Origin of the sequence: Glycomyces paridis (genome assembly GCF_004912155.1) — a bacterium.
Classification (GTDB): Bacteria; Actinomycetota; Actinomycetes; order Mycobacteriales; family Micromonosporaceae; genus Glycomyces; species Glycomyces paridis.
This window is the reverse complement of the sequence record NZ_STGX01000016.1, coordinates 1-56,383: the sequence shown is the minus strand read 5'-3', so window position 1 is coordinate 56,383 and position 56,383 is coordinate 1. Positions and strand designations below refer to the sequence as shown.

The 56,383-nt window shown below is 72.3% G+C and carries 55 protein-coding genes and 1 pseudogene (1 of these 56 cut by a window edge); 29 read left to right on the top strand and 27 right to left on the bottom strand.

The window, feature by feature from the left end; genetic code table 11:
* From E9998_RS19650 to E9998_RS19625, 6 genes are all read left to right on the top strand, one after another.
* Positions 1-475, top strand: partial view of a sulfite exporter TauE/SafE family protein gene (locus E9998_RS19650; RefSeq protein ID WP_136531399.1) — the final stretch only. 488 nt of this gene lie to the left of the window's left edge; only the last 475 of its 963 coding nucleotides appear in the window; the start codon falls outside the window, past its left edge; it ends in the stop codon at positions 473-475.
* Between the two features lie 165 nt (positions 476-640).
* Positions 641-2,551 carry a hypothetical protein gene (locus tag E9998_RS19645; protein ID WP_136531398.1) on the top strand — a complete coding sequence of 637 codons (1,911 nt, stop codon included), beginning with the start codon at positions 641-643 and terminating at the stop codon, positions 2,549-2,551.
* A 74-nt stretch (positions 2,552-2,625) separates the two neighbouring features.
* Positions 2,626-2,814, top strand: coding sequence for a hypothetical protein (locus E9998_RS19640; RefSeq protein ID WP_136531397.1), 189 nt, complete (start codon positions 2,626-2,628; stop codon positions 2,812-2,814).
* Between the two features lie 2 nt (positions 2,815-2,816).
* Positions 2,817-3,455, top strand: a complete 639-nt coding sequence (locus E9998_RS26495) for a class I SAM-dependent methyltransferase (RefSeq protein ID WP_136531396.1) — start codon at positions 2,817-2,819, stop codon at positions 3,453-3,455.
* 113 nt (positions 3,456-3,568) lie between these two features.
* Complete coding sequence (locus E9998_RS19630; RefSeq protein ID WP_136531395.1) at positions 3,569-4,195, top strand: GyrI-like domain-containing protein; 627 nt, start codon at positions 3,569-3,571, stop codon at positions 4,193-4,195.
* A gap of 32 nt (positions 4,196-4,227) precedes the next feature.
* Entirely contained in the window at positions 4,228-4,782 is a 555-nt protein-coding gene (locus tag E9998_RS19625) for a 3'-5' exonuclease (protein ID WP_136531394.1), read from the top strand.
* Positions 4,783-4,787: 5 nt separating this feature from the next.
* Here E9998_RS19625 and E9998_RS19620 read toward each other — a convergent pair whose 3' ends face one another.
* Together E9998_RS19620 and E9998_RS19615 are read right to left on the bottom strand one after the other, a co-directional pair.
* Positions 4,788-5,120, bottom strand: coding sequence for a YnfA family protein (locus E9998_RS19620; RefSeq protein WP_136531393.1), 333 nt, complete (start codon positions 5,118-5,120; stop codon positions 4,788-4,790).
* Between the two features lie 131 nt (positions 5,121-5,251).
* Positions 5,252-5,896, bottom strand: coding sequence for a dihydrofolate reductase family protein (locus E9998_RS19615; protein WP_136531392.1), 645 nt, complete (start codon positions 5,894-5,896; stop codon positions 5,252-5,254).
* A 145-nt stretch (positions 5,897-6,041) separates the two neighbouring features.
* Here E9998_RS19615 and E9998_RS19610 point away from each other — a divergent pair, with 145 nt between their 5' ends.
* The 3 genes from E9998_RS19610 (at position 6,042) to E9998_RS19600 (ending at position 8,036) form a co-directional block, all read left to right on the top strand.
* A complete protein-coding gene (locus tag E9998_RS19610) occupies positions 6,042-6,668 on the top strand; it encodes a histidine phosphatase family protein (protein ID WP_136531391.1) in 627 nt (208 codons plus the stop codon).
* A 62-nt stretch (positions 6,669-6,730) separates the two neighbouring features.
* Complete coding sequence (locus tag E9998_RS19605; RefSeq protein WP_136531390.1) at positions 6,731-7,354, top strand: dihydrofolate reductase family protein; 624 nt, start codon at positions 6,731-6,733, stop codon at positions 7,352-7,354.
* A gap of 16 nt (positions 7,355-7,370) precedes the next feature.
* Positions 7,371-8,036 carry an SUKH-4 family immunity protein gene (locus E9998_RS19600; protein WP_136531389.1) on the top strand — a complete coding sequence of 222 codons (666 nt, stop codon included), beginning with the start codon at positions 7,371-7,373 and terminating at the stop codon, positions 8,034-8,036.
* A 6-nt stretch (positions 8,037-8,042) separates the two neighbouring features.
* Here E9998_RS19600 and E9998_RS19595 read toward each other — a convergent pair whose 3' ends face one another.
* Positions 8,043-8,522 carry a type II toxin-antitoxin system PemK/MazF family toxin gene (locus tag E9998_RS19595; protein ID WP_136531388.1) on the bottom strand — a complete coding sequence of 160 codons (480 nt, stop codon included), beginning with the start codon at positions 8,520-8,522 and terminating at the stop codon, positions 8,043-8,045.
* Between the two features lie 99 nt (positions 8,523-8,621).
* Between E9998_RS19595 and E9998_RS19590 the strand changes: the two genes are divergently transcribed.
* A complete protein-coding gene (locus E9998_RS19590) occupies positions 8,622-9,011 on the top strand; it encodes a VOC family protein (protein ID WP_136531387.1) in 390 nt (129 codons plus the stop codon).
* Between the two features lie 46 nt (positions 9,012-9,057).
* Here E9998_RS19590 and E9998_RS19585 read toward each other — a convergent pair whose 3' ends face one another.
* The 5 genes from E9998_RS19585 to E9998_RS19565 form a co-directional block, all read right to left on the bottom strand.
* Positions 9,058-9,933: a hypothetical protein gene (locus E9998_RS19585; RefSeq protein ID WP_136531386.1), complete on the bottom strand. Its 876-nt coding sequence runs from the start codon at positions 9,931-9,933 to the stop codon at positions 9,058-9,060.
* Positions 9,934-10,028: 95 nt separating this feature from the next.
* Positions 10,029-10,535 (bottom strand): O-acetyl-ADP-ribose deacetylase, encoded by a 507-nt coding sequence (locus E9998_RS19580; RefSeq protein ID WP_136531385.1) that lies wholly within the window; start codon positions 10,533-10,535, stop codon positions 10,029-10,031.
* Between the two features lie 38 nt (positions 10,536-10,573).
* Positions 10,574-11,785 (bottom strand): sulfotransferase family protein, encoded by a 1,212-nt coding sequence (locus tag E9998_RS19575; protein ID WP_136531384.1) that lies wholly within the window; start codon positions 11,783-11,785, stop codon positions 10,574-10,576.
* A gap of 3 nt (positions 11,786-11,788) precedes the next feature.
* Positions 11,789-12,052 carry a hypothetical protein gene (locus E9998_RS19570; RefSeq protein WP_136531383.1) on the bottom strand — a complete coding sequence of 88 codons (264 nt, stop codon included), beginning with the start codon at positions 12,050-12,052 and terminating at the stop codon, positions 11,789-11,791.
* 366 nt (positions 12,053-12,418) lie between these two features.
* Complete coding sequence (locus tag E9998_RS19565; protein ID WP_136531382.1) at positions 12,419-13,396, bottom strand: aldo/keto reductase; 978 nt, start codon at positions 13,394-13,396, stop codon at positions 12,419-12,421.
* 168 nt (positions 13,397-13,564) lie between these two features.
* On the opposite strand from E9998_RS19565, the gene E9998_RS19560 reads away from it, so the two are divergent.
* The 6 genes from E9998_RS19560 to E9998_RS19535 all read left to right on the top strand — a co-directional run bounded on the left by E9998_RS19560 (position 13,565) and on the right by E9998_RS19535 (position 19,257).
* Complete coding sequence (locus tag E9998_RS19560; RefSeq protein ID WP_136531381.1) at positions 13,565-14,770, top strand: ROK family transcriptional regulator; 1,206 nt, start codon at positions 13,565-13,567, stop codon at positions 14,768-14,770.
* A 271-nt stretch (positions 14,771-15,041) separates the two neighbouring features.
* Complete coding sequence (locus E9998_RS19555; RefSeq protein ID WP_136531380.1) at positions 15,042-16,340, top strand: ABC transporter substrate-binding protein; 1,299 nt, start codon at positions 15,042-15,044, stop codon at positions 16,338-16,340.
* Positions 16,341-16,350: 10 nt separating this feature from the next.
* Complete coding sequence (locus tag E9998_RS19550) at positions 16,351-17,322, top strand: carbohydrate ABC transporter permease (RefSeq protein ID WP_136531379.1); 972 nt, start codon at positions 16,351-16,353, stop codon at positions 17,320-17,322.
* Between the two features lie 5 nt (positions 17,323-17,327).
* Complete coding sequence (locus tag E9998_RS19545) at positions 17,328-18,194, top strand: carbohydrate ABC transporter permease (RefSeq protein WP_136531506.1); 867 nt, start codon at positions 17,328-17,330, stop codon at positions 18,192-18,194.
* A 217-nt stretch (positions 18,195-18,411) separates the two neighbouring features.
* Positions 18,412-18,642 (top strand): hypothetical protein, encoded by a 231-nt coding sequence (locus tag E9998_RS19540; protein ID WP_136531378.1) that lies wholly within the window; start codon positions 18,412-18,414, stop codon positions 18,640-18,642.
* 99 nt (positions 18,643-18,741) lie between these two features.
* Complete coding sequence (locus tag E9998_RS19535) at positions 18,742-19,257, top strand: adenine phosphoribosyltransferase (RefSeq protein WP_136531377.1); 516 nt, start codon at positions 18,742-18,744, stop codon at positions 19,255-19,257.
* Positions 19,258-19,307: 50 nt separating this feature from the next.
* On the opposite strand, the gene E9998_RS19530 is transcribed toward E9998_RS19535, so the two are convergent.
* Together E9998_RS19530 and E9998_RS19525 are read right to left on the bottom strand one after the other, a co-directional pair.
* Entirely contained in the window at positions 19,308-19,907 is a 600-nt protein-coding gene (locus E9998_RS19530; RefSeq protein WP_240037689.1) for a bifunctional 4-hydroxy-2-oxoglutarate aldolase/2-dehydro-3-deoxy-phosphogluconate aldolase, read from the bottom strand.
* Positions 19,904-20,818 carry a sugar kinase gene (locus tag E9998_RS19525; RefSeq protein WP_136531376.1) on the bottom strand — a complete coding sequence of 305 codons (915 nt, stop codon included), beginning with the start codon at positions 20,816-20,818 and terminating at the stop codon, positions 19,904-19,906. Before E9998_RS19525 ends, E9998_RS19530 begins: the two co-directional genes overlap by 4 nt.
* 156 nt (positions 20,819-20,974) lie before the next feature.
* Between E9998_RS19525 and E9998_RS19520 the strand changes: the two genes are divergently transcribed.
* The 3 genes from E9998_RS19520 to E9998_RS19510 all read left to right on the top strand — a co-directional run bounded on the left by E9998_RS19520 (position 20,975) and on the right by E9998_RS19510 (position 24,277).
* Positions 20,975-21,373: a hypothetical protein gene (locus E9998_RS19520; protein WP_136531375.1), complete on the top strand. Its 399-nt coding sequence runs from the start codon at positions 20,975-20,977 to the stop codon at positions 21,371-21,373.
* Between the two features lie 430 nt (positions 21,374-21,803).
* Complete coding sequence (locus tag E9998_RS19515; RefSeq protein ID WP_204745552.1) at positions 21,804-23,708, top strand: DEAD/DEAH box helicase; 1,905 nt, start codon at positions 21,804-21,806, stop codon at positions 23,706-23,708.
* A complete protein-coding gene (locus tag E9998_RS19510) occupies positions 23,705-24,277 on the top strand; it encodes an SWIM zinc finger family protein (RefSeq protein ID WP_136531374.1) in 573 nt (190 codons plus the stop codon). Before E9998_RS19515 ends, E9998_RS19510 begins: the two co-directional genes overlap by 4 nt.
* A 4-nt stretch (positions 24,278-24,281) precedes the next feature.
* Here the strand turns inward: E9998_RS19510 and E9998_RS19505 are convergent, their stop codons facing one another.
* Both E9998_RS19505 and E9998_RS19500 read right to left on the bottom strand, forming a co-directional pair.
* On the bottom strand, positions 24,282-25,001 hold the full coding sequence (locus E9998_RS19505; protein ID WP_136531373.1) for a hypothetical protein: 720 nt from the start codon (positions 24,999-25,001) through the stop codon (positions 24,282-24,284).
* An 88-nt stretch (positions 25,002-25,089) separates the two neighbouring features.
* Entirely contained in the window at positions 25,090-25,737 is a 648-nt protein-coding gene (locus E9998_RS19500) for an HAD-IA family hydrolase (protein WP_136531372.1), read from the bottom strand.
* A 132-nt stretch (positions 25,738-25,869) separates the two neighbouring features.
* Here E9998_RS19500 and E9998_RS19495 point away from each other — a divergent pair, with 132 nt between their 5' ends.
* Positions 25,870-26,397: a GNAT family N-acetyltransferase gene (locus E9998_RS19495; RefSeq protein WP_136531371.1), complete on the top strand. Its 528-nt coding sequence runs from the start codon at positions 25,870-25,872 to the stop codon at positions 26,395-26,397.
* 83 nt (positions 26,398-26,480) lie between these two features.
* On the opposite strand, the gene E9998_RS19490 is transcribed toward E9998_RS19495, so the two are convergent.
* From E9998_RS19490 to E9998_RS19470, 5 genes are all read right to left on the bottom strand, one after another.
* Positions 26,481-27,155: a response regulator gene (locus E9998_RS19490; protein WP_136531370.1), complete on the bottom strand. Its 675-nt coding sequence runs from the start codon at positions 27,153-27,155 to the stop codon at positions 26,481-26,483.
* A complete protein-coding gene (locus E9998_RS26850; RefSeq protein WP_136531369.1) occupies positions 27,152-28,360 on the bottom strand; it encodes a sensor histidine kinase in 1,209 nt (402 codons plus the stop codon). Before E9998_RS26850 ends, E9998_RS19490 begins: the two co-directional genes overlap by 4 nt.
* A 10-nt stretch (positions 28,361-28,370) precedes the next feature.
* Positions 28,371-29,192, bottom strand: coding sequence for an ABC transporter permease (locus tag E9998_RS19480; protein WP_136531368.1), 822 nt, complete (start codon positions 29,190-29,192; stop codon positions 28,371-28,373).
* On the bottom strand, positions 29,189-30,109 hold the full coding sequence (locus E9998_RS19475; protein ID WP_136531367.1) for an ABC transporter ATP-binding protein: 921 nt from the start codon (positions 30,107-30,109) through the stop codon (positions 29,189-29,191). Before E9998_RS19475 ends, E9998_RS19480 begins: the two co-directional genes overlap by 4 nt.
* Positions 30,110-30,226: 117 nt before the next feature.
* On the bottom strand, positions 30,227-31,768 hold the full coding sequence (locus E9998_RS19470) for a bifunctional 3'-5' exonuclease/DNA polymerase (protein WP_204745551.1): 1,542 nt from the start codon (positions 31,766-31,768) through the stop codon (positions 30,227-30,229).
* 150 nt (positions 31,769-31,918) lie between these two features.
* On the opposite strand from E9998_RS19470, the gene E9998_RS25740 reads away from it, so the two are divergent.
* Positions 31,919-32,062, top strand: coding sequence for a GPGG-motif small membrane protein (locus E9998_RS25740; RefSeq protein ID WP_192907125.1), 144 nt, complete (start codon positions 31,919-31,921; stop codon positions 32,060-32,062).
* A 51-nt stretch (positions 32,063-32,113) separates the two neighbouring features.
* On the opposite strand, the gene E9998_RS19465 is transcribed toward E9998_RS25740, so the two are convergent.
* The 6 genes from E9998_RS19465 to E9998_RS19440 all read right to left on the bottom strand — a co-directional run bounded on the left by E9998_RS19465 (position 32,114) and on the right by E9998_RS19440 (position 38,831).
* Positions 32,114-33,154: a LacI family DNA-binding transcriptional regulator gene (locus E9998_RS19465; RefSeq protein ID WP_136531366.1), complete on the bottom strand. Its 1,041-nt coding sequence runs from the start codon at positions 33,152-33,154 to the stop codon at positions 32,114-32,116.
* Between the two features lie 16 nt (positions 33,155-33,170).
* Positions 33,171-34,097: a carbohydrate ABC transporter permease gene (locus E9998_RS19460; protein ID WP_136531365.1), complete on the bottom strand. Its 927-nt coding sequence runs from the start codon at positions 34,095-34,097 to the stop codon at positions 33,171-33,173.
* Positions 34,094-35,002: a carbohydrate ABC transporter permease gene (locus E9998_RS19455; protein WP_204745550.1), complete on the bottom strand. Its 909-nt coding sequence runs from the start codon at positions 35,000-35,002 to the stop codon at positions 34,094-34,096. Before E9998_RS19455 ends, E9998_RS19460 begins: the two co-directional genes overlap by 4 nt.
* 226 nt (positions 35,003-35,228) lie before the next feature.
* Complete coding sequence (locus tag E9998_RS19450) at positions 35,229-36,500, bottom strand: ABC transporter substrate-binding protein (protein ID WP_204745549.1); 1,272 nt, start codon at positions 36,498-36,500, stop codon at positions 35,229-35,231.
* 206 nt (positions 36,501-36,706) lie between these two features.
* Positions 36,707-38,146, bottom strand: coding sequence for a glycoside hydrolase family 16 protein (locus E9998_RS19445; RefSeq protein ID WP_136531362.1), 1,440 nt, complete (start codon positions 38,144-38,146; stop codon positions 36,707-36,709).
* A gap of 229 nt (positions 38,147-38,375) precedes the next feature.
* Entirely contained in the window at positions 38,376-38,831 is a 456-nt protein-coding gene (locus E9998_RS19440; protein ID WP_136531361.1) for a hypothetical protein, read from the bottom strand.
* Between the two features lie 171 nt (positions 38,832-39,002).
* On the opposite strand from E9998_RS19440, the pseudogene E9998_RS19435 reads away from it, so the two are divergent.
* Positions 39,003-39,560: pseudogene (locus E9998_RS19435) on the top strand (M50 family metallopeptidase); the annotation flags it as partial.
* Here E9998_RS19435 and hrpB read toward each other — a convergent pair.
* The 3 genes from hrpB to msrB form a co-directional block, all read right to left on the bottom strand.
* The gene (gene hrpB, locus E9998_RS19430; protein WP_240037688.1) at positions 39,456-42,140 is read right to left on the bottom strand and encodes an ATP-dependent helicase HrpB; all 2,685 of its coding nucleotides are present in this window, start codon (positions 42,138-42,140) and stop codon (positions 39,456-39,458) included. The pseudogene E9998_RS19435 and the gene hrpB overlap by 105 nt on opposite strands.
* A 427-nt stretch (positions 42,141-42,567) precedes the next feature.
* Complete coding sequence (locus E9998_RS19425) at positions 42,568-44,133, bottom strand: serine/threonine-protein kinase (protein WP_136531360.1); 1,566 nt, start codon at positions 44,131-44,133, stop codon at positions 42,568-42,570.
* Between the two features lie 117 nt (positions 44,134-44,250).
* The gene (gene msrB / locus E9998_RS19420) at positions 44,251-44,658 is read right to left on the bottom strand and encodes a peptide-methionine (R)-S-oxide reductase MsrB (protein WP_136531359.1); all 408 of its coding nucleotides are present in this window, start codon (positions 44,656-44,658) and stop codon (positions 44,251-44,253) included.
* Between the two features lie 94 nt (positions 44,659-44,752).
* Here msrB and E9998_RS19415 point away from each other — a divergent pair, with 94 nt between their 5' ends.
* From E9998_RS19415 to E9998_RS19395, 5 genes are all read left to right on the top strand, one after another.
* Entirely contained in the window at positions 44,753-45,841 is a 1,089-nt protein-coding gene (locus tag E9998_RS19415; protein WP_158299886.1) for a lactonase family protein, read from the top strand.
* Positions 45,842-45,871: 30 nt separating this feature from the next.
* Positions 45,872-46,486 carry an acyl-CoA-like ligand-binding transcription factor gene (locus E9998_RS19410; RefSeq protein WP_136531357.1) on the top strand — a complete coding sequence of 205 codons (615 nt, stop codon included), beginning with the start codon at positions 45,872-45,874 and terminating at the stop codon, positions 46,484-46,486.
* Between the two features lie 162 nt (positions 46,487-46,648).
* Positions 46,649-48,889 carry an MMPL family transporter gene (locus E9998_RS19405; RefSeq protein ID WP_136531356.1) on the top strand — a complete coding sequence of 747 codons (2,241 nt, stop codon included), beginning with the start codon at positions 46,649-46,651 and terminating at the stop codon, positions 48,887-48,889.
* A gap of 74 nt (positions 48,890-48,963) precedes the next feature.
* Complete coding sequence (locus E9998_RS19400; RefSeq protein ID WP_136531355.1) at positions 48,964-49,602, top strand: DedA family protein; 639 nt, start codon at positions 48,964-48,966, stop codon at positions 49,600-49,602.
* Positions 49,603-49,712: 110 nt separating this feature from the next.
* Positions 49,713-54,260 carry a tetratricopeptide repeat protein gene (locus E9998_RS19395; RefSeq protein ID WP_136531354.1) on the top strand — a complete coding sequence of 1,516 codons (4,548 nt, stop codon included), beginning with the start codon at positions 49,713-49,715 and terminating at the stop codon, positions 54,258-54,260.
* A 45-nt stretch (positions 54,261-54,305) separates the two neighbouring features.
* Here E9998_RS19395 and E9998_RS19390 read toward each other — a convergent pair whose 3' ends face one another.
* A complete protein-coding gene (locus E9998_RS19390; RefSeq protein ID WP_136531353.1) occupies positions 54,306-55,325 on the bottom strand; it encodes a pirin family protein in 1,020 nt (339 codons plus the stop codon).
* An 86-nt stretch (positions 55,326-55,411) separates the two neighbouring features.
* Here E9998_RS19390 and E9998_RS19385 point away from each other — a divergent pair, with 86 nt between their 5' ends.
* The gene (locus E9998_RS19385; protein WP_136531352.1) at positions 55,412-55,894 is read left to right on the top strand and encodes a MarR family winged helix-turn-helix transcriptional regulator; all 483 of its coding nucleotides are present in this window, start codon (positions 55,412-55,414) and stop codon (positions 55,892-55,894) included.
* A 76-nt stretch (positions 55,895-55,970) separates the two neighbouring features.
* On the top strand, positions 55,971-56,383 hold a 413-nt coding region (locus tag E9998_RS19380; RefSeq protein ID WP_158299885.1), incomplete at its 3' end, for a DUF2264 domain-containing protein.

Sequence of the window (56,383 nt, the reverse complement as noted above, 5' to 3'; positions counted from 1 at the left end):
CCTCGCCTCCGGCCGCATCGAACCGCGCAAGGTCATCGGCTCGATCGACACCTCCGAGTTCCTCGTGGCCGTCGCCGCCTCGATCGGCTTCATCATCGGCATCGGCGGCGAAGGCGTCGACTTCGCCTGGGTCGCCGTCCTGTTCGCCGGCGGCCTCATCGCCGCCCCGATCGCCGCCTGGCTCGTGCGCCACATCCCGCCGCGCGTCCTCGGCTCCGCCGTCGGCGGCGTCATCATCCTCACCAACACCCGGACCCTGCTGCGCTCCGAATGGATCGCGGCCCCGACCACCGCGGCCGTGACCGTCTACATCGCCCTCGCCCTCGTCTGGATCGCCGCCGTCGCCTACTCGATCCGCCGCCACCTCGCCGAACGCGACGTGGGCGCCCCCGTCCTCGACAAGGCCAACAACCCGACCGGCGAGGTCGCCGCCGTCGCCGAGGCCGCCGCCGAGCGCCCCGCCGAGACCTCCTGACCGATCGATTCCCGAAGGGCCCGTACCGCTTCCGGTACGGGCCCTTCGCGTCCCGCCGCCGCCGCGCACCCGACCGTCCCTATCGGAATTGGGGGACGCGTTCCGAGGCGACCTCCAGTAGCATGTTGGCTCATCATGGCCTAGGGCCGGACCCAAGGAGGCGCCGTGACGCAGTTCTACCAGGCATTGCTCCGCGACGGAGGGCAGCGGCTCGGACCCCGGCTCCGCAGGGCCTTCGCGGCCTGGGCCGACGTCGAGGACGACGGCGCCGACCGCTTCGAGACCGCCAAGGGCCGCACCCGGACCCGCCTCGCCGACAACGCGACCTGCGGGCGCTACACCCACCTCGACGGGCGCCTTCACACCACCGCCACCTGGGCCCTCGGCCGCACACCCGACCAGAGCTGGGTCCGCGTCACCGTCGAAGGCGACCTCCCCGATGGCGCCGACCCCGTCCGCTCGCCCGGGTTCATGGCCCCCTACCTCGCCACCGGCCGGGCCACCGACGGCGCCGTCCCCCTCGAATCCGGGCCGCACCTCATCGGCCCCGAAGAGGTCCGCGAACTGACCGGCTGGCTCGCCCGCCCCGCCCGCGGCGTCCCCGTCATCGTCCTCTCCGTCGACCGCACCGAACCGGGCCTCGTCACCGCCTGCGCCGACCACCTCGCGACCGCGCTTGCCGGGATCGCCCTCGTCGCCCGCCTCTACGACGCCAGGGCCCAGGACCACCTCAACGGCTGGCTCGGGGAGGACCTCAGCGTCTTCGGCGGCGGCCTGCGCACCTACCTGCCCGGCCTGCGACCCGGCGAGGAGACCTACGCGATGCGCCACCAGCCCAGAGGCGGCAGCGCGATACGCGACCAGGGGCTTCGCGCACTCGACGTGGTCGTGTCGGGGGTGGTGGACGCGGCGCTGCACCGCCCGGTCCCCGCCGACGTGCGACAGGCCGAACTCCGCGTCGGCCGCATCCTCGCCGGGACGCTCGCACCCGAGGCGCTCCACGCGCCGCCGCCGAGCCCGGCCGCGATAGCCGTCCCGCGCCCTCCCAAGGGCCTCAAGCAGACCCTCACCGTGAGCCTCCCGGCCGGGCCGCCCCCACCGGCCGCCGAGACTCCCGAAGTGAAGCCCGAAACGAAGCCCGACGTCGAGACACCCGAGACACCGTCCGCCGACACCCCAGAGCCCCGGCCCCTGCCCGAGGCGCCGCCGGACGCCGACCTCGCCGACGCCATCGCCGGACGCCTCGCCGACCACCTGGAGGACGGCGTCCTCGAAGCCCTCGTGGACATGGCCCGCGGCGGCGACTCCGAGACCACCGCGCTCATCAAGACCATGGCCGCCCACCTCCAGGCCCTCACCCGCGAGATAGAGACCTCCGGACTCCTCGGCCGCGACCGCGGCGAAGAACTCGAACGTCTCCGCGACGACTACGAGCGCCTCGAATCCGACTACGTCGAACTCCAGGAGCAGGAACGCAAGGCCCAGGACCGCATCCGCTGGCTCGAAGGCCGTCTCGCCGAGCACGCCGACCCCGTCTACGGCGTCCAGTCCGCCGACCCCGAAGGGTCATGGGAGGCCGAGTGCCTCATGGACGTCGTCCAGCGCGCCCGCAAGCACCTCGCCCGCCTCGACCTGCCCGACACCCTCGACACCGAGGTCTCCCGGCTCGACGTCATGCACCCGCGCCAGCGCCGCCGCTGGGCCGGGCGCGCCTGGGACGCCCTGCGCGCCCTCGACGCCTACGCCGCCGCCCGCGCCGAAGGCCGCTTCCCCGGCGGCTTCTACGACTGGTGCGCCCGCCCGCTCCCCGGCGCGCCCGTCATCACCCCGACGATGGTGTCCATGAAGGAGTCCGACTCGGTCACCGGCAACCCGAAGTACCACCGCGCCAGGATCTTCCGCGTCCCCGCCGAGATCGACCCCTCCGGGCGCGTCTTCATGGCCTCGCACATCAAACTCCAGCAGATCGGCTCGCCCGCACCGCGGATGCACTTCCTCGACGACGCGGGCGGGCCCACCGGGAAGGTCTGGATCGGCTACCTCGGCGACCACCTGCCCAACACCCGCACGAACTGACCGGGCCGCGGGCCCGCCGACCCCGCCCGGGCCCGCGCTCCCGTAGGCTCGGGGAGAACCCGGGAGGAGCGCCGATGGACTTCATGCGCCGCAACGCGCGCTGGATCGCCCTCGCGGCGGTGCTCGCGATCACGGCCCCCTTCCTCGCGCAGGGCCTCAACGCCCTGTTCGCGGTCGACACCTTCCTCGTGGCCGTGATCCTGTTGCTGGTCATCGTGATCGCCGTCGTCGTCCTGGCCCGGTCGCAGAACGACGAGGAGTGAACATGGGACGAAGGAGCCACCGCCTCTTCGCCCGCTGGTACCCGAAGGCCGCAGCCTCCCTTGAGGACCGCGGTCTGGGCGAGCAGCGGGCGCGGCTCCTGGGCGGCACCTCCGGCCGCGTGCTGGAGATCGGCTGCGGGCACGGGGCGAACTTCGCCCACTACCCCGAGGCCGTGACCGAACTGGTCGCGGTCGAACCCGAGGAGCGCATGAGGGACCTCGCCCGGGAGCGCGCCGACGCGCTCGGCCGCGAGGTCACCGTAGTGGACGGTCAGGCCGAGCACCTGGCGCTGGAGAACGACTCGTTCGACGCCGTCGTGGCGACGCTCGTGCTCTGCTCCGTCGAGGACCAGGACAAGGCGATCGCCGAGATACTCCGCGTCCTCAAACCCGGCGGCGAACTCGTCTGCCTCGAACACGTCGGCTCCGCCAACCGCGCGATCCGCGCCGGCGAGACCGCCTTCGACGCGGTGCTCTGGTCGCACGTGTTCGGCGGCTGCCACACCGCCCGCGAGACCGGCGCCGCGATCGACCGCGCCGGATTCGAGACCGACGGCCTGGAGACGCGCAAGTTCCCGACCCTGCCGTACCCGCTCAAGGTGAGCCCCCACCTGGTCGGCACCGCCCGCAAACCGAAGTAGCGGACCGGCCCCGCCCCCACCGGCGGGGCCGCCCGCACCTCTTGCATGTGCCCAGCTTGCATGTGCCCAGGTTGCATGTGCTCAGCCCGCACGCGCCCAGCGAGGAGACCGCCGTGGACAAGTACGACGTCAAGAAGGACCGCAAGGCGCTCTACGCGCCCTCCGCGAAGGACTTCACCGTCGTCGACGTCCCCGAACTGCGCTACCTCGCCGTCGACGGCGCCGGCGACCCCAACACCGCCGCGGCTTACACCGAGGCCGTCGAGGCGCTTTACGGCACCGCCTACGCGCTCAAGTTCGCGAGCAAGCGCAACCTGGAGCGCGACTTCGTCGTCGGCCCCCTCGAAGGCCTCTGGCGCGCCGAGGACCCGGCCGCGTTCCTCCAGCGGCGCAAGGACGCCTGGGAGTGGACCATGCTGATCGCCCTGCCGGAGTGGATCACCGCCGACACGGTCGCCGACGCCGTCGCCGCGACGGCGAAGAAGCGGGAGAACCCCGCGCTGGCGCTCCTGCGCGTCCACGTCTTCACCGAGGGGCCCTCGGTGCAGATCCTCCACATCGGGTCCTACGACGACGAGACGCCCGTCCTCGAACGCCTCCACCGCGAGTACATGCCGGACAACGGCTTCGCCTTCAACGGCGACCACCACGAGGTCTACCTCAGCGACCCCCGCCGGACCGAGCCGGCGCGCCTCAAGACGATCCTCAGGCAGCCGGTCAGGTCCGCCAAAACCGTTTGAGCGCGCGGGCGGGGCCGTCCTATGCTCCACCCATGCCCCTCCTCAACGTCGTGGACGTCGAAGCGACCTGCTGGACCGGTCAGCCGCCGCCCGGCGCCGTCAGCGAGATCATCGAGATCGGCCTCACCGTGGTCGACCTCGCGACCCGCGAACGCCTCGACAAGCACCGCATCCTGGTGCGCCCGGCCCGCTCCACTGTCAGCGCGTTCTGCACCGAGCTCACCGGTCTCACGCAGGCCGAGGTCGACACGGGCGTGGACTTCGCCGACGCCTGCCGCCTCCTCGCCGCCGAGCACCGCGCCGACTCGCGGCCGTGGGCGAGCTGGGGCGACTACGACCGCAAGCAGTTCGAACGCCAATGCCGCGCCACCGGCACCCGCTATCCGTTCAGCGGGAACCACACCAACGCCAAGCTCGCCTTCACCGACTCGCACGGGCTGCGCCGCAGGCCCGGCATGGCCGGCGCGCTCGCCGTCGCGGGGCTTCCGCGCGAAGGGCGCCACCACAGCGGCGCCGACGACGCCTGGAACATCGCGGCCCTCGTCCTCGGCCTGGCCGCCCGCGGCGACTGGCCCGAACCGGCCTGAGCGTCTCAGCCGCGCGGCGCGTACATGATGAGTGCGACGCCGACGAGGCAGACGGCGGCGCCGATGACGTCCCACCTATCGGGGCGGAAGCCGTCGACCACCATGCCCCACGCGAGCGAGCCCGCGACGAAGACGCCGCCGTACGCCGCCAGGATGCGCCCGAAGTTCGGGTCCGGCTGGAAGGCGGCCACGAAGCCGTAGGCGCCGAGCGCGACGATCCCCGCCGCGATCCACAGCAGGCCCCGGTGCTCGCGCACCCCCTGCCAGATCAGCCAGGCCCCGCCGATCTCGGCGACGGCGGCGAGCAGGAACAGGCTGATCGAGCGGGCGGTGTCCATGCGCGCGAACCTATCAGTACGGCCCTGCCGCGACGCTACGCCGGACCGAGCCTCGAAGCCACTCCGGCCCGGCGGTCACGCCGTAGGCCGAGGTCTGGGCCGCCGGTGGCGCCCCCTCCGATCCGGGACCGCTACCGCCGCCAGAACAGGTGGTGCACCACGCCGCTCGGGCTCGGCACGACGTCGAGGTGGAAGCGGTCGCGCAGCTCGTCGGGCGACTCCCACAGCCGCGAGCCCGAACCGAGCTTCACCGGGGAGACCGCCACGTGGAGCGTGTCGACCAGGTCCGCGTCCAGGAACTCCTTGACGGTGCGCGCGCCGCCGCCCAGGCGCACGTCCTTGCCGTCCGCGGCTTCTCCGGCCCGTTCGAGCACCGTCGCCGGGTCGGCGTCGATGAAGTGGAACGTGGTGTCCGACAAGGTGAACGAGGGCCGCACATGATGGGTCATCACGAACACCGGCGTGTGGAACGGCGGCTCGTCGCCCCACCAGCCGAGCCAGTCGAGGTCCTCCCACGGGCCCCGCTGCGGCCCGAACTTGCCGCGCCCCATGATCTCGGCGCCGATGTTGTGCGCGAAGTCCCGCGTGAAGTAGTCGTCCAGGCCCCGGCTCCCGCCCGGATCGGTGCGGTTCGGCCAGCTCGCCGTCGCCCCCGCCCAACTGAACATCGTCCCCGGATCGGCGTGCCCGAACGGCCGCTCGATACTCTGCCCCTCGCCCGCGCCGTACCCGTCGGCCGAGACGTTGAAATTCTGGACCCTCAGCAGCTGACCCATCCCGTTGACCCTCCATGTGCGCTCGCGGCGGCCCGAAGCGGCCCGCCGCCGCAATGAGACCAGACGGGTACGTCATCTCGCGGCCCGTCGCCCAAGCCCGGCCCGACACGTCTACAGTCGAGGCCCCCACGAAAGGCCAGGACCAGTGCGCACCCTCCACGTCGTCACCCACCCGCAGGCGACCCACCACGTCGACGACGTCGTCGGCGGCTGGTACGACTCCGACCTCACCCCCGACGGCGAACGCGACGCGCGGCGCATCGCCGCGGCCCTGCGCGACCGCATCCCCGACACCGCCGACGTCGAACTCCGCACCTCCGACCTCCGGCGCACCGCCCAGACCGCAGACGCGATCGGCGAGCGGTTCGGCCTCACGCCCGTACCCGACCCCCGGCTCCGCGAACTCTCCTTCGGCGAGGCCGGCGGCCGGCCGAACGCCTGGCTCCGGGAGTGCTTCGTCCCGCCCCCGCCCACCGGCGACCGCATGGGCCACACCGGCGGACTCCCCGGCGCCGAGTCCAAGCGGCACCTCGCGCAGCGCGTCTACGCCGCCGTGGACGACCTCCTCGACCACCACTGCGAACACCAGATCGTCGTCACCCACGGCATCGCGATCACTTTCGTGATCGCCGCCTGGATCGGCATGCCCGCCGACTCCCTCGGCCACGTCGTGTTCAAAGTGACCTCGGGGAGCATCACCACCCTCCACGAGGACGACCTCTACCGGGGCCGCATGGTCACCGCCCTCGGCGACACCCGCCACCTCCACTGACTTCGCCCCGGTTGTCGGACCCCTCCCGTACCGTCGAGCCCACCGACCGAAAGGGACCGCACATGTCGATCACCCGCGTCCACAACTTCTCCGTCTCGCTCGACGGCTTCGGCACCGGCGAAGGACTCACCCGCGAAGCACCCTTCGGCCACGCCGGAGAACGCCTCCACGATTGGATGTTCGCCACCGGATGGGACGGCGCGTTCGACGTCGACCACGCTTTCGCGCGCCTCCATGACCCGGGCATCGGCGCCGAGATCATGGGCTCACGCAAATACGGCCCGCCCGGCTGGGAGGACGACCCCGACTGGCGCGGCTACTGGGGCCCGAACCCGCCGTTCCACACCCCCGTCTACGTCCTCACCCGCCACGCCCGCCCGCCGATCGAGATGGAGGGCGGCACCGTCTTCCACTTCACCGACGCACCGCCCGCCGAAGCGCTCGCCACCGCTCGAGCGGCCGCAGACGGCCGGGACGTGCGCATCGGAGGCGGCCCCACCATGCTCCGCGACTACCTCGCCGCCGGGCTCATCGACCACATGCACCTCGTCGTCGTCCCCATCCTCCTCGGCCGCGGCGTCCGCCTCTGGGACGGCCTCGAAGGCATCGAAGCCGACTACCGCGTCGAAGCCACCGGCTCCCCGAGCGGCGTCACCCACCTCACCTTCACCCGCACCACCGCCTGAACCCGCAACAGCCACCGTGCCCGCCATCGAGGACCGCCTCCACGAGGCGACGACCGCACCGCTGACGACCCTCGTCGACCCCCGGCACCGGGTCCGCCCGCCGCCCGAGCACCTGCACTCCTGGCGCATCCCCGAACCCGACCGCCGCGCGCTCGCCGACTTCGGCCTGCCCGACGACCTCCTCATGACCCCCGCCTTCCAGACCGGCCCCGACCCGACCCTGTCGCCGAACATCGCCGGCCCGCTCGAAGCCGAGCACGCCCGCGCCGACGACCGCCTCTACGACCTCGGGCACTGGGGAGCGCACGACCGCACCCCGAAGATCGGCGCCGTCGCGGGCGACGGACGCGTGCTCGCCGTGCGTCCCGCACCGCTCACCGCCGCCGACCTGCACCCGGGCCTGCGCGACCACTACCGCGACCTCTACCGGCCCGCGGTCATGCCCGTCAACTCCTCGGCGTCCGCACTCGTGGAGACCGCCTGGCGCGTCCGTGCGGCGCTGGCGGCCCTGATTGACCTCGACGCGCCGCCCGAACCGCCGCCGGGCCCGGTCGCCGACGCGCACGACGCGCGCCGGAGCGCGTGCGAGGCGATGGTCTTGGAAGCCTTGGCGCGCATCGACCCGGCCGCCTGCGGGCCCGATTCGCTCTGGGCCGAAGTCGTGACCGACCCCGGGTATTGAGGAGGTTCAGCCGATGAAGTCGAAGGCGCGGTCCCAGCGGACGCGCTGTCGCACCGCGGCGTAGGTCTTCGCTGAGCCGAGGACGCCGAGCCGGCGTTCGAGGCGGGCCCGAGGCAGGTGGTAGGGGATGAGGTCGACATAGCCGTCCTTGTCGGAGGGCGGCGACCAGCGGGCGGCGGTGACGCGGACCCGCCATTCGGGTTGCTTGGGCTGCTGAGTGGTGCACTTGAGGACCCAGTAGCCGCGGCCGGAGTGCCCGAGCACGAGGCAGGGCCGGGTCTTCGAGGAGGAGGGGTCGTCCTGGTGCGGGAAGTCGGCCCACCAGCGTTCGCGCGGTCGCGGCCCGCCTTCCGGTCCGGACCGCAGGCGCGGCGTCGAGTGCGCGGTCCCTTCGCGGCGCGGCGGGGCTCCGATCGTGCGGCGGACGAGGAGTGCGACGACGATGACGGCGACGAGGATCAGGCACGCGAGGATGACCGGGAGCATAGTGAGCGATCGTAGCGGTGCCGGACCGGCCGCGCCGATGCCGTGCCCCGGGCCGAAAACCATGCGATGGGCCGCACCCGCACCCGATACGGTGTGCGGATGACATTGAAATGGCAGTGCATCTGCGTCGACAGCGCCGATCCCCGCGGCCTCGGGGCCTGGTGGGCCGAGCTCATCGGCTGGCGCCTCACCTACGACACCGACGACGAGGTCGTCCTCGAACCGCCCGAAGGGAGCCCGCAGGACGGCGTCTCGCCCGACATCCTGTTCTTGAAGGTGCCCGAGGGCAAGACCGTGAAGAACCGGCTCCACCTCGACCTGCGCCCCGACGACCAGGCCGCGGAGGTCGCCCGCGCCGAGGCGCTCGGTGCCGTCCGCGTGGACGTCGGGCAGTCCGAGACCGCTTCCTGGGTCGTCATGGCCGACCCGGAGGGCAACGAGTTCTGCATCCTCCAGGCCCTGCGCCCGGAGGAGACGCAGGCGGCCTAGCGCTCGTTCGCGGTGCCGGGCCGGAGAGCCCGGCACCGCGCCGGCCTCATGCGATGCGGCCGTAGGACTCCAGGGTGCGCAGGGTCGCGTAGGTCAGGTGGCCGCCCCATTCGTGGGCCACCACCGGCGTCCACATCTCGAAGTTCGGGGCCCAGCCGCCGTGCTCGCCCTGCGCGGCGATCACGTGGTCGAGGTGGCGGTCGATCTCCTCGTCGCTGAACAGGCGCCGCGCCAGCGAGTCCGGGTGCGGGGCGAGGTCGAGCGGGGAGTGAGTGTGGCCCGGCTCGTCCGGGTCCAGCGCGGCCGAGGCCCGCAGCGAGGGCGAGAGCCGCTCGAACTCGGCTTCGGCGCGGTCGCGGTCGGGGACGCGTTCGAGGAACGCGAGTACGCACATGGCGTCGTAGGCCCCGACCTCCTCCAGCGCGGCGATGCCCTTCCAGCAGAACGCGGTCGCCGCCTCCAGCCATGCGTGCTTCACGCCGTGGGCTTGCATGAGGCCGCTGACGGGCGCCGTCGGGTTGAGCGCCGCCGGAGGCCGCTCGCCCTGCGGCTGCCACCAGGGGCCGCGCTCATCATCGAGGACGCTCGGCAGGACCCACGGCACGCCGCCGTCCTCCGTGGAGTGCGCTTCGAGCCACGCGCAGGCGCTCTGCGCCAGGGCCTCGTCGAACACGCCGGCGTCGTCGAGCGCCCAGAGCGCGACCTCGAGGCCCTGCGGCTGGCTGGAGGCGCCGCGCAGGTCCGGTTCGATCGCGTTCCCGAAGCCGCCGTCGGGGTTCTGGTAGGCGGTCACCGCGTGGAGGACCCGGCCGGCCGGCCCCTTGCGGAAGCGCCTGGCGAAGCGCACCCGGTCGATGACGCGGGCGTGCAGGTCGATGTACCGTTCGGCGGCGGCGAAGGACTCTGTGGAGAGCGTCGTCATCGTGGGACCTTTCGTGGTTCGGGTGCACCGGCCACGACCGTAGCGCCGCGGTACGACACTGCTCGGCAGGGCCTGGCGCGCCGACCTCGCGTCGTTCAGCCCATGGCCTGCTCGAAGGCCGCGTAGACCTCGTCGTTGAACAGGACGAACCGCACGTCGGCGATGTCGGTGGCGGTCTCCCGCACGGTGCTCACGGCGATGTCGGCGGCCGATGGCGCGGGCCAGCCGTATACCCCGGCCGAGACGGCGGGAAACGCGATCGAGGCGGCGCCGAGGTCGCCCGCGACCTTGAGGGACTCGCGGTAGCAGGAGGCCAGGAGCGCGCTGCGGTCCTCGGCGGGGGAGTAGACGGGGCCGACGGTGTGGACCACCCACCGGGCGTGAAGGCGCCCGGCGGTGGTCGCGACGGCCTGGCCGGTCGGCAGGCCGCGCCCGTACTTCGCGGCGCGCAGGTCCCGGCAGGCGTCGAGGATCGCCGGGCCGCCGGCGCGGTGGATGGCGCCGTCGACGCCGCCGCCTCCCAGGAGCGAGGAGTTCGCGGCGTTGACGATCGTGTCGACGCGCTGCCGCGTGATGTCCCCGCGGAGGATTGAGATGTCCATGCCCCGCATTCAAACACGTCCGGCGCCCCGGCGCAGGGTCAGTTTCTACGCGGGAGCGTGGCGATCGCGAGCGAGCCGTAGTTGCCGAAGGCCCGGTCGATCTCCATCTCGTCGAGGCCGTAGTGCTGGGCGGCGTAGTCGTGCTTGCGGGCGCGCGAGGGCCGGGCGAGGATCGCGTCGAGCCCGGCGGCGTCGCGGTTCGTCCACTTCGCGCCGATGAGGTCATACAGCTCGGGGACGGCGGTGTGCGGGGAGGCGGTGAGCCAGTCGTAGGGGATGTCGACGAGGTGCTGGGGGGTGATGCCGGGGCGGGCGGCGCGGCCGCGTTCGACCAGGCGCGTGAGCATGTCCAGGCACATTCGGCCGATCTCGTGGCGGTCGACGCGCTTGAGGTGCAGGCGGTGCGAGGTCTCCACGAGCGAGCAGATCGAGCCCATGACGGTGGCGGGCCCGCGGTGCATCCACACGATGGTCGCGTTCGGGAAGGTCTCCAGCAGTTCGGGCAGGCTCGCGAGGTGGATGGGGTTCTTCAGGACCCAGCGGCGCTTCTCGCGGCCGTGCTGGAGCACCTGGAGGACCTGCTTGAGGTAGACGTAGTCGCCGCGGGTGTCGCGGTCGTTCTCCCACTTCTCGTACTCGGGCATGAGGGCGCGGGCCTGGTGCTGGGGGCCGTGGAAGAACAGGAACGCGGTCTCGTCGGCCTTGACGGCCGACTGCGGGTGGATGTCGAGCATCTGCGGCGCGAGGAGGTTGATGACCTTCTGCCCGCTCTCGACGCCCGCGATGATCTTCTTGGTCTCCTTGGCGGGCAGAGGCAGGTCGGGGTGGAGGAGCTCCCAGAAGAGCGTCCCGCGGTGTCCCTCGGCGGCGGCGAGGAGGTTGTGGACGAGCGTGGTCGCGGTGCGCGGCAGGCCGACGACGACGACCGGGTCGGAGACGTCCTCGGCGGCGAGCTCGGGGTGCTCGGCGTGGAGGCGCTGGACGCGCAGCCAGTTCGTGAGGCGGTTCTGGAGGTCGGTGCGGACCGAGGCCCAGCCGATCGCGGAGAGGTTCTCGGCGCCCGCGAACTGCCCGACGAGGTAGGAGAAGTCGCGGACGACCTCGCTGTCGGGGTCGGGGCGCGGGGCGGCGGCGTCGCGGGCGGCGCGGTCGAGCATCTGGGCCACGACGGCCTCGGGGTGGCCGATGCCGCGGCGCCCGTGCATGAAGGGCGCGCCGCAGGCGTTGAGGAACGGCAGGAGCGTGGTCATGTGTCAGTCTCCGTTCGGGGGCGGTGAGGGGGCGAGGGCGGCGCGCAGGGACCGCACGCCGCCGCCCATCAGGAAGGGAGTGGCGATGAGGGCGGCGACCGCGAACACGACGATGACGCCGATGGAGATCGAGTCGACGGCGTCGGCCGTGTGCAGGGTGACGGCCAGCATACCGAGCCCGATCGCGGCGCCCAGGGCCAGCAGGGACGGTCCGATGTGGACGATGAAGGCGAATCCGATCGTGGCGCAGAGGAGTACGCGGTTCACTGGGGTTCCTCGGGGTCGGCGGGGTGGGCGGCGGTGCGGTCCGGGGGTCAGGCGGCCGGGCGCGGCGTGCGCCGCCGTGGGGTCGTTCGGGGGTTTTGCGCGAACATGCGAAGCACCCTAACAATGCGTGGCCCGCACGTGGCCGTTCCCGCGCGGTGAATTCGCTGATCACAGGACTTCTGTCGGATACCCGACAGTCGCTTGACAATCCACAGTGGCGTAATGACTCATGATGGACGGTCCGCGTCTCCAGTGGCCCGTGGTGCGACGCCCTCCGGCCGCCCCCGTCCCGTCATGCGGACCCGCCTTCGCTCGCCCGCAACGAGAAAGGGGCCCGCGAACCGCGGGCCCCTCTCGCTACTCCGTCTACCAGCGCTCGTGCACCTGCGGGCGGATCAACTCGTCGTAGACCCGGGCGACCTCGGCGTGGACGCCGGCGCCGAGCGGCGCCATGCCGGCGGCCGCCGCGTTCGACTCGGCCTGGCCCGCGTTCCGCGCCCCAGGGATCACCACGGACACCGCCGACTGGTCGAGGATCCAGCGGAGCGCGAACTGCGCCATCGTCATGCCCTCGGGCACGAGCGGACGCAGCCGCTCCACCGCCTCCAGACCGGTCGCGTAGTCCACGCCCGCGAACGTCTCGCCGACGTCGAAGGCCTCGCCGCGCCGGTTGAAGTTGCGGTGGTCGTCCTCGCCGAACCGCGTCTCGGCGGTGTACCTGCCCGAGAGCAGGCCCGAGGCGAGCGGCACGCGCGCGATGATGCCGACCCCGGCCTTCTCCGCCGCCGGGAGCACCGCTTCGAGCGGCTTCTGCCGGAACGGGTTGAGGATGATCTGCACCGTCGCCACGTTCGGCCGGGCGATCGCCGCCAGCGCCTCGTCGCAGGTCTCCACGCTCACCCCGTAGTGGCGCAGGCGGCCCTCGGCCACCATCGCGTCGAGCGCGTCGAAGACGGCGTCGTCGGCGTAGACCGCCGGGGGCGGGCAGTGCAGCTGCACCAGGTCGAGCGCGAGCACGCCCAGGTTCGCCCGCGAGTCGTCGTTCCACGCCAGGAAGTTCGCGGCGCTGTAGTTCTCGGGGAGCTGTTCGGCCCTGCGGCCCATCTTGGTCGCCGCGAACACCTCGGGGTGGCGGGCGCGGAAGGCGCCGACGAATCGCTCGGAGCGGCCGTCGCCGTAGACGTCGGCGGTGTCGAAGAACGTCACGCCCGCCGCGCGGGCCGCCTCCAGGGCCGCCTCCGCGTCGGCCTCGCTCACCTCGCCCCAGGCCGCCCCGATCTGCCAGGCGCCGAAGCCGACCACCCCGACCTCGATGCCCGTCCTGCCGAGTACGCGTTGTTCCATGAGGCGCCCTTCCCTGGGTTCCAGTCCTTGCCGGTCGTGATCGCGGCGAGCATATCCGCTCGGGCGACCGGCGGCGCCTCCTCGACCCTGCCGATCGTGCCCGGACCGGCGGGCCACCCCTTAGTCTAACCCATTTACAAAGGCGCGGGCGCGTCGTAGTATGCAGCCATGAAGTCCACCTCGCGCGACATCCGACTCCGCAACTGCTTCGCGGTGCTGCGGCACCTCATCGCGGACGCGCCCACGTCGCGGCAGATCCTCGCACGGGCCACCGACCTCAGCGTCGCCACCGTCTCGAACCTGGTGACCGACCTGATCGAACTCGGCGTCGTCGTCGAAGTGGGCCGCGAGGACTCCGGAGGCGGGCGCCCGCGGGCGCTCCTGGCGCCGAACACCGGCGGCGGGGTCATGATCGGCGTGGACGTCGCCGAGACCTACGTGCACCTCGAAGTCTACGACCTCGCATTGACCGTGGTCGATCGGGCCGAGGAGCGCATGGAGGTCAGCGAGAACAGCCCAGAGCAGGTGATCGGCCACATCGCCGCCGCCCTCGACCGGGTCCGCGAACGCCTGGGGGAGCGGGAGATCCTCGGCCTCGGCGTCAGCCTGCCCGGCCAGGTCGACGTCGCCTGGGGCGTCTCCGGCTTCGCCCCCAACTGGAACTGGCACGACGTGCCCTTCCGGCAGATGCTCGCCGACCGCCTGCGACTGGACGTCCCGATCTACCTCGACAACCCGCTCAAGACCATCACCGTCGGCGAACTGTGGTTCGGCGACGGCCGCGGGGTCGAGCGCTTCGCCGTGCTCATCCTCGGCACCGGCGTCGGCGCCGGCCTCGCCTTCTCCGGGCAGCTCTACCGCGGCGCCACCAACTCGGCGGGGGAGTGGGGCCACACCACCATCAACCCCGCGGGGCCCCAGTGCCGCTGCGGCGCCAAGGGCTGCATCGAGGCCTACGTGGGCGCTCCGGCGATCCTGTGGCAGTGGGCCCAGCTCGACGGCAGGGCCGCCGCCGGGTCGCAGACCGAGGCCATGGCCGCTCTCGCGGCCGCCTGGAAGGCCGGGGAGCCCTCCGCGGTGCGCACCGTCGAGACCGTCGCCGAGTACCTCGCCGCGGGCGTGGCGAACCTCGTCAACCTCGTCAACCCCGACCTCGTGGTCTTCGACGGCTGGGTCACCGGCGCCCTCGGCGACGCGCTCGTCCCCGAGGTCGAGCGCCGCCTGCCCGCCCACGCCATGGAGGCCCCGCTCAAGGCCGTGCGGCTCAAGCGGAACCAGCAGGAGCGGAACATGGTCTCGCTCGGCGCGGCGGCGCTGGCCCTGGAGGGCCACCTCAGCCGGTTGAACACGGTGGGCTCCCGCAGCCGCCGCTGACCTGAGGTTTCGCCGCCGCCGCCAGGTCGTCGCGCCCCGGTCCCCGGGGCGCCTCTCGCCGTGCCCTGCCCGTCGCACGCTGCCCGAACACCGTGAGCGCTCCCAATCGAACTTGTTTCGAGACCACTTACTCCAACCCATTGACAAAGTGCGCGGCGATGACGACACTGGGAGGCGAATCGACATGTGTCGAATCCCCGATGCGGCTCCGCCCTTGACTCGGCGCCACGCGGGAGCACGTCACACCTCTCAATGCAGCGAGGAGCTGAGCATGGTTGCCTTCCGCAACGACCACCCCTTCAAGCAAGCGCTCGCCGGTCCGGCGCTCAACCGCCGCCGGATGCTCGCGCTCGGCGGCCTCGCCGCGGGCGCCGGCGTCCTCGGGGCCTGCGGCTCCAACACCGGCCGCGGCTCCGGCGACGGCGTCCAGCTCTCCCAGTGGTACCACCAGTACGGCGAGCAGGGCACCCAGCAGGCCGCCGAGAAGTACGCCGCGGCCTACGAGGACGCCACCGTCACCATCAACTGGATCCCCGGCGACTACGACACCGCCCTCTCCTCGGGCCTGCTCGCCGAGAAGGAGGGCGACTACCCCGACGTCTTCGAAGGCCACCTCAACCGCGCGATGGTCGAGAGCGGCCAGGTCGTCCCCCTCGACGACATCCTCGCCGACGTCCTCGACGACTACACGCCCGACGACCTGGCGCGCAACACGATCGACGGCAAGGTCTACGGCGTCCGCATGATCGACGACCCGCAGTTCCTCTACTACCGCCCCTCCCTCCTCGACGGCGCGGGCGTCACCCCGCCGACCACCTTCGAGGAGCTCATGGCCGCCGCCGCGGACCTGACCACCGACGACGTCAAGGGCCTGTTCCTCGGCAACGACGACTCGGCCACCAAGCTCTTCCAGCCCATCGTCTTCTCCGCCGGGCAGACCCTCCTCACCGAGGACAATCAGATCGGCTTCGACAAGGACACCGTCATCGCCGGGGCCCTCCAGGTCAAGGCGCTCCACGACTCCTCCTCGCTCCTCATCGGAGCGCCCACCGAGGCCTGGGACCCGTCCTCGATCATCCAGGAGCTGTGCGCGATCCAGTGGTGCGGCCTGTGGGCCCTGCCGCAGATCATCGAGGCCCACGGCGACGACATCGCCGTGATCCCCTTCCCGGCCTTCGGCACCGGGACGCCCACGGTCTTCAACGGCGGCTGGGACACGTTCGTCAACGCCAAGTCCGCCAAGGTGGACGAGGCCAAGGCCTTCGTCAAGTGGCTGTGGGTCGACCACGAGGAGTTCATCCTCGACTGGAACCTCTCCTACGGCTTCCACATCCCCCCGCGCCTGTCCATGCGCGGCGAGGCCGACCAGCTCGCCGAGGGCCCCGCCGCCGAGGCCGTGCGCATCTCCGAGGAGTTCGGCTGGGCCGAGAACCCCAACTGGACGCCCACCATGGAGCTCGCCGTGGACGACATGATGACCAACATCGTCCTGGAGGGCAACGACCCGTCGGCGGAGTTCGACACCGCCGCGGCGACCATCCAGACCGAGCTCGACGCCATCTTCGGCTAGGCGGTCCACCGTGGCAGTCTCACCGGCAGCCGCCGCGGACACCGACAGGGCGGGCACCGGGGACCAGCGTCCCCGGTCCCGCCGCTCGGGCCGCCGGCGCACCGCCCTCGCCTTCTGGGCCTTCACCGGCCCCTTCCTCGCCGGGCTCGCGGTCTTCACCGTCGTCCCGGTGGCCTGGAGCGCCTACCTCTCGTTCTTCGACGCGACCAACACCGTCACGCCGCTGTCGGAGGACTTCGTCGGCTTCGGCAACTACACGCGGATGCTCCAGGACCAGGCCTTCCTCGACAGCCTCGTCACCTTCTCGGTCTTCGCCGCGTTCATCGTCCCCCTCACCTTCGCCTGCTCGCTGGGCCTGGCGCTCCTGCTCGACCGGGTGCGGTTCGCGCGCGCGTTCTTCCGCTCGGTGTTCTTCCTGCCCTTCGCCTGCTCCTACGTGGTCGCCTCGCTGGTGTGGAAAATGTCGATCTTCAACGGCGTGCGCTACGGCCTGGCGAACGCCGTCCTCGACCTGTTCGGCGTCGACGACGTCGCATGGCTGTTCAACCCCGACCCGCCCTGGTACTGGCTGGTCATCGTCAGTCTGCGCCTGTGGATCCAGTGCGGCTTCTACATGATCCTGTTCATCGCCGCGCTCCAGCAGATCCCCGCCCACCTCTACGAGGCCGCCTACGTCGACGGCGCCAAGCCCGGCCGCCAGACCTTCTGGCACATCACGCTGCCGCAGCTGAGGGCCACGTCCGTCGCCGTCGTCATGCTCATCCTCATCGCCGCCTACCAGGCCTTCGACGAGTTCGTGAACCTCATCGGCAACCAGGCCTACGCCCGGCCCCCGCTCGTCTACCTCTACTACACCGCGCTGGGCACCCAGCAGGACCTCGGCCGCGGCTCCGCCGGGGCCCTCATCCTGGCGCTCATCATCGCGATCGTGACCCTCCTGCAGGGCAGGCTCCTCGGGTTCGGCAACAAGGAAGGGCGGTGAGCGCCATGACGACCGCGAAGACCAGACCCGGGTACGAGCCCGGCCTCGGCTCCAAGGGCGCCCGCGCGGCGAACCTCGTCATCCTGTCGGTCCTGGCCGTCCTCTTCCTCGTCCCCTTCTACCTCATCGTCCGCAACGCCTTCGCGACCGACGCCGAGATCACCGCGCCCGGCTGGATGTGGTTCCCCTCCGCGCCGAGCTGGGAGAACCTCCCGAACCTCTTCGCCGACCCCGCGGTCCCCATGGCCCGGAGCCTGGTGAACTCGGCCGTCGTCGCCGTCGCCAGCACCGCGGGCACCCTCCTGCTGTGCACCACCGCCGGATACGGGCTCGCCCGCATCCCCTACCGCCACGCCGACAAGGTGTTCTACGCGGTGCTGGCGACCCTCATGATCCCCAGCGCCGTCACCTTCGTGCCCAGCTTCGTCATGGTCTCCAGCCTCGGATGGATCTCCGACTTCCGCGGCCTGATCATCCCGACGCTCTTCAACGGCTTCGTGGCGTTCCTGTGCCGCCAGTACTTCCTCGGCTTCCCCAGGGAACTGGAGGAGGCCGCCCGCGTCGACGGCCTCGGCTACTGGGGCTCCTTCTGGCGCATCGTGATCCCCAACTCCGGGAACTTCCTCGCCGCGATCGCCGTGATCACCTTCGTGGGCGCCTGGAACTCGTTCCTGTGGCCCCTGGTCATCGGCCGCTCGCCCGACTCCTGGACCGTCCAGGTCGCACTGTCGACGTTCCTCACCGCGCAGACCGTCAGCCTCTCGCAGCTGTTCCTGGCCGCACTCGTGGCGATCTTCCCGCTCGTGTTCGTCTTCCTGTTCCTCCAGCGGTTCCTCGTGCAAGGCGTCGCCCAGACCGGGCTGAAGGGCTGATCAGAAACGCGAGCCGTCCTCCAAACACGACGTTCGAGGATGCTAACGTGAGCGCCACATAGGCCAGCGAGCCCAAGGCGGCCGCGGGACACCTCCCGCGGCCGCCCGCTGCGCCCAGCCCCGTTCCCCTTTCACAAGGAGTCCACCCAAGCTCGCCGCCCAGATCAAGGGCGTCAACCCCAACAACCCGAAGAACGTCAGCGGCGCCAGCCTCGTCGTGTGGATCCTCTTCGGCTTCATCACCCTCTACATCGTGCCCATCATCAACTGGTTCAAGCTCTGCGCCTCGATCCGCGCCGAGCAACAGGCCGCGGGCCTGACCCCGACCTTCAGCACCGGCATCGCCACCCTCCTGTGCTTCGTCGCCGGCACCAACCTGTGCTACCTCCAGGCCCAGCAGAACCTCGTCGTCAACGCCGTCCAGGCCCGCCAGGGCGTCCCCGCGTAGCGACCGGTGGCGCCCCCGGCTGCAACGGCCGGGGGCGCCCGCCGTGTCACCCGCCGCAGTCCCCGGTCCCGGCCCCGCCCACCGGCTAGGGTTGCCGCTGTGGACCTGACCGAATACGTGCCCGTCGTGCCCGACTTCCCCGAACCGGGGGTCGGCTTCCGCGACATCACGCCCCTCCTGGCCGCCCCCGAGGCGTTCCGCGAATCCGTCGACCGCCTCCAGGAGGCCTGCTCGGCGCACCCCTACGACGCCATCGCCGCCTTCGACGCCCGCGGCTTCCTGTGGGCCGCGCCCCTCGCCGACCGCACCGGCACCCCACTCCTGCCGATCCGCAAGGCCGGCAAGCTCCCGCGCCCCGCCGCCGTCGAGACCTACCGCGGCGAGTACGCCGAAGTCCGCGTCGAACTCCACGCCGACGCCGTCCGCCCCGGCGACCGAGTCCTCCTCGTCGACGACGTCATCGCCACCGGCGAGTCCATGGCCGCCGGCGTCCGCCTCGTCGAAGGCCTCGGCGGCACCGTCGCCGCCTGCGCCGCCCTCCTGGAGATCGCCGCCCTCTCCGGCCGCGACCGCCTCGACGGCTACCCCGTCGTCTCCCTCCTCGGCAAGCTCTGAGACACGGCGAAGGCGCGGCGTGCGATCACGCCGCGCCTTCGCCGTGTCGACTACTTGAGCAGCTTCTCCAGGTTCGCCGGGTCGGCCAGCGCCGAACCCATGCCGATCACCGAGGCGCCCGCCGCCAGATAGGCGTCGACCTCGTCGGGACCGACCCCGCCGGTGGCGACGAACCGCACGTCCGGGAACGGCCCGGCCATCGCCTTGAACCAGTCCTTCCCCAGCGACGAGGCCGGGAAGACCTTCACCCACCGGCAGCCCAGGTCGAGCGCGAGCGCGACCTCGCTGGCGGTCGCCACGCCCGGCAGGTGCGGCAGACCGGCCTCGTGCGAGGCCTCCACGACGGCCGGGTTCAGGCCCGGCGCGATGGTGTACGCGGCGCCCGCGGCGGCGGCCCGCTCGACGTGCGCGACCGACACGACCGTGCCCGCGCCGACCTCGTGGCCGCGCTTCGCGGCCGCGGTGACGGCGGCGGCGAGGGACGCCTCCTGGCCCGGCCGCCCGATCGGCACCTCCACGAGGTCGATCGCGGCGTCCCACACCTGCTCGGAGAGCGCCACGGTCTCGTCGGCGGGCAGGCCCCGCCAGATCGCCATGACGCGCTGGCCGGCGAAGAGGCGGTCGAAGTAGGCGCCTTGGTCTAGGGTCACTGGTCCTCCAGGAGGGCTCGGACGGTTTCGGGCGGCGGCGGGGGCGCGAGGTCCCCGACGGTCTGGAGGGCCCCGGCGGCGAGCCGGTGGCCCAGGCGCAGGGCGGCGTGCACGGTGGCGCCCTGCAAGCGGCCGTAGAGGAATCCGGCCGCGAAGGCGTCGCCGGCGCCGACCGGTTCGACCACGTCGACCGGCGGGGCCGGGGCGAAGTTCGCGGTCTCGCCCTCGAAGGCGGTGACGCCGTTGCCGCCGTCCTTGACCAGGAGCATTCCCGTGTTCGGCAGGAGCTTGCGCACGTCCTCGGGGGTCTCGACGCCCCACAGGGTCTGCGCCTCGTCGAGGCCGACGAAGGCGATGTCGGCGGCGTCGGCCAGGCGCGCGAGCACCGGTCCGGCCTCGGCGACCGGCCACAGGGCGGGCCGGTAGTTGACGTCGAAGCTCACCTGCGCGGGCGCCAGGGCGCGGCCGACGACGAGTTCCTCCACGAGCGCCGCGCACGAGGCCGACAGCGCCGGGGTGATGCCCGAGAGGTGGAGGATGCGGGGCGCGGGGGCGTCGGCGAGGTGGCCGGGGCCCATGGTGGAGGCGGCGGAGCCGCGCCGGTAGTAGTGGACGGTGGTGCCCTGGGGGCCGGGGTCCTTGAAGTAGACGCCGGTGGGCGCGCCCGGTGCGATCGCGGCGCCGGAGACGTCCACGCCGGATTCGGCGAGGTGGTCGCGGATGCGGTGGCCGAAGGGGTCGTCGCCGAGTCGGCCGGTCCAGGCGGCGCGGGCGCCGAGGCGGGCCAGGGCGATCGCCACGTTGGACTCGGCTCCGGCGGTGCCGGCGTGGAAGTCCACGGCGGTGCGCAGGGGGCCGGCGGAGGCGGGGGCGAGGACGATCATCGACTCGCCCAGGCACAGCACGTCCATGGGGCTCCTGATCTACGGCTGCCGCGGTTCACCGGGCGCCGCGGGCGGGGGGTGGGACGGGCCCCAGCCTACCGGTTGGCAAGCGTATTCACAAAGCCGGTGCGCCGCTCGTCTCGCGTAGCATTGACCCTCAGGCTCCGACTCCTGGAGGCGTCCGTGACCGACTTCCGTCTCCTCAAGATCTTCGCCTGGACCATCGGCGTCCTCGTGGTGCTGTGGATGCTCACCGAGTGCCTCGGCGGCGTCGACCCGGCCGACCCCGGCGACCTCGGGCCCGAGCGCGACGACGAGCGGTACGCGGCCGACTGCGGGCGCGCCCGCGAGGCCCTGGAGGTCGCAGCGGGCGCCGACGCGGCCACGATCGACGCCGCCCTCGACCGCATCGACGCCCTCGGCGCCGAGATCGCCGACGGCGAGCTCAAGGCCCTGGTCGCCGGCTACGGCGAGCAGGCGCAGGCGATCGTCGCGGCCGAGCCGGAGTCGCTGGACGAGGCCATGTCGGACTTCCGCGACCCCGCCGCCTTCGACCTCGCGCTGCGCTGCCCCGCGACCTGACCCCCGCTGTGCGCCGATGTCGGTTCGGGGATTGACACTGTGCGAAGATTACCGATAAAGTCGACACGTTCGAACATCCTTCCGTGTGGACGGATGTCGAGTCGACCTCGATGCGGAGCCGCGCGGCGCCGCGGCCGCCCCGCGGCCCGGACCGCGCCGCCCTCCGGCGGACGCCGGACGGGACGCCTCCGCCTGGACTTTGCTCTGGGGTTGACGGGGCGGGCCCGCCCGGGGCCGCCCGGCCGCGTGGCGCGGCCGGGGGACGGCACCGGTCGAGCCCGCCCCGTTTCCGTGACGAAGCCCTCGCGCCCCCACCGCCCCCGGTGCCTTTTCAGCCGCTTCGCAACGGTTCGCCGCCGCCCGCGCGTTTGGGTTCGGGCCCGCGCTTGTGGCAAAATGGCACGTCTGCCGTTGACCAGTAGGAGCCTCGTTGCCACCCAGCGAACTGCACGCCACCTTCCTGCCCGACCACGCCTCGCCGGCGGACGGGCGGCTGCTGTTCTACGGCGGCGCGAATCCGCGCGCGGCGGTCGCCGAGCTGGGCCTGCCCCCGGGCGACCCGGTGGAGGCCGAGCTCTACGTCGACCGCGACCTGCGCTACGTCGAGGGCGTCTCGATGCCGGTGCGGCCGGTCCTGCCCGCGCTCACCCGCATCGCCTCGCGGCCGGACGTCACCGAGTCGGTGGTGGTCTGGGCGCGCATCGCGAACGCCGTGGACGACGACAAGTTCGACGACCTCGACCGCATCGCCGCCGAGCTGCCCGCCGAGGGCCACTCGGTGCCGCACTCCGAGGGCCACGTGTGGACCGCGAAGGCGCTCGTCGGCGCCTTCGTGGAGTCCTTCACCGAGCTGCTGCGCTCGGACTCGGGGCTCAACCTGCGGCTCATCACCGCCCAGCACTCCGACCCCGGCGAGGTCCGCGTCAACGCCGACCTGCGCAAGTACCAGGCCCACGGCATCGCCTGGCTCGAAGCGGCCGCCGAGGGCGGCGCGGGCGTCATCCTCGCCGACGACATGGGTCTGGGCAAGACCCTCCAGTCGATCGGCCTGCTGGTGCGCCGCGCGGGCAACGGCCCGCACCTGGTGGTCTGCCCGACCTCGCTGGTCGGCAACTGGCAGCGCGAGATCGCCCGCTTCGCGCCGCAGCTGACGGTGCACCTGCACCACGGGCCCTCCCGGAGCCGGGTCGCGGACCCGCTGACCGAGACGGACGTGGTCGTCACCTCCTACTCGATCGCGCTGCGCGACCTCAAGCTCCTGCGCTCGATCGCCTTCGACACCATCGTCATCGACGAGGCGCAGGCGATCAAGAACCACCGCTCGCGCACCGCCGGGGCCGTCCGCGACCTCACCGGCCGCGTCCGCGTCGCCCTCACCGGCACGCCCGTGGAGAACCACCTCGCCGAGCTGTGGTCGATCTCCGAGTTCGTCAACCCCGGGCTCCTGGGCGGCCAGGCCGACTTCAAGCGCCGCTTCGCCGACCCGATCGAGATCGGGCGCGACCCGGTCTCGGCCGCGGTCCTGCGCGCCCGCATCGACCCGGTCGTGCTGCGCCGCATGAAAGAGGACGTCGCCGCCGACCTGCCCCCGAAGATCGAGGCGGTCGTGGCCTGCACCATGACCGACGAGCAGGCCGGCCTCTACAAGGAGGCGATCCGCGAGGCCTTCGACGAGGGCCTGGGCGACGGCATCACCCGCCGCGGCCGCGTCCTCAAGCTCCTGACGCGCCTCAAGCAGATCTGCAACCACCCCGCCCAGTACGTCGGCGAGGGCGGCGGGGGACTGGCCGAGCGCTCCGGCAAGCTCGACCGCGTCACCGAGATGCTCACCGAGGTCGTCGACGAGGGCGCCAAGGCCCTCATCTTCACCCAGTACCGGCAGATGGGCGAGCTGCTCTCGCGCCACCTCCACGACGAGCTCGGCGTGGCCGCGCCGTTCCTGCACGGCGGCCTCGACCAGCCCGCCCGCGACCGGCTCGTGGACGAGTTCCAGACCGTCGAGGGCCCCGCGATCCTGCTGGTCTCCCTGCGCGCGGGCGGCACCGGCCTCAACCTCACCGGCGCCTCCCACGTCGTCCACTACGACCGCTGGTGGAACCCGGCCGTGGAGGACCAGGCGACCGACCGGGCCCACCGCATCGGCCAGACGCGCACCGTGCACGTCCACAAGCTCGTCACCGCCGGCAGCCTCGAAGAGCGCGTCGACGAACTGCTGGCCCGCAAGCGCGCCATCGCCGACGCCGTCGTGGGCTCGGGCGAGGACTGGCTGGGCGAACTCGACGACTCCCAGCTGCGCAAGCTCATCGAACTCGACGACGACGGAGGCCACCTGTGAGCGACCCCTACGGCCGGACCTGGTGGGGCCGCAAATGGTGGCGGGCCCTGGAGACCATCGGCCTGAACTACCCCGACCAGCGCATCGTCCGGGGCCGCACCCTCGCCGGGCACGGCGCCGTCACCGGCCTCCAGATCGACCCGGGCGCCGTCACCGGCCGCGTCGCCGACAACGGCAAGACCTACGAGGCCGAGATCCACATCCCCGTCTACAACGCCTCGGCGTGGGCCGCGGGCATGACGGCCCTGTCGCTGTCGCCCTCCTGCGTCGCCGGGCTCCTCGCCGGGCGCCTGCCCAAACGCATCGACGACATCCTCGCCGACACCGGGATGCGCCTGCTGCCCAAGAAGTTCGTCACCGAGGACCACAACCGCATCACCACCGCCTGCCCGTGCGCCGACAACCGCGAGGTCTGCGCCCACATCATGGCGCTCGCGCTCGTCAGCGCCGCCAAGATGGACGACGACCCGTGGCTCGTCCTGCTTCTTCGCGGCGGCCCCACCCGCGACCTCGCCGGTCGCCTCAGGGCCGCACGCCTCGCGAGTATGGAAGCGGCCCAACCGGTCTAGGCCTTCACGAACCCTTGACGGCCGGCGCCGCGCCCATCGCCGCATGGTAGGGGCGGGCGCCGGACCCGGCCACCTCCCGCAGCAGCCGCGCCGATCCCGCGTCCAGCAGCCCGAGCAGGCCCTCGGCGTAGGCCGCCGCCCGCTCGGGCTCGAAGGCACCCAGCCACCGGTCGAGCGCGGCCACGAACGGCTCCTCCATCCCCGCGGCCGGACCGCGCCGCACCGCCGCCGCGGCCACCGCCGTCGGCGCGCTCCACGGACCCGCGCACGTCGCCAGGTCGGGGAACCCGGCCGGGCCCACCGCCGTCACCGCCATGAAGCTGTCCGGGCCCACGTCCACGCCCGCCCGGTACCGGTCGGCCAGCGCGTCCGAACCGCACACCAGCAGCGCGCACACCGGCAGCCGGTGCTCCTCGAACGCGAAGCCCATGATCGCCGGCAGGCTGTAGCGGATCTGCTCGTTCCACGCCGACAGCACCTTGCACACCGCGATCCGCGCCGTCCCGTCGGCGAACTCCAACCGCACCTGCGCGTCGGCGTCGTGGGGGTCGGGCCAGCGCGGCCAGCCCGGCCGCAGCAGCGTCACCGCCCCCGCCACCGGCGCGGAGCGCGCCCCGGCGAGGCCCAGCATCCAGCCGGCGGTGTGCGGTTCGTCCGCGATGAGCGGCGCTAGGACGTCATAGAAGGCCGGCGGCATGGGCTCCTCCTCGGGATCGGCGTTCACTCGGTCAACGAGGCGCCGCCCGGTCGGACACGGCCATGTCTGAAAGCCGACACAGCCGAAAGCCGACACAGCCGAAAGCCGACACACCTCAGCACAGCGAGACCGCCAGGCCCCCGTCGGTCGCCCGCACCCGCACCGCCGCCATGTCCGGCACCCGCGGCAGCCCCTCGGCCGCCGGACCCCGGTACCCGCCGACCACGACCGGCGCGGCGCCCGCCGCCCTCGCCGACTCCAGGCCCGCCGGGGCGTCCTCGAACACCACCGCCTCGGACGCCTCGAAGCCCAGCGCCCGCGCCGCCTGGAGGTACGGCTGCGGATCGGGCTTGCCCCGCACCACGTCGTCGGCCGCCACCAGCACCTTCGGCAGCGGAATCCCCACCGCCTCCAGCCGCCGCAGCGTCAGCGCCCGCGTCGCCGAGGTCACCACCGCCCACCGCGCCGGGTCCAGCGAGCCCAGCAGCGCCGCCGAACCGGGGACCTCGCTGATCCCGTCCGTGCGGTCGATCTCCTCGGACTCGATCCGGTCGGTCTCGGCCACCGGGTCCACGCCCGCGGGAGCGAACTGCGTCACCACCTCGATCGTCGGGCGCCCGTGCGCCACCGCCAGGATCGCCGACGCGTCCAGCCCGTGCCGCCCCGCGAACCGCCCCCACGCCCGCTCCACCGACGCGGTCGAATCCACCAGCGTCCCGTCCATGTCGAACAGCAGCACCGAAGCCGCCAACTCACCGTTCATGCGCAACCTCCTCGAACCGACCGGCAACGATACCGGCGCAACATGTCCGACGCGCTACGTTTCCCCCTCGCCTTTGCGAACGCACCCGGATATCGGGTTGCCCCAAGCCGAACCGGCCCCTACGGTCGACGCATGGCCCGACTCAGCGACCCGACCGAGCGACTCACCGACTCCTTCGCCGAAGCCGTGGGCGAGTTCGTCGCCGAAGGCCGCGGCGGACCCGACGACCGGTCCCTGCTCGGCGAGATGATCCGCGACAACCCTGGCGACCCCCGCGACTGGATCGCCTCGTACCTCGCACTCGAACGGCGCTGGCGGACGGTCGCCCCCGAGGACTTCGTCACCATGACCATGCTGTGGTGGACCGAGGGCGACACCTACCTGGGGCGCATCTCGATCCGCCACCACCTCAACGAGCACCTGCGCGAGATCGGCGGCCACATCGGCTACGACATCCGCCCCAGCGCCCGCCGGCAGGGCCACGCGACCGCGATGCTCGCCGCCGCCCTGCCCCGCGCCGCCGAACTCGGCATCGAGAAGGCCCTCATCACCTGCGACGCCGACAACACCGGCTCGCGGAAGGTCATCGAACGCAACGGCGGTGTCTTCGAGGACCGGCGGGGCGCCAAACTGCGCTACTGGGTGCCCACGGCGCCGTAAGGGGGTTCCGTCGGCCCCCGACCGACCGCCGCGGTGACCGCGCATGAGCACCGACCGGGCCATCACAACGGCACCCGACCCGCTCAGCGCGCGTCGGGGGAGACCAGGCCCGTGTTGTACGCGAAGATGACCGCCTGCACGCGGTCGCGGGCGCCGACCTTCGCGAGGATGCGCCCCACGTGCGTCTTCACCGTCGACTCGGCCAGGTGGAACCGCTCGGCGATCTCGGCGTTGTTCCAGCCCCGGCCGATCGCCGTCAGCACCTCCCGCTCGCGCTCGGTGAGCACGCCGAGCTGCTCGGCCGCGGCGGCCCCGTCGGCCTCGCCCTCGACCGGGAACTGGTCGGCGAACCGGTCGAGCAGGCGTCGCGTCAGCTTCGGCGCCACCACCGCGTCCCCCGCGGCCACCACCCGGATGCCCGACAGCAGCTCCTCGGGCCGGGCGTCCTTGACCAGGAACCCGCTCGCGCCCGCGCGCAGCGCCGCGTACGCGTACTCGTCCAGGTCGAACGTCGTCAGCACCAGCACCCGGCTGCGCCCGCCCGCCGCGATGATCCGGCGCGTCGCCTCGATCCCGTCCACGCCCGGCATGCGCACGTCCATGAGCACCACGTCCGGGCCCAGTTCGGTCGCGCGGCGCACCGCGTCCGCCCCGTTGTCGGCCTCCCCGAGCACCACCAGGTCCGGCTGGCTCTCCACGAGCATCCGAAACCCCATGCGCTGCAAGGGGTGATCGTCCACGATGAGCAACGTGGTCACGGGTGTTCCTTTCCGTCGCGGGGCATCCACAGCGCCACACGCCAACCGCCGAACGCCTCGGGCCCGGCCACCATTGTGCCGCCGAACGCCGCGGCCCGCTCGCTCAGCCCCGCCAGACCGCGCGGCGTCCCCGCGTCGTCCACCCGGGCCCCCGTGTTCACCACCGTCACCGCCAGACCCGAGTCCCGGTACTCCAGCGACACCTCCGCGCGCTTGGGGCCCTTCGCGTGCTTGAACACGTTCGTCAGCGACTCCTGCACCGTCCGGTACACCGCCAACTGCTGGTTCTCCGACAGCTCCCAGTGCTCCCCGGAGATCCGCACCGTCACCGGCAGACCCGCCTCACGGACCCGCTCGATGAGCGTCTCCAGATCGGACAGACCCGGCTGCGGCGCCAGCTCGACCTCCTCGCCGTCCTCGGCCTTGAGCACCGACAGCACCCGCCGCAGCTCGCCCAGTGCCTCCCGGCTCGTGCGACCGATCGCCTCCAGGGCCTCCTTCGCCCGCTCCGGCGCCGCGGCCGCCGCATACGCCCCGCCGTCGGCGAGCGCGTTGATCACCGCCAGGTTGTGGCCGATGATGTCGTGCATCTCCCGCGCGATCCGGTTGCGCTCCTCCGCGACCGCCTGCTGCGCCGCCTGGTCGCGCTCGCTCGACTGGAACTCCCGCCGCGTGCGCACCAGCATCGCGATGGCGACGACGAACCCGAAGTAGAACGCCGTCGGCGTGAAGAACCCGAAGAAGCTCCCCACCGTCAGGTCGTAGTTGACCAGCCAGTCCAGCAGCGAGGGCACCACTGATATCAGCGTCGCCCACCACAGCAGCCGCAGCGGGCGCCGCAGCACCAGGTTGTACAGCACCACCGTGAACGCGATCGCGCCCGCGCCGTTCAGCAGGCCCTCGCCGTTCCCCGTCAGGTTCAACGGGATCACCACCGCCAGTGGCACCAACTGGCTCAGCATCACCGCGAACGGGTACCGCCGCCGCCACACCGTCGGCGCCATGTACGCCACGGCCAGGACCACCTGGAGCGCCGGATAGCGCATCGACAGGTCGCCCGCGGCCATCGCCAGCACGCCGCCGCACAGCACGAACACGTACAGGAAGGAGGGGAACAGATCCCAAAGCAGCGGATGCCGGGAGTCGAACTCCGACATCCGCCGCCACAGCCCCCGCTTGCGGGGAGCGGTCACCGCTTCGGTCACCGCGACAGTCTCACACGTCGCGACGCTTGAGCAGCACCGCGGCCAGACCGTACGTCACGACCAGCCAGACGCCCATCCACAGCCACGACTCGCCCAGGCCGACCTCGGCACCCGTCGGGTCCACCAGCATGATCGTGTTCATCACGTTCCCCGGCGCGTAAGGCGTCACATCGGACACCCAGTTCCACGGCAGCAGCGTCGCCAGCTGCGGCAGGATCATGATCACGCCGATGTAGAACCCGATCGACCCCGCCGAGTTGCGCAGGATCGAACCGATCCCCAACGCCAGCAGCGCCAGGTACACGATCATCGCCGCGTAACCGAACAGTGCGCGCAGCACACCGTCGTCCGACAGCGACACCCCGCCCAGGCCGTTGTCCCCGAACAGCGCCTGCGTGATGAAGAACGTCAGGAACACCATCACGGTGAACAGCACCGCCACCACCGCGGCGTACACCGCGGCCTTCGACCACAGCACCGACAGCCGCTTCGGCGCCGCCGTCATCGTCGACCGGATCGAACCCGTCGAATACTCCCCGGTCACCGTGAGGATGGCCAGCACCGCAACGAACACCGAAGCGAGCCCCACCCCCGACATCGACACGCCGAGCGCCGTCTCCGCCCCGCCGGTCGCCTGCTCGGACGGGATGCTCGCCGCGATCAGGGCGCCGAGCCCCGCGCTGAACACCACCGCGCACAGCAGCACGATCCACGTGGACCGCAGCGACCACAGCTTCGTCCACTCCGAACGCAGCAGACCCGCCGCGCTCAACCGGTACTTCTCGGACGGCGCGAACACCGCGGGCCCGTCCGTCATCACAGCGGCGGTCATCGACTCGCCCCTTCCGTGGTCTGGCGGTACTCCACCGCGTCGGCCGTCAACTGCATGAACGCGTCCTCCAGGGAACCGCGCTCGGTGCGCAGCTCGTGCAGGACCAGCCCGTGCGCCGCGGCGGTCTGACCCACCACGGCGGCCTCGGTCCCCGACACCTCCAGGACGCCCTTCTCCGGGCTCGCGATCGAGACCCCCGGGCCGGCCAGGTGCTCGGCCAGCCGCGCCGCGTCGGGCGAGACCACCCGCACGCGCGCCTTCCCGTCGCCGGCGATGAAGTCGTCCACCGTCGTGTCGGCCAGGAGCCGGCCCTGCCCGATCACCACCAGGTGCTCGGCCGTCTGCGCCAGCTCGCTCATCAGGTGCGAGGAGAGGAAGACCGTGCGGCCCTCCGCGGCCAGGCCCTTGAGCAGCAGCCGGATCCACTTCACACCGTCGGGGTCGAGGCCGTTCACCGGCTCGTCCAGGATGAGCACCGCCGGGTCGCCCAGCAGCGCCACCGCGATGCCCAGGCGCTGGCCCATGCCGAGCGAGAACCCGCCGACGCGCTTGCCGGCCACCTCGTGGAGACCGACGACGTCGATGACCTCCTGCACGCGGCGCTTGGGGATGCCGTGGGTGCGGGCGAGGGCGAGCAGGTGCTTGTAGGCGCTGCGCCCGGCGTGCACCGACTTCGCCTCCAGGAGCGCCCCCACCTCGGTGAGCGGGGAGCGGAACTCCGAGTAGTGCCTGCCGTTCACGCGGGCGAGGCCTGCGGTCGGGGCGTCCAGGCCCACGATGGCGCGCATCGTGGTGGACTTCCCGGCGCCGTTCGGCCCGAGGAACCCGGTGACGACGCCCGGCTTGACGGTGAACGTCAAGTCGTCCACGGCGGTCTTCTTGCCGTACCGCTTCGTCAGATGTTCGATTTCGATCATGAGGACGACGCTACGGCCCGCCGAGCACCCGTTCATCGGTTTCCAGAGCGAACTTCCGGGGGCCGAGTGGTACCTGAGTACTACTACCGGAGACCGGGACGCGAACCCGGCCCGCCCCTACTTCGCCTCCGCGTACGAGTCGACCGCCTTGGGCCGCAACGGGATGCGCACCGGCATGTCGCCGAACAGCGTCCGCGTCGCGCCCTCGGCCGCCCGCTCGATCGCCGCGCCGACCTCCGCCGCCCTGTCGGCCGGGCAGTGGACCATCACCTCGTCGTGCAGGAAGAACACGAGTTCGCCCATGCCGCCCTCGTGCAGCTCCCGCCGCAGCAGCGCCATGACCACCAGCGCCCACTCCGCCGCCGTGCCCTGGACGATGAAGTTCCTGGTGAACCGGCCCCGCGAGGTGGCGACCTTCGTGCCGTCGTCGGAGTTGAGGGCCCGCCACCACCGCTCCGAGGGCGCCGGGGCGGTGCGCCCCAGCCAGGTGCGGACCAGGCCGCCGCGCTCGCCGGTGCGCGCCGCCGACTCGACGCGCTCGAACGCGGCCGGGAAGCGGTCCTTCATGAGCTGGACGAGCTGCGCCGCGTCGCCCGCGGTGCCGCCGTACATCGCCGAGATGAGCGCGATCTTGGCCTTGCCGCGCTCGCCGCCCAGGCGCGGGGCGAGCTCGGTGTACAGGTCGTCGGCGGCGGTCGCTGCGATCATGGCCGCGTCGCCGCTGATGGCGGCGAGCAGGCGCGGCTCCAGCTGGGCGGCGTCGGCGGCGACGAGCTTCCAGCCCGGTTCGGCGCGGATCGCCTCGCGCACGGCGTGGGGGAGCTGGAGGGCCCCGCCGCCGTCGCTGCCCCACCGGCCGGTGTCGGCGCCGCCGACGGTGTACACGGGCCGGAAGCGCCCGGCCTGCGCGTCCCCGGCGCCGACGACCCACGTGTCGGCCCAGTTCCAGCCGAACGCGGACCAGACCCGGGCGTGCTCGCGGTAGGTCTTGAGGGCCTCGACGGCGGGGTGGTCGAAGGAGGCGAGCTCCCAGGCGTGCGTGTTCTTGACGTCGAGCCCGGCCGCGTGGAAGGCCGCGAGGACCTGCTTGGTGGAGTCGGGGTTGAGCTGGTGGCCGAACGCGGCGACGACCTTGTCGGCCAGCGCTTGGAGCTTCCGCGGCCGCATCCCCTTGGCGGGGCGGGGGCCGAGGAGGTCGCGCAGGAGCCGGTCGTGGACGCCGCGGTCGAAGGGCACGCCCGCGCGGCTCATCTCGGCGGCGACGAGGCCCCCGGCGGACTCGGCGGCCAGGAGCGTGCCCAGGCCCGGCAGTCCCGCGGCGGCGGTGCGCCGGGACTGGTCGAGCCAGGCGGCCTGGTGGCGCACGAGGAGCCCGGGGCCGTCCACGGGGCCGGGCTCGCGTTCGAAGAGGGTCCCGGCGTCGGGGTCGGACGCCACGACGTGCGCGGGCGGCTCGCGGCCTTCGACGCGCGAGAGGACGCGCTCGGCCAGGCGCAGGTCGCGGCAGCGGTCGAGGCGCACCCCGGCGTCCATGAGCGGCGGGTAGTCCCCGGCGGTGTCGGCCACGACCCAGCGCGGCCGCTCGCCGCCGGACTCGGCCTCCTTGACGGCCGCGGCGAGGTCGCGGTGGTAGGCGACGGCGCCGCCGGGCAGGGGCATCGTCCATCCCTCTCCCGCCCTTCCGAGCACCAGCGCGACCTCCACACCACAAGTGGATCACGCCCCTGCGACATTCCGGTCCGTTCACTCGACCGTGAACGCGCCCACGAGTGTGGACATATTCGGCGCTCCGATGGGTACACCCGTGCCATGGCATTGATACTTTGGATCCTCGCGGTCATCCTCGTCGTCTACGGCATTGTGATGATCTTCCGAGGACAGCTCCTGCTCGGCATCGTCGTCATCATCGTCGGCCTCCTGGTCGGCCCCGGAGGGGTGAGCCTGTTCACATAGCAGGACCGCGGCCCGGGCGCTCGAAGCGCCCGGGCCGCGGTCGTGTCCGGATCAGGCCGATTCGCGCACGATCAGCTCGGTCGGGAGGATCGTGAGCGGTTCGACCGGCAGGCCCTCCAGGAGCCGCAGCATGGTCCGCGCGAGCTGGCGGCCGATGTCGACGATCGGCTGGCGCACGGTGGTGAGCGGCGGGTCGCAGAAGGTGGCGAGTGCGATGTCGTCGAAGCCGACGACGGCCACGTCCTCGGGGACGCGCCGCCCGGCCTCGCGCAGCGCCTGGAGCGCGCCGTGCGCCATGAGGTCGGAGGCGACGAACACGGCGTCGAGGTCGGGTTCGTCGGCGAGGAGGCGCCGCATCCCCGCGTGCCCGGATTCGGCAGTGAAGTCGCCGATGGCGACGACGGCGCGCCGGTCGGCGTCTTCGAGCGCCTCGCGGTAGCCGTCGAGCCTGGCGCGCCCGGCGACCATGTCCTGGGGTCCGGCGATCGTGGCGATGCGCCTGCGGCCCTTGGCGAGCAGGTGCTCGACCGCGGCCCGCACCCCGCCCTCGTGGTCGACGTCGACGCACGGGGCGGCGATCTGGGGCAGGCCGTTGCACACGACGGGGACCCCGCGGCGGACCATGAGCTCGGGGAGCAGGTCCGCGTCGTGGAGCGAGGCGAACATGACGCCGTCGACGTGCCCGCCGACGGCGTACCTCTCGGCGCGCTCCCTCGCCTCGGCCGAGCCGGTCGTCAAGAGCACCAGGAGCTTCCCGGCCGCGTCGAGCTCCCCGGCGACGCCCCGGATGACGCTGGGGAAGAACTGGTCGTCGGAGAAGACCCGGTTCGGGGACTCGGGGAGGATGAGCGCGACCGAGTCGGTCCGGTGGGTCACCAGGGACCGGGCCGCGGCGTGGGGCACGTAGCCCAGCTCCGCGGCGGCGGCCTCCACAGCGCGCCGCAGGCCCTCGGCGACCGTGGTCTGGCCGTTGACGACCCGCGAGACCGTCGCGCGCGAGACGCCCGCGCGCTCGGCGACCTCCTCCAGGGTGGGTCGGCCCTGGCGGGGACCCCGCACCGGCCCGCCCGGGCCCGCATCCAAACGCCGCATGCCGTCCGCCTCCGTCTCAGCCCTTGACCGCGCCCTGCATGATCCCGCTGATCATGTACTTTCCCAAGAGCGCGAACACCGCCAGCAGAGGAAGCGTAGCCAGCATCGTCCCGGTGAGCACCAACGACTGGTCGGTGACGTACCCGCCCGAGAGCGTCGACAGCGCCACCTGCACCGTGTAGCGGTCGGGGCTGGAGAGGACGATGAGCGGCCAGAAGTAGTCGTTCCAGGCGGTCAGGAAGGTGAGGACCCCCAGGACGACGGCGGCGGGGCGGGCGGCGGGCATGACGATCTGCCAGAAGATCCGGAACGTGGAGGCGCCGTCCATGCGGGCGGCCTCGATGAGCGTGCCCGGGAGCGCGCCGCGCAGGTACTGGGTCATGAAGAAGACGCCGAAGGCGTTCACCAGGCCCGGGGCTATGACCGCCCACAGCGTGTCGGTCCATTCGAGCTCGATCATGAGCATGTACAGCGGGATGACGCCCAGCTGCACCGGCACCATCATCGTCGCCACGACCGTGACCAGGAGGACCTTGGTGCCCTTGAACTTCAGTTTCGCGAAGGCGAAGCCGGCGAGGGTGGAGAAGAACACGACCGAGGCGGTCACGGCGCCGCTGACGATCACCGAGTTGATCAGGGCGGTGCCGAAGGGGACGGTCTCGAAGACGCGCCGCACGTTGTCGACGAGGTTCGCGCCCGGCAGCACCGGCGGCGGGATCTGCGCGAGCGCCGAGTTGTCCTTGGAGGCGACGACGAAGCTGTAGTAGAGCGGGAAGCCGGAGAAGAACAGGACGGCCACGAGCGTGAGGTAGGCGAGCCGGCCGGGCTGCTCGCGCAGGAGCCGCAGGCGGGCGCGGGCGCGGCGGTCGGGCCGCTTCGCCGGTGCGGGCGGGACCGGTGCCGGTGCGGGTCGTTCGGCGGTCGCTTGGGTCCGGGGGCTCATGAGCTGCTCCTGATGCGGCGGATGAACAGGTAGTTGAGGAGGGCGATGAGGACGATGACGGCGAACATCGTCCAGGCCACGGCGGAGGCGTAGCCGAACTGGAAGCCGCGGTTGAACCCGTGCTCGTACAGGTAGAGGGTGAGGGTCTGGAACTGGCGGGAGGCGCCGCCGGTGACCCCGTTGGGCCCGCCGCCGCCGAACAGCTGCGGTTCGGCGAAGATCTGGAGCCCGTAGATGGTCGAGACGATGACGGTGAAGACGATCGTCGGGCGGATCATCGGCACGGTCACGTGGAACAGCTGCTGGATCCGGGAGGCCCCGTCGAGGTGGGCGGCCTCGTAGACCTCCCGGGGGACCGCCTGCATGGCCGCGAGGTAGATGAGGGCGTTGTAGCCGGTCCACTTCCACGCCACCATGACCGCGATGGCGACGTGCGAGCTGGCGGTGCCGGCCTGCCAGTCGATGCGGCCCGCGCCGAGGGAGTCGAGGATCCAGTTGACGAGCCCGAAGTCGCGGCCGAACAGCTGGCTGAAGATGACGGCGACGGCGACGACGGAGGCGACGTTGGGCAGGAGCATCCCCATGCGCCAGAAGGTCTGCGCGCGCATCCGCAGGGTGAGCACGTGCGCGAGCAGGAGCGCGGCGAGCAGTTGCGGGACGGTGGCGAGCGCCAGGATGGACAGCGTGTTGCCCAGGGCGTTCCAGAAGTACGGGTCGGTCAGCAGCGCCTCGTAGTTGCCGGTGCCCACGAACACGTGCTCGTCGGACAGCAGGCTCCACTCGTGCGTGGACACCCACGCGGTGAAGGCGAGCGGGAAGAGCCCGAACACCGCGAACAGCACGAAGAACGGTGCGATGTACAGGTACGGGGAGGCGTGCAGGTCGAGTCGGTAGCGCCGGTGCATGCGGCGCTCCCTGGGGGAGGGCCGGGCGGGTCCGGCTGCCTTGGCGGCGATGGTCATCGGATCGCTTTCACAGATCGGTGTCGGGGGCCCGCCGGGGCCGGTGTCAAGGGCGGCCCCGGCGGGTCTTCTCAGGGCGCGGTCGCCCGGGTCCGAGCAGCGGAACCCGGGCGGCGCGGCGGGACGGGCCGCGAGCCGGGCGCGGGTCTCCGCTACCGGCGGCCCGGCCTCACTCGAAGGACTCCAGGTCGCTCACGACCTGGCTCCAGGCCTCCTCGGGGGTCTGGCTGCCGTCCTCGATGCGGCCCAGTCCCTGGCCGATGGTCGCGAGGACGTCGCCTTGGAGCGGGCCCTGGTACTGCGGCTGCACGGCGGTGGCCGCGGCGGTGAAGATCTGGCCGACGGGCGCGTCGTTGAAGTACGCCTTGGCCAGGCCGGTGAGCGCCGGGTCCTCGTACAGCTCGGGGGTGGAGGGGAAGTTCCCGGTGGACTCGAAGACCTTGAGCTGCTGCTCGGGCGCGGTGAGCCATTCGAGGAACGCGTACGCCTCCTCGGCGTGCTCGCCCTGCTCGGGCAGCACCAGGTGGGAGCCGCCCATGTTCCCGGCGCCGCCAGGGACGGTCGCGATGTCCCACAGGCCGGTCGCGTCGGGCGCGTTGGTCTCGATGTAGGAGGTCATCCACGCGGGGCAGATGATGGTGGCGAAGGTGCCCTCGTTGAACCCGGCGTTCCATTCGGGGGTCCAGGCCTGGAGGCGGTTGGACATGCCGGCCTCGATCGCCTCGACGGTGAGGTCCCAGGCCTCGCCGATGGCGGGGTTGGACTCGACGATGAGCTGGTCCTCGCGGTCGTAGACGCCTTCGTCGGCCTGTTCGACCATGGCGCGGAACATGTTCCCCGAGGACTCGAAGAAGTAGCCGCCGCCGGTCGCCTCCGAGTACTGGTGGCCCACGGCCACGTAGTCCTCCCAGGAGTCGGCCCACAGGGCCGAGACCTCGTCGCGTTCGACGGGGAGCCCGGCGGCCTCGAACAGGTCGCGGCGGTAGCACATGGCCATGCCGCCGACGTCGGTGCCGAGTCCGATGAGGGACTCGCCGTCGGCCGACAGGCCCTGCTGCCACTTCCAGTCGAGCCACTGGCCTTCGAGCTCGTCGGCGCCGAGGTCGAGCAGGTTGTGGAAGCGGTCGGGCTGGGCGGTGTACTGCGAGATGTAGCCGACCTCGACGGCCTCGATGTCGGCGGCGCCGGAGCCGGTGGCGAGGTGGGTGGTGAGGTTGGTGTGGTGATCGGCGAACTCGGCGATGCGCTCCTCGAACTCGATCTCGGGGTGCAGTTCGCTGTACTCCTCGTAGAGCGGGCCGAAGCCGAAGTCGCCGAACAGGCCGACGGTCAGGGTGATCGTGCCGTCGTCCTCGCCCGAGCACGCGGCGGTCCCGGCGGCCACGAGGGCCGCGGCGGTCACGGCCGCGAACGCGGCGCGGGTCGGTCTCTTGCTCTTCACGGTGTCTCCTAATCGATGGATGAGGGATCCGCACGGCCGCATGGGAACGGCCGGGCGGGTTCGGCGGGGCGCCGCGGCGGGACCGAGAGAGCGCTCTCTCACCGGAGGGGGTATCCGCCGCACCGCCTCGCCGCGGGCCGCCCCGCCCGGAAGCGGAGCGGCCCGACGAGTCGGGGCGCGGGAGCGAGGCCCCCGCGCCGGGAGGGTCAGTGCCGGAAGTGGAACCAGTTGACGTTGACGAAGTCGTTCGGCTGCCCGCTGGTGAAGGTCAGGTAGACGTCGTGGACGCCGGTCACCTGCGAGACGTTGGCCGGGACGGTCCTCCAGGTCTGCCAGCCGCCGGTGCTCGCGATCGCGAAGCTGCCGATCGGCGAGGCCGTGCGGCTGCCGATGCGCACCTCGACCAGGCCGCTGACACCGCCGCCCGCACCCGAGGCCACGCGGGCCACGAAGTCGAGCGGCGACTGCGACCCGAAGTCGACGTCGTTGAACCGCAGCCAGTCGCCGTTGCCGATCCAGGCGACGTTCTGGCCGCCGCCGGTGTCGGCGGTGTTCTCGGTGCCGGTGCCGCTCTGGTCGACGGCGGACTCGACCTCGATGCGGCTGTAGGCGTCGATCCCGTCGCCGGGCGGGTCGGTCGGGTCCTCGGTGGTCGGCGGGTCGGTCGGCCCGCCGTCGCCGCCGGCGGTGTACACCCGCACGTAGTCGACGAGCATCGAGTGGCCCGACTGAGTCGCGGCGGTGGGCGTCGCGAACCCGGCCACGCCGTCGGGGAAGGCCCCGCCCATCGCCAGGTTCAGCAGGATGAAGTACCCGGCGTGGTCGGTCATCTGCGCCCACGTGTCGGCCGGCAGCGCCGACTCGTTCACGGTGTGGAACAGCTGGCCGTCGGCGTACCAGCGCAGCTGGCCCGAGGCGCCGGACTCGTCCCACTCGAAGGAGTAGGTGTGGAATCCGTTGTGGCAGTTGCCGCCGCACTGGGTGGTGGCGCCCAGGCCGTTGAACTCGTTGCAGGGGCCGCCGGGGGCGACGCCGCAGTGGAGCACGGCGTGGGTGTTGCTCTGCCCGTTCACGTTCTCCATGATGTCGAACTCGCCGATGCCCGGCCAGTTCCAGTAGTTCCCGCGGAACGGCGAGCCCAGGGCCCAGAACGCCGGCCAGTAGCCGAGCGCGGCGTCCCCGGTGACCTGGGGGAGCTGGAGGCGTCCCTCGATGCGGAGGGTCCCGTCGGTCGGCGGTTTGAAGTCCGCGCGCTGGGTCTCGATGCGCGCGGAGGTCCACTGGCCGCTGCCGTCGCGCAGCGCGGTGATCTCCAGGTTGCCCGCGCCGTCCATGGAGACGTTCGCGGGGTTGTCGGTGTGGGCGGCGATCTCGCCGGTGCCCCAGTTCCAGGGCCCGCCCGGGTAGGCGTGCCCGAGGTCGATCTGCCAGTTCGCCGAGGAGGGGAGCTGGCCCGCCGAGCCGTTGAACTCGTCGGACCAGACCAGGTCCCAGGCCTGGGCGGCCTCGGGCTCGGCGCTGGCGCTGCCGACGGCGAGGACCGCCGCGGCGAGGACGGCGACGCCCGCCGCCGCGGCGGCGAAGGTGCGTGCGAGCCGCCGCCTGAGGCGGCGGCGGGGGTGGTCGGAGGTCTGAACTTCAGCCATGACGGCTCCTTTGCCGGGTCATTGAGAGATCGCTCTCTCGGTTCTGATCAGGATCAGGTCCGAGACGAGAGAGCGCTCTCTCATTTGGTCCAGAGCTCATTCATACCCGAAGGCATCAGTGCATGTCAATGGATCGTGGCCGAAACGTTATCGACCGGACAGGGCTCGGCGCACGCGCATCCCTTGCGGCCCAAGGTTACCGTTCAACTTCCGATTTGCCCTGAAAGATTCAGGCCCCGGTGTCCTCGCCGTCGACCGGGGGCTGCTGCCGCGCCTCCCGGGCGCGCCGCTGGAGCTCGCCGAGCCGGGCCTGGCGCTCCTCGCCGAGCGCGTCGATGCGGCGTCGGCGCTCGCGCAGCTCCTCGGGCGACTCGGTGCCCCCGAGCATCCGCTTCTCCAGCCACTCCACGTGCTCGGCGTGGGCGGCGGCGTTGATCGCCCGCACGTCCTGGTAGGTGCCCCGCAGCGACTCCATCCGCTTGAGCGCGTCGTGGCACTGCGCCAGGAGGATCTCGATGTCGGCGTTCTCGTCCGGGTCGGCGTCCGCCCGCCGCGCCTCCAGCCACGCGATGCCCTCGCGCAGCTTCTCGCGCGCCTTGAGGTTGTGCATCGCCAGGTCCTCGACGATCTGGTCGGTCAGTTCGAGGAAGTTCAGGTGCGGGTCGGGGCGGTCGTCGGTGCCCATGGGGGCCGTCCTTCCACGAGGAGGTGCCTCTGCCCCCTCTACCATACGGGCGCGGCTACGATCATCCTTCACCGCGCGTCCGATTCACCCCGAAGACGAGGTCCCGTGTCACCTGTCCCCGCCGTCATCGACACCCTCACCCAGACGCAGAGCCCGCCCCCGGTCGGCGTCATGATCGCCTGCCTCGCCGCGGCGGCCGCCGCGGTCCTCTACCCGCCGGTGTGGCGCTGGAGCCGCGGCCTGGTGACCATCGCCCACGAGGGCGGGCACGCCTTCATGGCCGTCCTCATGCGCCGGCGCCTCACCGGCATCCGCCTCCACGCCGACACCTCGGGCCTGACGTTCTCGCGCGGGCGGCCCACCGGCTTCGGCGCGGCGATGACCCTCGTCGCCGGGTACACCTTCCCCGCGGCCCTCGGCCTGGGCGCGGCGGCGCTCGTCGGCGCGGGCCGCATCGTGCTGCTGCTGTGGATCACGCTGGTGCTGCTGGCGGTCATGCTCGTGTTCATCCGCAACTGGTACGGGGCGCTGGCGCTGGTCGTGGTGGGCGCGGGCGTGTTCGCCGCGACCTGGTACGGCAACGCGATCGTGCAGACCGTGGCCGCCTACCTCGGCGCGTGGCTGCTACTGCTCGGCTCGGTCAAGCCGGTCCTGGAGCTGGGCTCGCGCCGCCGTCGCCGGCGCGGCTCGGGCCAGTCGGACGCCGACCAGCTCGCCGGGATCACCCCGGTCCCGGCCGGGGCGTGGATCTTCCTGTTCGCGCTGCTCACCATCGCCGCCGCGGCCTGGGGCACCTGGCTGCTCCTGCCCGTCGCCGACTGGCTCCCCGCCTCCTAACGCCATGCGGCGCTTGGTCTTCGCGGTCGGCGCCACCGAGTACGGGTCCTCGGGCCACGGGTGCTTGGGGTACCGCCCGCGCATCTCCTTGCGCACATGGAGGTACGGGCCCTCCCAGAACGAGCGCAGGTCGCCGGTGACGGCGAGCGGCCTGCCCGCCGGGCTGAGCAGGTGCAGCACGACCGGCACGCCCGCGATCTGCGGGGTCTTGCGGGCGCCGAACATCTCCTGGAGCTTGACGGCGAGGACCGGCGTCTCGCCGGAGTAGTCGACGCGCGCCTTGCGCCCCGAGGGGACCGCGAGCGCTTCGGGCGCGGTCTCGTCGATGCCCGCCTGCCACGGCAGGAGGTTGCGCAGGGCCTGGCCGACGGGGATGCGCTCGACGTCTGCGCGGCGCCTCGCCCGCGACCACCACGGCTCCAGCCAGTCGGTGCCGCCGGTCAGGGCCGCGTCCGACACGTCGGCCCACGGCTCGCCGAGCCTGGTGCGGCAGAACGCCATCCGCTCGCGAAGCCGCAGCGAGTCCTCAGACCAGTGCAGCAGCGCGAGGCCCTCGCGGCGCAGGCCCTCGGCGAGGGCCGCGGCCACCAGTGCCCGGTCGGGCCGCTGGAGCGGCTCGGCGGCGACCTCGATCGCGCCGAGCGACCGGACGGACCTGGCGGTGACGTCGCGCCGCTCGGGGTCCCACTCGACGCGTTCGGACCGGGTGTCGCCGACGAGCTCGCAGGCCAGGTCACCGTCGATGGGGACCGCGGCGCGCACGAGCGCGGCGGCCCGCCCGGGGGAGCGGTCGGCGTCGGCGATCGCCAGCCACTCGCTGGAGGCGAGCGAGGACCCCTCGGCGCAGACCGCGCCGGTCCCGGCCACGGTGCGCCATTGGGCGCCTTGGCGTCTGGCGACCCGCTCGGGGAAGGCCAGGGCGATCACCGTCGCGGCAGCCTCGTCGTCGCCCGCGCTCTGGCTTCCCGCCGCCTCGGGAACGCTGCGGCGCAGCCGCTTGACCTCGGACTCCCACTGCCGGTCGCGGGTGGTCCGCAGGTGGCGCCACTGCGCGAGGAGATCGTCACCCCTGCCGCGCTTGTCGAGGCCGAGGAGGGCGGCGACCTCGGCGGCCCGGTCGGCGCCTACGCGGAGGGCCCCGTCGAGGAGCGCTCGGGCCAGGCGCGGGTGCAGACCGACCTTCGCGAGGGCCCTACCGCGCGCAGTGGCGTTCCCATCAGTGTCGATGGCGCCCAGGGACTTCAGCGTCGCCTCGGCGGCCTCGACCGCTCCGGCGGGCGGGCGGCCCGGGAGCGCGAGGTCGGCGACGGGGGTGCCCCAGCAGGCGGCCTGGAGACGGAAGGCGGTGAGGTCCGAGCAGGCGATGTCGGGGGCGGGCTGGGCGGTGCGGCGGGCGTGCTCGGCCTCGCTCCAGCAGCGCCAGACCGCGCCGGGGCCTTCGCGACCGGCGCGGCCCGCGCGCTGGTCGGCGGCGGCTCGGGAGGCGTTCGCGGTGGTCAGGCCCGGCAGGCCCCGGGCGTGGTCGACCACCGGGCGGCGGGCGAGGCCCGCGTCCACGACGATGCGGACGCCGGGGACGGTCAGGCTCGACTCGGCGATGTCGGTGGCGAGGATTATCCTGCGGCGCTCGCCGACGCGCAGCGCGCGGTCCTGTTCGGCGGGCGGTACCGACCCGTGCAATTGATATATATCGGCACCGAGGTTTTGGAGTTGCTCCGCGACCCGCCGTATCTCGCCGGCCCCCGGCAGGAAGACCAGGGCGACGCCCTGGTCCGCAGCGACGGCTTCGCCGACCACCCTTGCGACGTGCGAGAGGAACCTCGGGTCGACCCGCAGCCCGTCGGGCGGGTTGAGGCGGGTGCGCGGCGGGGCCCAGTGCATCCGCACGGGGTGGCGCATCGGCTCGGAGTCGACGGCGGGCGCCGGCTCGCCCGCCGTGGCGAGCAGATCGGTCCACAACGCGACGTCCGCGGTGGCGGAGGCGGCGACGATCGCGAGGTCCGGGCGAAGGATCTGGCGCGCCTCGGCGAGGAACGCGCAGGCGGTGTCGGTCTCCAGGTGCCGCTCGTGGCACTCGTCGAGCACGACGAGGTCGAACTCGGGCAGCTCGGGGTCGGCGAGGAGCCGGTTGAGCAGGACGCCCGTGGTCACGACCTCGACGCGCGTGGCGGCCGAGCGGCGCGACTCGCCCCTGATCTGGTAGCCGACGCGCTCGCCCACCCGCTCGCCGAGGATCGCGGCCATGCGCGCGGCGGCGGCCCTGGTGGCGAGGCGCCGAGGCTCGGCCACGAGGACGCGGCGCGGCCGCTCGCCCGGCTCGATGAGCCCGGCGAGTGCCAGCGGTGCGAGCGTGGTCTTGCCGGTGCCCGGGGGAGCGGCGAGCACGGCCGTCCCGGTGCGCTCGACGGCCGCGAGCAGTTCGGGAAGGGCGGCGCGGATCGGCAGCTCGGGCAGCGCGGGCGGTTGCGGCATAAGCACCATTGTCGCCGAACCGAAGGCGCGGGCGCCAACGGCCGCGAACGCGAACGGCGGTTCCAGGGCGAAACGGACATCACCGCCGCCCCCGAATCAAGGGTGCCCCCAGGGTCCGACACCGCCCCGGCGGTCAGGCCACGATCGCCGGAGGGACACCGCCTCCGAGGCCGGAGTGTGCGCCCTCGCCCGGCAGTTCTCTTCACGAGAGTGCCTACTACGACGGCGCTTCCCCGACGGTGCCGCGAAGACCCGAACGCGGTTCCGCGCCTGACAGTGCCGCGCCTGACAGTGCCGCGCCCGACAGTGCGTCCTCGCTCCACTGTGCCGCTTTCGACAGTGCCGCTTCCACAGTGCCGCTCTCGCAAAGGCGGAGGCCGCCCGCGACGATCCGCGGGCGGCCCCCGAAGGTCCTTCCAGTGCGCCGTTACACGCCGCAGCCGGTGCCGTCGTCCCAGAAGTAGAGGACGATCGCCTGGTCGGCGTCGTAAGGAGCCGAGTTGCCGCCCTGCGGGTCCTGCGAGTCGACCAGGCAGGCGTCGCCCTCGGCGGGCATGGTGCCGTCGGTGTTCACGGCCTCGGCCGAGACGTCGGTGAAGCCGATGTCGTAGAGCTCGTCGAGGGCGTCGATGACCGAGTCGTCGGTGAGGTCGGGGATCTCCAGGTGCTGCGGGCCCTCGTCCTCCTCCTCGGTGGTCTGGGACTCCTCGCCGCCGTCGTCGTTGTTGTCCTGGTCCTGGTCGCCGCCGTCGTCTTCGGTGGTCTCCTCGGCGTCCTCGGTCGTCTCCTCCGCGGCCTCTTCCGTGGTCGCGTCGGTGCCGGTCTCGCCGGCGCCCTCGGTCTTGTCGTCGTCGTCCTTGCCCCACGGCCCCAGCAGCGCGATCGCCACGATGAGCACCGCGATCCCGGCGATGACGACGAGGATCGGGCCGGTCGGGTTCCGCTTGGGCTTCTCGGCCTCGCGCGGGGGCGGCAGCGGGCGGTCGTCGCCGCCCGCGCGGTACTGCCCGGTCGCGGGGGAGGCGTACTCGTCCTGGAACTGCGGCTGGACCGTCGTGTGGGCGGCGACGCTGCCGGCGGCCATCGCCGCTCCCGCGCCCGGGTTGAGCACGCGCGTCGACTGCGGGGACTGGCCCGGCGGCGGCGAGGCGAGGATCGCGGTCGTCCCCCCGCCCATGCCCCCGGCCCGGCACACGCGGGCGAGCTCGGCGGCGGAGGAGAAGCGCTGGCGCGGGTCCTTCGCCAGGCAGCGCATGACGATCTGGGCCACCGGCTGCGGCACGTCGGGCGGCAGCGGCGCGGGCTGGCCGGTCAGGTGCCCCGCGATCGCGGCGGTCGGCTCGTTCCCGGCGAACGGGGGCCGCCCGGCCAGGCACTCGTAGGCCACGATCCCGAGCGAGTACACGTCGGTGGCACCGGTGAGCTGGGAGCCCTGGAGCTGCTCGGGGGAGGCGTAGGCGAGGGTGCCCATGACGGTGCCGGTCTCGGTGAGCCCGGCGCTGGCGCGGGAGGCGGCGATGCCGAAGTCGACGATCTTGACGGTGCCGTCGGTGTCGGCGAGCATGTTGCCCGGCTTGATGTCGCGGTGGATGATGTGGGCCTGGTGGGCCACGTCGAGCGCCTCGGCGGCCGAGGCCATGATCTTGAGGGTCTCGTTGGGGGACAGGCGTCCCCGCTGGCGCAGCACGTTGTCGAGCGCCTGCCCTCGCACGAGCTCCATGATGAGGTAGGACACCAGGCCCTCGGGGGCGTGCTCCTCGCCGTAGTCGTAGAGCGCCACGATGCCCGGCGACTGCAATTGCGCGACGGCCTGCGCCTCCTGGTGGAACCGCGCCCGGAACCGGTCGTTCCCGGAGAGTCCGGAGTGGAGGAGCTTGACGGCGACGACGCGGTTGAGCCGGGTGTCGGTGCCGCGCCACACCTCGCCCATCCCGCCGGCGGCGAGGCGCTGCTCAAGGCGGTAGCGGCCAGCGATCAGGTTCCCGGGTTCCACCCTCGGCCTCTCTTCACGTTCGGGGAGCAGGGGACGAAGGTGAGCTTAGTAGGAGACCGCGACACCGCTCGCGCGCGCCCGAACGCGGCCGCCGGCCCCGCCCGGCGGCCCGCGGCGCTACTCGCCCGGGGCGGGCTCCAGCGTCAGGCTGATCGAGTTGATGCAGAAGCGGGCGTCGTCGGGGTTGTCCCAGCCCTCGCCGTAGAACACGTGGCCCAGGTGAGAGTCGCAGTTCGCGCACCGCACCTCGGTGCGCTTCATGCCGAGGCTGTCGTCCTCCAGCAGCCGCACCCGGTCGCCGGCCATCGGCGTCCAGAACGAGGGCCACCCGCAGTGCGAGTCGAACTTCGTGTCCGAGGCGAACAGCTCGGACCCGCAGGCCCGGCACCGGTACACGCCCCGGCGCTTCTCGTTGACGTACTCGCCCGTCCACGGCGCCTCGGTGCCGCCCTCGCGCAGCACCCGGTACTCGTCGCGGCCGAGCCGCTCACGCCACTGCTCATCGCCCATGCCCTCTGCAACCATGCCGACCAGTCTAGGTCGCCGTCTCCGGGATCGGGTCCGGCGCGACGGGCCCGGGAGCCCGAGCGCGCGTGGCCGTGCGGATAGGATCGGCGGCATGCGGTACCTCCTTGGCGACTACACGACGGAAGGCGGCCCCGGTCTGGTCGTCGCCGGGCCCGACGGGCTCGGCGCGGCGGCCCCGGTGGTCAACCCCTCGTGGGTCCACGTCGGACCCGAAGCGGTCTACACGCTCACCGAGACCGAGCCGGGCTTCGCCGCGGCCTGGAGCATCGGCGAGGACTTCGCGCTCGACCGCGCGGGCCAGGGCCAGTCGACCGGCGGCAACAACCCCTGCCACGCCGTGGTCGACCCGAGCGGGCGCTGGCTGCTGGTCGCCAACTACGGCGCAGCGGACGGCGCGGGCGCCACGGTGGCGGTCCTGCCGATCGGCGAGGGCGGGCAGCTGGGCCCGGCCGCGAGCGTGTTCCAACTCACCGGTTCCGGTCCCGACCCCGAGCGGCAGTCGGGTCCGCACGCGCACCAGGTGGTGTGCCGCCTCGGCCGCGTCCTGGTCGTCGACCTCGGCTCGGACCGCATCCACGCGTTCGACCTCGGCGAGGACGGCGTGCTCACCCCGGCCGCGACCACCGCGCTCGAACCGGGCTTCGGACCCCGGCACCTGGCCTTCGTGGGCGACCGCGCGGTCGTCGCCGGGGAGTTGGCGAACGCCGTGGTCGTGGGCTCCTTCGACGAGCGTTCGGCCACGTTCTCCTTCGGCCCGGTCGTGCCCCTGCCCAGCGGGGACGTGGCCGACCTGGCGGCGCTGCCCGACATCGGCCTGGACGAGCGGGTGCCCGACCCGGCCCCCGCGGCGGTCGTCGCCGACCCCGAGCGGGGCCTGGCGTACATCACGGTGCGCGGGCCCGACCACGTCGTGGCCGTCGACCCGGCGGACGGCTCGCTGGTGCGGGCGGTCCCGGTGGGCGCGGCCTGGCCCCGGGACGCGGTGCTCACCGGCGACGGGACGCTCCTGGTGGCCTGCCAGCACTCCGGCGTGGTCACCCGCGTCGACCCGACGGGGGAGGAGGCGCCCACCGTGGAGTGGACCGTCCCCGGCGTGACCTGTGTGGCCCCCATCGCTTTAGGGCACCCCGCCCGCGTGAATTTGCACGCTCTGCAAAATTTCACGTCGGGCATCTTGTGAACACTGCGCACCCCGACTAGGGTTACCGGCATGGCCGACTCGACCGGGCTCCGCGAACGCAAGAAGGCCGCCACCAAGGCGGCCCTCAGCGATGCCGCGTTCCGTCTGGCGGTCGCCAAGGAGGGCATCGAGGCGGTCACCGCCGACGAGATCGCCGCCGAGGCCGGCGTCTCCACCCGCACCTTCCACAACTACTTCCCCTCCAAGGAAGCCGCGCTCCTGCACGACTTCCACGAGACCACCGGCCAGCTCCTCGCGGGCCTGCGCGAGCGCTCCCGGCACCAGCCGATCTGGGACGCGTTCCGCGACGCCACCATCGACATGCGCTTCGACGAGAAGTTCGACATCGACACGATGCGCTGCCGCGAGCAGCTCATCCACGCCTCGCCCTCGCTCATCAAGGAGCAGTCGGGCCAGTTCATGGAGCTGTTCGCCGAGGCGATCGACATCGTGGCCACCGCGACCGGCACCAGCACCGACGACCTCTACCCCCGCCTGCTGCTGGGCGCGGCCCTGGTGACCATGAAGTCCTCGACCGAGCACTGGCTCGCCGACCCCGGCGACCGCACCCTCGCCGAGACCATCACCGAGGCCTTCGCCCACTTCGAGCGCGGCATCACCCGGCCGCCACCGTCCCCGGCCTGAGGGCCGGGACCCCTGCGTACAACTGAACAGACGAAATCCAGGAAACCCAACGCCGTCATCGTCGCCGGCGAAACACCACCCGACCGGTTCCGCCCCGCACCCACTGCGCGCCCGCGCGCAGGTGGGCGGTGCCGGCCAATCATCCGATTGGAGCACCCGACCGTGGCCACCTTCCTCTACCGTCTCGGCAGAGGGTCCTACCGGCTGCGATGGCTCGTCCTCGCAGTCTGGGTCCTCATCGTCGGCGGCGTGACCGTCGCAGCCGGCACCCTCCAGGAGGAGACGAACCCCGAGTTCGTCCTCCCCGGCACCGAATCCCAGGAGGCCTTCGACCTCCTCGAAGACCGCTTCCCCGAGATGAACGCCGACGGCGGCACCGCCCAGATCGTGTTCGAGTCCGAGGACGGCGAGGCGCTGACGGCCGAGGCCAACGCCGCCGTCATCGACGACCTCGCCGCCGTCATGGCCGAGTCCCCGCAGCTCGCGGGCGTCACCAGCCCCCTCGCCACCGACGCCGACGGCAACCCGATCGGGATGCTCTCGGCCGAGGACCAGACCATCGGCGTCATGCAGGTGACCTACACCGAGCCGGGCATGGAGCTCGACGAGGACACCGTCGCCTACCTCGAGGACGCCATCGCCGACGCCGAGGACCAGGGCGTGCGCGTCGTCGTCACCGGCGACGTGCTCCAGGCCATCCCCGAGACCAGCGCCACCGAGCTCATCGGCATCGGCGTCGCCCTCATCGTCCTGGTGGTCACCTTCGGCGCCCTCCTGGCCGCCGGCCTGCCGATCCTCACCGCGGTCCTGGGCGTCATGCTCACCACCGCCGGCATCCTCGCCGCGACCTCGTTCATGAACGTCTCGGAGTCCACCGGCACGCTCGCCTCGATGATCGGCCTCGCCGTCGGCATCGACTACGCACTGTTCATCCTCTCGCGCTTCCGCAGCGAACTGGCCAAGGACGGCCGCGTCGAGGACAGGAAGGCCAGGGCCGAGGCCATGGGCCGCGCCGTTGGCACCGCCGGCTCCGCGGTGTTCTTCGCGGGCCTGACGGTCATCGTCGCGCTCCTGGGCCTGTCGGTGGTGAACATCCCGTTCCTCACCGAGATGGCCGTGGCCGCCGCCGTCACCGTCCTCATCGCGGTGCTCATCGCCGTGACCCTGCTCCCGGCCTTCGCCGGGTTCACCGGGAAGCGGATCTTCACCAAGCGCCAGCGGCGCCGCATCGCCTCGGGCGTGCACGACGCCAAGCCCAACGGCGGTCGCCGGTGGGGCGGGTTCGTCACCCGCCACCCGATCATCGTCGCCCTCGTCGGCGTGGTGGGCCTGGGCGCGCTCGCCTACCCGGCGCTCGACCTCGAACTGGGCATGCCCGACGGCGGCTCGATGTCCGAGGAGTCCGCGCAGCGCCAGGCCTACGACCTCATCAGCGAAGGATTCGGGGCGGGCTTCAACGGCCAGCTCATGATCGTCGGCGACCTCGCCGACGGCGTCGACCCGGCCCAGGCCGCCGAGGACATCACTGCCGAGCTCGGCGGGATCGACGGCGTCGCCGTGGTCGGGCAGGCCTTCCCCAACGAGGCCGGCGACACCGTCATGGTCACCGTCATCCCCGAGACCGCGCCCGCCGACGAGGCCACCAACCAGCTCGTCCACGACATCCGCGGCGTCCTCGCCGACGACGCGGACGCCAACTGGGCCGTCACCGGGGCGACCGCGCTCAACATCGACATCTCCGACAACCTCAACGACGCGCTGCTGCCGTACATGCTCATCGTCGTCGGCCTCGCCGCGCTGATCCTGCTGCTGGTGTTCCGCTCGATCCTCGTCCCGGTGATCGCCACGCTCGGGTTCATGCTCAGCGTCTTCGCGGCCCTGGGCGCGCTCGTCGCGGTCTACCAGTGGGGCTGGGCGGCCGACCTGTTCAACGTCGACCAGCCCGGACCGATCATGTCGATGATGCCGATCCTCATGATCGGCCTGGTCTTCGGCCTCGCCATGGACTACCAGATCTTCCTGGTGACCCGCGTGCGCGAGGCATACGTCCACGGCGCCGACGCCAAGACCGCGATCGTGGAGGGCTACGGCCACTCCTCGCGGGTCGTGGTCGCCGCCGCGCTCATCATGATCAGCGTGTTCGCCGCGTTCATCTTCAGCACCGAGGTGTTCATCGCCGCGATGGGCTTCGGGCTGGCGGCGGCGGTCGTGTTCGACGCGTTCGTCGTCCGCATGGCGATCATCCCCGCGATCATGGCCCTCGTCGGCCGCGGCGCGTGGTGGATCCCCAAGTGGCTCGACCGCATCCTCCCCAACGTCGACGTCGAGGGGGAGAAGCTCCAGCAGCACCTCTCCCAGGACTCCCGCGAGGACGAGCGCGAGCTCGTCGGAGCGTCCAAGTAACCGACGCCCTCAGTGGGGACTCGGGCCGACCCCCGGCCCGGGTCCCCGCGGGTGTTCGGTGAACGGGGAATCCGATGGTCTTCTTCTGGGCGATGCTCATCCTCATCGGGATGGTGGTGGCGGACTTCTACCTCCCGATGCTGCCGAGCGCGACGCTGGTGACCGCCATGGTCGGGCTCGTGTTCGGCAACCCCCTCCTCGTCGGCGTGCTCCTCGTGGGCGCCGCCGGCTCCTCCTGGCTCGGCGAGTTCCTCGGCTACCGGGTCTTCCGCGTCATCCGCGCCGGCCTGAGACGGCGGGCCCCCCGCGCCGTCACCGGCACCGCGACCCGCCTGCTGACGCGCACCGTCGTCAAACTCGAAGGCCTCTTGCAGCGCACCGTGGTCGACCATCCCTACCGGACGACGATGGTCGCCCGGTTCCTGCCCGCCGGGCGCACCACGCTCGCGTGGGTCGCCGCAGGAGCCGGACGCGCCCCCTACGCCCGCATGGCCGCCCTCGGCGGCGCCCTGTGGGCCGTCTACACCGTCGGCCTCGGCCTGCTCATCGTGTGGATCGCCGGCCCGGGCTGGGAGTCGCTCATCGGCTCGGTCGTCACCGTCCTGGCCGTCGGCGTCGTCCTCACCTGGTTCGCCAAGCGCTGGCAGCGCAACAAGGCCGCCGAGATCCTCGATTCCGAACCGGTCGAGGAGGAAGCCGACGCCGCGGCCTGACGGCACAGGGGCGGCGGCTCGCCCGCCGCCCCTGTGTCGGGTTCACGACACCTGATCGACCTGGTCTTCCGCTACCCTGTTGCGCACCGCCCTTGAGAGAACGGCCGACGATGCCCTCCGAGCGCCTGCGCACCCTCCGCGAACTCAGCTTGTACCGCAAGGCCTGGAACCATTTCGAGCACGCCGAGCCCGGCGACGACGAAGCGCGCTTCCAGTTCCTGCGCCTGTGTCGCGACACCGACCGGCGCAAGGACGCCGAGCGACTCCAGGTGCCCGAGGACGCCACGTCCGAACTCGTCGGCGAGGAGCTGACCCTCCTGGGGCACTTCGGCGACGTCGAGCGCATCCGGTCCACGCTCGGAGTGGCGCGCCGCCGGATCGACGCCGAACCCGAACGCGAACTCGACTTCGGCGACTGCCACCTGGTCTGCTCGGTCGCCCGCGCTGAGGCCGCCCTCGGAAACGTGCGCGCCGCCCTCGGGACGGTCGCGCGGATCGGCTCGCGCGCCCGTGCCGACGTGCGCGCGGAGGCGCCCGACTTCACCACCCGCGTGTTCCTGCTCCAGCGCATGGGCTGGGTCGGCGACATCCGCCGCCTCATAGCCGAACTCGGCGACCTCCACCGCGGCCACGCCGACCGCGACGCCGGCGTGCGGCGCCTCCAGCGCCTCGTGGTGGCCGGCAGGGCACTGGCGTCCATGGGCGAGAACGAGCACGGCCTCGAACACCTTCGCCGCGCCGTCGACCTCTCGATCGAGCTCGCCGACACCCGGGACGAGCGCACCGACACCGCCGGCGTCGTCTTCCCCCTGCCTTGGCGCTGGCTCGCCCATGGACTTCGCGTGAACGGCTACCCCGACGAGGCGGTGGACCTGTTCGCCCGCGCCGCCGACGTCCCCTTGTGGAGCGGGCCGGATTCGCCCGTCCCGGGCCTGTCCGTCGCCGCGAGCCCGGTGATGCGCCTCGAACGGATCTTCGCGCGGCTGTGGGGCTACGACGGCGGCGACGACGAGCGCTTCGCCGGCCTGCTCGACGAGGTCGCTGCCATCACGAGCGAGCACGGCGGCAGCGCCGAGCTGACCTGGACCCGCGCCCAGATCCTCCACCGCCTCAATCGGGCCGACGAGCTGCGGCGCCTCGCAGAGTCCAACCGCGTCAACCTCTTCCCCAAGATCGAGTACGCCCGGCTCCTCAGCGAGCGCGGCCACGGCGCCCGCGCCGACACGGTGATTCAGGACGTCCTCGAACGCCAGCCCACCCACCGCGAAGCCCTCCTCCTGAGCGTCTACATCGAGGCGAACCGGCCCCGGGCCGACCTGGACACCGCCGGCTTCCCCCGCACCGACACCCTGCGCGGGCGCCTCGCCGAGGACGCCGCCATGCTCGCCCTCGCCGCCGAACGGCTCGCGCAGAACGGCCACTTCGCCCCCGCCGAGCGGCTCTTCTCCCATTTGGCCGCCGACAATCCCGCCTACGGGCTCGGCTGGGCCGGCCGAATCCGCGCCGCCGCCTGGAACCACGACTGGCCGCTCCTTGCCGACGTCGAAGCCCAGTTCGAGGCCGCAGCCGTGAGCGGCGAGGACCGGTCCCTGGGCGCCCCGGCGCGACCGCCCGCCATGCGCGCCACCGTCGCCCGGGCCCTCGCCAAAGCCAACCAGTTCGACTACGACGCCGCCTCCAGCCTCCTGTCGGAGGCCTCCGACCTGGTCGCGAGCGGCGACGACCCCACCGCGACCGAAGAGGAGCAGGTGCAGGTCCGCATCTGGCAGGTCGAAGTCCTTCGCTGGCAGGAGCGTCCGATGCAGGCCAAGGCCATGTGCGAGGGCCTCGCCGAGGGCTTTCCCCGCAACGCCGAACTCATCGCCAAGCACGGCTGGGCGCTGCTGGACTGCCAGGAGTTCGCCGCGGCCGAGGAGCGCTTCCGCGAGGCACTGCGGTTGGGCCCGGAGGAGGCGAGCGCCTGGCGGGGCCTCATCCACGCCCTGGTCTCCCAACTGCGTCACGAGGAGGCGCTCGCGTGCGCGGCCCGAGCGCGCACCGTCATGCACAACAGCGCCGCCACCCTGTGCGAGACCGCCTGGATCCACCACCTCGTGCACCGCCTCGACCTCGCCGTCCTCACCCTCGACGAGGCGCTGGAGGCCGCCCCGAACCATCCGACGGCACTGGCTTGGAAGGCCGTATACCTCTCGGACCTGCGCGACCACGCGGCCGCGATCGAAGCGGCCGAGCAGGGGCGGCGCCTGCGACCCGACAGCGTCGAGGTCTGGCAGGCACTGTGCCTGGCGCTGCTGCGCCGCGGCGAGGCCGACCGCGCCCTCGACGTCGCCGAGGAGGCCCGCACGCGCTTCAGCGGTCACGACCACCACGACATGGAGATCGAGCTCATGGCCGCCGGAGTCTACGCCCAGGCCGGCGCGGACGAACCGAGGTGCGACCCGCTCGTCCAGCACCTCTCGTCGTTCACCGGCGTGCCCGACGCGATCCGCACCGCCTCCTCCATCCTGCGCCACCACCAGCGACTCGACGAGGCCAAAGCCCTGGTCGAAACGGCCCCCACCTGGCGCTCCAGCCCGATGCTCCTCCACGAGCACGCCGAATCCGCCTGCGCGGCAGGAAAGTTCCATGAGGCCGACCTCGACCTCGCGCGAGCCCTCCAGCTCAACCCCCGCTCCATGACCGTCTACAGCAGGCAGGTCCAGTTGTGGATCGCCCAGCAGCGCTTCGACCCCGCCACCGCGCTCTTGGAACGCGCGCGCCGACTCCTTCCCGGCCACTTCGGACTCGACATCCTCTGGGGCGAGGTCCTGCTCGAATCGGGCCAGGCCGAACGCGCACTCGCCGTGTGCGCCACCCAGGCCGCGCGCTTCGGCAGGCCCGAGCACCAGTCGGTGCGCCTGCGCATCGTCAGGATCCGCGCCACACGCGCCACCGGCGCGGTCCACGAGGCCCTCGCACAGGCCGAACTGCTCCGCACGATCGTGCCGAGCAGCCGCCGGGGCCGCCTCACCCTCGCACGCAGCCTCGAAGACGTCGACAAGGCCGCCAACGGGATCGCCCTCCTGGAGCCCACACTGCGTGAACTGCCCCTGTACCCGCCCTGCCCCGAGAACGCCGCCCTGTTCTGCCGCTTCCAGGACGATCACGTTCGCGCCCACGACGTCCTCGAACAGGCGATGGGGCACTACAAGACGGCCCCTGACGCCGATCTCTCCTCGGTCCGTCGTCGCGCCGACGCCGGGCTCCTCGCGGAACAGGCGCTCACCTTCGTCGCCCAAGGCGACCTCGGTCAGGCCGAAGCCATCTTGGACACGCTCGGCGTCCGACCCGACGTCCACGCCAACGCCCTCGGACACATCTGCCGCGGGTGGTACCGCCTCAGCGCGGACGAACCCGAGCGAGCCGCCGAGGAGTTCCGGAACGCCGTCGCGACCGGGATCTGTCTGAGCGAAGCCCGCTTCGGCCTCGCCTACTCCCAGATGCGGATGGCCGACTCCGAGCCGGACCCGAAGCGCCGCCGCGTCCATCTGAGAGCCGCGCTGGCACTGGCCGAGTCCCACCGCGTCGGCTCCGACTTCGAGCGGACGCGGATCCTGGCGGGGAACGCGGCCTACCAGCTCAGCGACTGGGTTCGGGCCGAGAGGCACTTCCGGGCCTCGATAACGATGCACCCGGTGCACGGCGGTTACGTGGAGCTGGCGATGGTGCTCAACCAGCAGGGGCGCTTCGACGAGGCGCTGCGCGAGATCGACAAGGCGGTGCGACACGGGCGCAGCTCGGCGCGGCTGCTGGCGGTGAGGGGCTTGACGCGGCTGCGGATGGCCGTGGAGCGCCGCGCTTCGCCGGCGATCATGGAGGCCGCCGCCCGCGACATCAATCGGGCGCTCGACCGGGAGCCGACCGACCCGACCGTCCTGTCTGCGGTCGTATACGCCGCCAACCACACCGACCTGTACGAGCCCACGGAGGTGATCGCGCTGCTGCGCGAGGCCAGGCGCGTCGAGGCGAACCGCCGTAGCGTGACGGTGATGGCGGTCCTGCGGCTCATGACCGCTGAGATGATGCTGTGGCGCCTTTCGGGACGCCTGTGGCACGGGTCGGCGTACTGGGCGAAGCGGTCGCTTCGGACCGCCCAGCACCCCCGGGCGTGGGCGATCGCCAAGAGCCGCAGGCACCGGCGCAGCGTGCGCCTGTCGCTGCGGAACCGTCCGCACCAGGGCGAGAACGGCGCCGCGGACGCCAGGTCCATGCGGGAGCGGCGGGTCACCGCGCGGATCCTGCTGGTGCTCGGGGTGCTGACGCTCGTCGCCCCGGCGGCCGTCGGGCTCGGTTCCGGACCGGCCGCGGCCTTCTCGATCCCGCTCCTGCTGCCCGGCGCGATCCTGCTCGTGGCCGGCATGTTCATGACCCGACTCGGTGTGGTGCGCCTGGGCGGCGTCGAGTTCCACGTGGCGGGCCCCTCAGCCCTCGACGACCCGATCCAGCTGCCGACGACCCTGCCAGTGCAGGCGCCGATGACGCCGCAGACGATCGCCGCGCAGCTGCACACGAACTGGTTGCCGCAGCCGCGGTTCCAGCTGCTCGGCCCGGCGGTCGGGCCCATGATCACCGGCCACTACGCCTACCGGGACGCGTACTTCCCCTGGCGGACGAGGTGAACGGCGGGCCCACCCCCACCGGGTGGGCCCGCCATGATCGGGATTCTAAAGCTGCTCGCAGCCCCCGGGCACCCAGGGGTCCTCGGGGTCGGGCGCGAACTCGCGGCCCTCGCGCCCGGCCGGGATCTGGCCCATGCGCCCGGCCTGGAAGTCCTCGACCGCCTGGACGATCTCGGCCCTCGTGTTCATCACGAACGGCCCGTACCGCGCGACCGGCTCGTTGATCGGCTCGCCGCCGAGGAGGAGGACCTCCATCGCCCCGGTCGAGTGGTGCTGCTCGGGCCCGGCGCCCACCGTGACGTAGTCGCCGTGGGGCATGAACTGCACCAGCTGCGACTCCTTGAACGGGCGCCGCTCGTCGCCGGCGTAGCCGTCGCCGTGCAGGGCGAACGCCATCGCCGAATACGAGTGCTGCCAAGGGATGCGGACCTCAGCGCCCGGCGAGAGCGAGGCGTGGATGAGCGTGATCGGCGTGTAGGTGCGCCCCGGGCCCTCGTGCCCGGCCGCCGAACCGGCGATGACGCGCACGAGCGCGCCGCCGTCGGCCGAGGCCACGAGCTTCAGGCCCGGCCCCTTGATGTCCTGGTAGCCCGGCGGGTTCCACTTGGCGCTCTTGGGCAGGTTCACCCACAGTTGGACGCCGTCGAACTCGCCGCCGGTCATGACGAGCTTCTCGGAGGGCAGCTCGTCGTGCAGCAGCCCCGAACCGGCCGTCATCCACTGCGTGTCGCCGCCGCGGATGACGCCGCCGCCGCCGTGGGAGTCGGTGTGCACGAAGGTGCCGTCCATGAGGTAGGTGACGGTCTCGAAGCCGCGGTGCGGGTGCCAGGGCGCGCCCTTGGCCTCGTGCGGCTCGTAGGCGGCGACCATGTGGTCGAGCAGCAGGAACGGGTCGCCCGCGTCCACGAGCCCGGCGGTGGGGAAGGGGCGGCGCACGGGGAAGCCGCCGCCTTCGAGGGTGCGGATCGAGTCGGTGACCCTCGCGACGGCGCGCGGGCGCGATTCCAGCGCGGGGGCGTCGAGACGCGGCAGCGCGAGGATGTCGGGTGCGGTCACTGCTGGCATGGTGTGCCTCCTCCGGTCGAGGACCGTCGACTTGATTGGTCGGCCAATAATATCATTGGTCGACCAACTGTTGCTAGGCTGGGGGCATGGACCCCACCGGCACCCCCGCACCAGGCACCGACGTCTGCGACACCCCCGAACACGTCGGCGCCGTCGGACACGCCCTCTTCCGCGTCGCCCGGGCCCACCGCGTCGCCGCCGCCCGCCTCCTCCGCGAGATCGGCCTCTACCCCGGCCAGGAGATCATGCTCGGCCACCTCGCCGAACACGGCGACGCCCGCCAGTCCCGCCTCGTCGCCGAACTCGGCCTCGACGCCTCCACCGTCACCAAATCCCTCCAGCGACTCGAACGCCAAGGCCTCGTCGAACGCCGCCCCGACCCCGGCGACCGCCGCGTCTCCGTCGTCGCCCTCACCGCCCAAGGCCGCGACCTCCAAGACCGCATCGAAGACTCCTGGCGCCGCCTCGACGCCCTCACCTGCGAAGGCTTCACCGACACCGACCGCACCGCCCTCACCGCCCTCCTCCACCGCCTCGAACGCAACCTCGCCTCCTGCGAAGAGGACTGAACCCACCAGAACCAGCAAGCCCTCTCATCGCCCGAAGGGTTGCCGATTCACCACCGCGTTGATAGCGTGTGCCAGCGTGACTTCTCCGATTCGCACGTACGGACCGCTGGAACAGAGCCGCAACGGGTGGGCCTCGGCCGCGCTGGCGATCGGACGGCCCGCCGTCGATCTGGCCGCGCAGGGCCCCGGCGCCGCACCCGTCACCATGTCGAACCACTCCCACCACGAGGACTGGTTCGAACTCCTCACCCGGCCGCTGTGGGGCCTCGCCGCCGCCGAGACCGTCCCCGACGAGGTCTGGGCCGCCCTCCGCGACGCCCTCGCACGGGCCCTCGACCCCCAGGACCCCTGGTACGTCGGCGACCCCGCGCAAGGCGGACAGCGCATGGTCGAAGCCGCGGCCGTCGGCTGGGGCCTCGCCCTCGCCCCCGAACGCCTCTGGGAGCCCCTGGGCCCCAAGGCCAAGGACAACGTCGCGGCCTGGCTCTC

Coding starts and splice junctions, on each gene's coding strand:
- E9998_RS19565 (WP_136531382.1), bottom strand. CDS start 13,396: ATGGAACAACGCGTACTCGGCAGGACGGGCATCGAGGTCGGGGTGGTC.
- E9998_RS19410 (WP_136531357.1), top strand. CDS start 45,872: ATGGCCGACTCGACCGGGCTCCGCGAACGCAAGAAGGCCGCCACCAAG.
- E9998_RS19445 (WP_136531362.1), bottom strand. CDS start 38,146: ATGGCTGAAGTTCAGACCTCCGACCACCCCCGCCGCCGCCTCAGGCGG.
- E9998_RS19460 (WP_136531365.1), bottom strand. CDS start 34,097: ATGAGCCCCCGGACCCAAGCGACCGCCGAACGACCCGCACCGGCACCG.
- E9998_RS19575 (WP_136531384.1), bottom strand. CDS start 11,785: ATGACCACGCTCCTGCCGTTCCTCAACGCCTGCGGCGCGCCCTTCATG.
- E9998_RS25740 (WP_192907125.1), top strand. CDS start 31,919: ATGGCATTGATACTTTGGATCCTCGCGGTCATCCTCGTCGTCTACGGC.
- E9998_RS19390 (WP_136531353.1), bottom strand. CDS start 55,325: ATGCCAGCAGTGACCGCACCCGACATCCTCGCGCTGCCGCGTCTCGAC.
- E9998_RS19615 (WP_136531392.1), bottom strand. CDS start 5,896: ATGGGTCAGCTGCTGAGGGTCCAGAATTTCAACGTCTCGGCCGACGGG.
- E9998_RS19580 (WP_136531385.1), bottom strand. CDS start 10,535: ATGGACATCTCAATCCTCCGCGGGGACATCACGCGGCAGCGCGTCGAC.
- E9998_RS19455 (WP_204745550.1), bottom strand. CDS start 35,002: ATGCACCGGCGCTACCGACTCGACCTGCACGCCTCCCCGTACCTGTAC.
- E9998_RS19620 (WP_136531393.1), bottom strand. CDS start 5,120: ATGGACACCGCCCGCTCGATCAGCCTGTTCCTGCTCGCCGCCGTCGCC.
- E9998_RS19400 (WP_136531355.1), top strand. CDS start 48,964: ATGGTCTTCTTCTGGGCGATGCTCATCCTCATCGGGATGGTGGTGGCG.
- E9998_RS19470 (WP_204745551.1), bottom strand. CDS start 31,768: ATGCCCCTGCCCGGCGGCGCCGTCGCCTACCACCGCGACCTCGCCGCG.
- E9998_RS19475 (WP_136531367.1), bottom strand. CDS start 30,109: ATGATCGAAATCGAACATCTGACGAAGCGGTACGGCAAGAAGACCGCC.
- E9998_RS19415 (WP_158299886.1), top strand. CDS start 44,753: ATGCGGTACCTCCTTGGCGACTACACGACGGAAGGCGGCCCCGGTCTG.
- E9998_RS19480 (WP_136531368.1), bottom strand. CDS start 29,192: ATGACCGCCGCTGTGATGACGGACGGGCCCGCGGTGTTCGCGCCGTCC.
- E9998_RS19560 (WP_136531381.1), top strand. CDS start 13,565: ATGAAGTCCACCTCGCGCGACATCCGACTCCGCAACTGCTTCGCGGTG.
- E9998_RS19440 (WP_136531361.1), bottom strand. CDS start 38,831: ATGGGCACCGACGACCGCCCCGACCCGCACCTGAACTTCCTCGAACTG.
- E9998_RS19605 (WP_136531390.1), top strand. CDS start 6,731: ATGTCGATCACCCGCGTCCACAACTTCTCCGTCTCGCTCGACGGCTTC.
- E9998_RS19585 (WP_136531386.1), bottom strand. CDS start 9,933: ATGACGACGCTCTCCACAGAGTCCTTCGCCGCCGCCGAACGGTACATC.
- E9998_RS19395 (WP_136531354.1), top strand. CDS start 49,713: ATGCCCTCCGAGCGCCTGCGCACCCTCCGCGAACTCAGCTTGTACCGC.
- E9998_RS19545 (WP_136531506.1), top strand. CDS start 17,328: ATGACGACCGCGAAGACCAGACCCGGGTACGAGCCCGGCCTCGGCTCC.
- E9998_RS19555 (WP_136531380.1), top strand. CDS start 15,042: ATGGTTGCCTTCCGCAACGACCACCCCTTCAAGCAAGCGCTCGCCGGT.
- E9998_RS19465 (WP_136531366.1), bottom strand. CDS start 33,154: ATGCGGCGTTTGGATGCGGGCCCGGGCGGGCCGGTGCGGGGTCCCCGC.
- hrpB (WP_240037688.1), bottom strand. CDS start 42,140: ATGCCGCAACCGCCCGCGCTGCCCGAGCTGCCGATCCGCGCCGCCCTT.
- E9998_RS19640 (WP_136531397.1), top strand. CDS start 2,626: ATGGACTTCATGCGCCGCAACGCGCGCTGGATCGCCCTCGCGGCGGTG.
- E9998_RS19525 (WP_136531376.1), bottom strand. CDS start 20,818: ATGGACGTGCTGTGCCTGGGCGAGTCGATGATCGTCCTCGCCCCCGCC.
- msrB (WP_136531359.1), bottom strand. CDS start 44,658: ATGGTTGCAGAGGGCATGGGCGATGAGCAGTGGCGTGAGCGGCTCGGC.
- E9998_RS26495 (WP_136531396.1), top strand. CDS start 2,817: ATGGGACGAAGGAGCCACCGCCTCTTCGCCCGCTGGTACCCGAAGGCC.
- E9998_RS19385 (WP_136531352.1), top strand. CDS start 55,412: ATGGACCCCACCGGCACCCCCGCACCAGGCACCGACGTCTGCGACACC.
- E9998_RS19595 (WP_136531388.1), bottom strand. CDS start 8,522: ATGCTCCCGGTCATCCTCGCGTGCCTGATCCTCGTCGCCGTCATCGTC.
- E9998_RS19625 (WP_136531394.1), top strand. CDS start 4,228: ATGCCCCTCCTCAACGTCGTGGACGTCGAAGCGACCTGCTGGACCGGT.
- E9998_RS19590 (WP_136531387.1), top strand. CDS start 8,622: ATGACATTGAAATGGCAGTGCATCTGCGTCGACAGCGCCGATCCCCGC.
- E9998_RS19495 (WP_136531371.1), top strand. CDS start 25,870: ATGGCCCGACTCAGCGACCCGACCGAGCGACTCACCGACTCCTTCGCC.
- E9998_RS19500 (WP_136531372.1), bottom strand. CDS start 25,737: ATGAACGGTGAGTTGGCGGCTTCGGTGCTGCTGTTCGACATGGACGGG.